Source organism: Pseudobutyrivibrio sp. (assembly GCF_015057185.1).
In the GTDB taxonomy this organism is placed as follows: domain Bacteria; phylum Bacillota; class Clostridia; order Lachnospirales; family Lachnospiraceae; genus Pseudobutyrivibrio.
In genome coordinates this window covers 1-53726 of record NZ_SVEV01000026.1, presented here as the reverse complement: position 1 = coordinate 53726, position 53726 = coordinate 1, and the positions used below count along the sequence as shown (strand labels likewise).

Here is a 53726-nt window from a genome sequence, read left to right as displayed (position 1 = left end):
CCTTATTGTGATGCAATTAATTATTTAAAAAGTATATTTGAAATTCATACTTGATTTTTGTTAGCAGGTTTTTGTTAACAAAAAAGTGACTAAAAATACTGTTTGCTACACATTTTCTTCAAAAAATCGTTTTATAATTATTTTCAATTAAAGGTTACTTTGTATTGTGAGGGGATTAAAATGAGCAAAAAAGAAGAAAGAATTAAACGATTTGAGGAAAATTTAACTGAAGAACAGAGAGAAAACATGAAAGGTGTTGCCAAAATTGCTGAGTCAAATAAGGGTAACTTCTTCCAATCAATTTCTTTCCAAAACCTATTAGTTTACGGCATTATTTTAGTTGCCTTCATTGTTTATGCTATTGTTTCAAATCAGGCAATGAATAGTGTAAAGTCACAAGCGCTTGTGGCTAGTGAAAATGAATTAATATGTTCACAGGAAGCAGCTACATTAAAACAGGATATTATTCATATTTCTGCTGAAATAAACAAGAATCTTGGTCAAATGGAAGCTGGAACTGTTATGACAGAGGCTGATTTTGCAGACATGGATTCATATGTTTCGGATATAGATGGACATCTTAAGTATATGGATGACTGCCTTTTGGTTTCAAATCTACCTGATGGACCAGATAGAGTTGCCTCATTGAGATCTAGTGTAGAAGCTTTTGTTGAAACAGCCGTTAATATGAGATCATCTATTCTTGCGGGGGATATTGCTTCGGCAATTCAGTATGTGTCAACGGATTACGGTACTCAGCTTGGAGCTTGTTATGCTTCTCTAGACTCAATAGATGAAGGTATCAACTCATTGAGTGATGGCTTTGGTACATATTTAACAGGATATATTAAACAACAGTCATTCAAGGGCTACGTTGTTATGGCTATCGTTGTTATTATTATCATCTGTGGTTTCGCACTTACATTTTTTAGAATCAATAAAGCTATTCTTGGTATATCTTATGAATTACAGGAAATTATTAATAACATTAATAAGGGCAAGGGTAATCTTACTGCTCGTATTACTACAAAAACCAAGACTGAGCTGGCTATGATATCGGATGGTATCAACCAATTCCTTGAGACACTTCAGGGCGTTATCAAAGACGTTAAGGACGGCGCTTCTATATTAACTACATCTGCCGATAGCATGGTTACTAAAATTCAGAGCGCATCAGATAATGTTACAAATACATCGGCAGCTATGGAAGAGCTTGCTGCTTCAATGGAAAATGTTTCGACTACAGCAGTTGATTTAAATGACAAGGTATTTGAAGTTAGAGAGGCTACAAATGCTATAGATGCCGAAGCAAAAGAAGGCGCTTCTAAAGCAAATGAAATCAAAATGGCAGCTGATGAAATTAAGAAAGAAGCAACTGAGAAGAAGGATAACACTGGAGCTAAGATGGAAGAGTTATCTAAAGTTCTCGAGGTTTCTGTAAAAGAATCCGAGCAGGTTAACCAAATTGGTGATTTGACAAACGAGATTCTAGACATTGCCAGCCAGACAAACTTGCTTGCTCTTAATGCGTCTATCGAAGCTGCCAGAGCTGGTGAGGCTGGAAAGGGATTTGCTGTTGTAGCTGATGAGATTAGTAAGCTTGCAGCAAACTCAAGAGATACAGCTGGAAATATTCAGGAAATTTCCGCTAAGGTTACAGCGGCTGTTAAAACACTTTCAGATAATGCGGTTCAAGTTATTGAATTCATCAATGAAAATGTTTTGGCTGATTATGATGCCTTCGTAGAAACTGGATCTAAATTTGAAGATACAGCTACAATGATTGATGAAATGTTGGCTACATTCTCAGACAAGGCTGACAATCTAAACAATGTAATGAATGAGATGGCTGACAGAATTGAGACTATTTCTAATTCTGTAAATGAAAGCTCTAATGCAATAGGAATGTCTGCACAGGCTGCTACAGAAATTGTAGGTGAAATTCAAGGCATCAATGAAGCTATGGATCAAAATAATGATGTTACAAAACAACTTAATGCTAGCACCCAGAAATTTGAAATAGTATAATCCCTATTTGACAGTACCTCCTAGTATGTATATACTAGGAGGTACTTTAATGCTTTTAAGCGATAAAGCGAATGGAGGAAAAAAATAATGAAAAAAGAAATATCCAAGCTTTTAGAGGTAAGAGAAAGTGTGAGAGTTGTTGATGCAACTCTTCGCGACGGAGGTCTAGTAAATGACTTTTATTTTACAGATGAATTTGCTAAAGCTCTTTATCTTACAAATGTAAAGGCTGGAGTTGACTATATGGAGATGGGATACAGAGCTGATAAGGAGCAGTTTGACGTGGACAAATTTGGTCCATGGAAATTCTCGTCTGATGATGATATTCGCAAAATTGTTGGTGAAAATGATACAGATTTAAAAATAGCTATTATGGCCGATGTAGGACGATGCAATTACATGGAGGATATCCGTCCAAAGGATGAGAGCCCTGTTGATTTAATACGTGTGGCTACATATTTACATCAGTTGCCTGGCGCAGTTCAGATGATTGAAGATGCATATAAAAAAGGCTACGAGACTACATGTAATATCATGGCTATTTCTACTGCATCAATGGAAGACATCAAATCGGCTCTTGATATTGTTTGCCAGACACCAATTTCATGTATTTATATAGTTGATAGCTATGGTTCGCTTTATCCAGAACAGACAGAGCGTATTGCTGATATGTACTATGAGATTGCTAATAAATATGGCAAAAAAGTTGGTATGCATGCACACGATAATCAAAAGCTTGCATTCGCAAATACGATAGAAGCCTGCGGTGATATGGTTGATTATCTTGATGCAACATACTGCAGCATGGGACGTGGAGCAGGCAATTGCGCAATGGAATTACTCCTTGGTTTCCTTAAAAATCCTAAATATAAGGAACGCTATGCAATTAAATTCATTGAAGACTACATGCTTCCATTAAAGGAACAGGGCATTGTTTGGGGATACGATATGCAGTACCTTACAACAGGCCTTTTGAATCAACATCCACGTACAGCTATTGAATTTACAAAGCAGGGACGCAAGGATTATTTCGCATTCTATCAGGAAATGCAAAACATCGATTAATTTTCTATACATTTGTGGCAGAATCGTGTTATTATATCAAAGGGAAAATAATTGATAACAGGAGTTGTAACAAATAGTTATGATTAATATAATCTTGACAGACAGACAGACAGACAGACAGACAGACAGACAGACAGACAGACAGACTAGCTTAATCTTTGGCTATAACTATACATATTTTAAGCAACACTTTAGGAATACCCTAAGGTGTTGCTTTTTTTGTTGTAAAAAATGAATCGGGAAATGGTTTGATAAATGAAAAGGTTTTTGGAAATTATACTTGGTGTATCGCTTATTGTTGCCTTGGCGATGCTTTTTGTGTGGATTTTTAATGATGGAAAAAATGAGCAGAAAAAGGAAGTAGATACGGCTGTATCAGAAGATATAGAAAAAGAAGAGACGATAGAGTCTACATCAGAAGACAGTAATAGTGAATACAAAATCGTAATTGATGCAGGTCATCAAGGTTCTCCTAGTTTAGAAAAAGAGCCAATAGGTCCAGGTGCATCTGAGACAAAGCCAAAGGTAGCTGCAGGAACAAAAGGAGTATCCACGGGTGTATATGAGTATGAGCTAACGCTTGAGATTTCTCTACAGCTACGAGATGAATTGGAATCAAGAGGCTATCAGGTAATCATGATTAGAGAGTCTAATGATGTTGATATATCTAATTCTGAGAGGGCTCAGATTGCAAATGAAGCAAATGCAGACGCCTTTATTAGGATTCATGCAAACGGTTCAGAAAATAGCGCTGACACAGGGGCTATGACTATTTGCCAGACGATGGATAATCCTTATAATGGCGCTATTTATCAACAATGTTACGACTTATCAGAATGTGTTTTGGATTCGTATGTTGATTCTACAGGTTGCAATCGAGAATACGTCTGGGAGACAGACACCATGAGCGGTATCAACTGGTGCCAGGTGCCAGTTACTATAGTAGAAATGGGATATATGACAAATCCCGACGAAGATGAAATTATGCAAACTCCAGAATATCAGGAAAAAATTGTTCAGGGGATTGCTAATGGAATAGATGATTATTTTGAAAAGGAGAATGAAAATGGCGACTAATCAAACCCAAGTAGCAAGCAAAATTATGGAAGGGGAACAAACTTTAGCAAGGATTGATGCATCAGTAAAAGCGTTAGAAGCAATAATTGGAAAAAAGTATGTAGAAAAACATTTGGATGATGAGGCAATTGAGGCTGACTATAAGGAAGAGTTTGCTAGAATCACTGAATTGCTGGCTCAAAAAGAAGAAACAGAAGTGAAGATTCTTGCTTTCAAGGGAAAGAGAAAATGTGATTCCTGCAAGTCTGTAATTGAGTTAAATAGCATGTTCTGCAATAGATGCGGTACAAAGTTGGAACAGCTTGATTTTGAAAGAATCATTGGTGGACAGATATGTTCAAGATGCGGAGCAATAGTCGGAACAGATGTTAAATTCTGCACAAATTGCGGAAATCAAATAATAAAGTAAAGGTAGGAGGATGATATATGTATTGCGTAGCATGTGGAAAAGAAATTGAGAATGGATTAAAGTTTTGTCCTTATTGTGGACAGACTCAAGAGGAGAAGAAGGAAGCTAATGCATCTTATGAAAATGTGACAACTGAAAGAGCAGAAAACGCATCTGCTCCGGTTAATGCACCTGAGACTGTGGTTATGGCAAGCGACTCTGATGTGTTTGTAGATGCTGACGAACAAAAGATAGATGCCCTTGGAAATGGTTGGGTAAAAAATCTTGTATTATCCCACGGAATAAAGAATAATTCTTTGATGCTTTCAAATAAGAGATTGTATTTTCAGGGAAAGTCTTTGAAGAAAGGGAAAATTGTCAAATGTGAGCAGGTAGTTAATGTAGAGGATGTTTCTGGGGGTACTATAGAAAGTATTAGTCCTTTTAAATCGTTGATTATTTGGGGGGCAATATTAGTTTATGTGTTTGCAGATTATCTTAGAGCTTTTGGACATCAGGAATGGATTGATTATCATTATACATTTTTTAATGAAATAATATTAGGAGAATTATTTGGCTTTAATGGGAATGGTGATGTGGGAAGCATGAAGGTTACGTATACTTGGGTCATAATTATTTTGATTTCTATTATCGTATTAACATTCTTTTTAAAAAGAAAATCGTATTTGAAAATAGATTATTCTGGTGGAGAAATTCTATTTGAACTAAATGCATCAAACAAACATAAAGCATCAGGTTTTATGAAAAAACTTAATAAAATTAAGGATAAACGTCGAGCAGAGCTAGGCAGTAAATAAAATTTTGGAGGATGATATATGTACTGTAAAAAATGTGGAAAGCAGTATCCAAATGATGTCAAGTTCTGTGGAGACTGCGGTGTGCCATTAGAGGAAGATGTTGTTGCATCAAAGCATTTTCCGTTTAAAATAGTTATTCCCGTTGTGGCTGCTGTGTTGGCGGTCGCAGTTGGCGTAGGTGCATTTTTCTTTATCAAAAAGGGAGATGAAACTGATAAAAAAGATGAAACTACAGTAACTGATGAAGTTACCTATGAGCAAGAGATTTCTTCTACAAATGAGCTTGCAGATTTGATTGCAAGTCTAAATAGCAGTGACTATGAAATGGCTACAATTGATGTATTTGCCGAGAATTATTCTCCAGCGGACAAGGATGAGAATGCGGTTTGGGATCCAATTTTGTTCTACGCACTAGAGGGTTACGAAGATAATAGCGGATACATCAGCAAAAACAACTGCGATCTTATCAGAAAGCAGCTAAGAAATGCGTCTACTGGAAATATAATCCAGTATGAAATTTATATTAACCCTAATTCAGGCAAGCCTAATAAAATTGTAAGCATTGAAAATGTGGAATCTGGAATTGATGTCATGGAGTACTATTTCACTGATGACAGCAAAATTAATTTCATTTTTATGTATTCTACTGACAATTATGTGACCACCTATGCCACACCAGACAAGGATGGTCAGAGATTCTTGTTTAATAATGATTCATTGTGCACTTGGCGATTCATTCAGGATGGAGAAATTGCAAACTTTGTCTGCGGTCAAAATGAGGCTGACCGCCTAAAAGATAGCTATCATTCTAATCAGATTTACAAATATTCTGACTTAAATGATGAGCAGAAAAATCAGGTGGATACCTACGAAAAACAGATGATTAATGCTGCATACAATACTTTGAATACAGTAATGGCGGCAGATGGAATTGCTACTATTTCAGGTATGGCAGTTGATTCAAATGGTAATGCTCTTGCAAATGCTACAGTTGATTTGTTTGGTGATGATTTTAGCACAGAGCTTTTCAGTTGTACTACAGATGATACTGGTGCATACAATATTTTAGTCCCTGTATCTGACTACAATTATAATATTACTGTAAGTTTAGATGGATGTTTGGCTTGTAGTATTTTTGACATTCTCATTAATGCAACAAATATAGAGGCTTATCCAGATACTGCATATTTAGTGCCTCAGTCAGATTCTGACGCGGAGGTACAACTGACCCTTGGAGATGCTGCAAATTATGCTGATGATGGGGAGACCCTCAAGCGCTTATCAAATGCAGTTATAAATGTAAGAGCTGGTATCAACAACAAGCTTGGGGACATTCTATACACCTTTAATTCAGACGAAAATGGTTACAGCGCAATGTCTGTAAAGGCTGGTGTTTACACTATCGAAGTCCAGGCTACTGGTTACGAGAGCATGTATTACACTATTGTTTCCAATCCTACAGTTGGTACTTCAAGCTATTCCTTCTATGCAGCGCCTGAGCTTGCCGAAGGACAGCTGGCAGTGGTACTCACCTGGGGCGAGACTCCTAACGATTTGGATTCTCATCTATTCACCTCATCAGGAAGTGACACTCAGCAGGTTTGGTATTCCAACAGATCCGACGATTATGGCAACTGGCTTGACGTGGATGATACTTCTTCCTATGGCCCTGAAACAATTACTATCAGCCAGTTTGATACATCAAAATATTACAAATACTGTGTAGTAGACTTTTCAAACTCAAGCGCTGGCAATTCCTACTCTACCGAAATGTCATACTCTGGAGCCAATGTCAGCGTCTACAACAGCAATGGACTTATCGCATCCTACAACATGCCTAAGAACGTAAACGCCTTGGTTTGGGAGGTATTCGAAATTCGAAACGGCGTAGTTTCGCCTATACAGCGTTGCTACAATAATAACTCTGTGGAGAATAATTATTGGTGGGATGGTAATGACGATTCCGCTTGGGCACAGGCGTATTATGATTTTTTGAATAGTAAGACAGAGGAAGAGTGGGTTCTGGACAATATAGATGCTTTTAATTATGTTGATATCTCACTTTGTTTTTATTCAGAGAATGAGGCTCCCTTTTTAATTTTTAAATTTGTTGGTAGTGAAAGAGATTACAAAAATGATAATTATAATTATGCTAGTTATTATTGTTATGCTTATGATTCTCAGCAGGGGGTATCTCAAGTGTATCATACTAATTCAAGGTGGAGCGAGAGCGAGTACGAACACTCGTTGGGAACAGTAGATATTGACGGGAAGAAATATATAGGCTTTGCGGAAGATGATGATGTATTTCTGAATCTGATTGAGGGGAATAAAATTAATCAGAAAACTTACTTTTTTTCTAACATGACAGATACTTATCTAGCTTATACAGAGAATGAAATAGATAGCGACGAGAATTTTATTTCAAAATATGAAGATATAAGAAATAATTTTGTAAAATGTGATTTTGGTCCCTTTGAAGAGATGAATTTTATTCTTCAGAATTATTGATAGTCTTGTTATATGAAAACAATGCTTTGTTTAATCTCAAAGAGGTAATAATTATTATAACAGGGAAAGGGAAAAATTATATGGATATAATAACTAATTATAATAATTCAAGTTCAGTTGCAGAAGCAAATGCAACAACAACTTATAATGAGATTAAGGCGTATAGTGAGGAACAGAGGCGAATAGCAATTGCAATCCTTAAGGGGAAAATGGCTGATTATGAAATATATAATGATTTAATAACTCTTTTAGGATGGGTTGTTACGATTGTTGCTTCTTCAGCAATCAATAATCTGAAGTCTGCAATTGGTGTAGCGTGTACTATTGCTGCTTTATGGGGAATATGGTGCTTAGTATGTAAAGAAAAAATTAGAGTTATAAAATCGTTGCTTGCTATTATTGAACAAACAATGGAATAATGTTTCAATGGCTTATAGTTCTGCAATAACAGAGCTATAAGCTTTTTTCTATTGAAATAAAACATTGACAACATATCCAATGGTTACTATAATACATATTATCGGTGTGCAACAAAATTGTATGATAGATTACATTTTGTGATAATATATATCTAATAGGAGGTGTATTTTATGTTACCACAAGAAACACTAGATAAATTAGATTCATTATCTCAAGAAAAAATGAATGCTGTGATAAATTTTATAGATCAGTTGACTGCTTCTACTGATGCATTAGATGTTTTTGATGCTTTATGCGAAGATGGCTCAAAGAATCCTTTGTCAGAGCAAGAAATAAATGATTTTGTGTCTGAGGTTAGAAAAGAGAGACGATGCTAGTTGTTGTAGATACTAATATACTTGTGAGTGCAATAAAAAGTAAATTAGATAGAGATAATCCTACTAAATCGCAGAGATTAATTATGGATATTATTTCAGGCAATCATACAATTGTTATTTCTACACCGATATTACGCGAATATGAGGATGTTTTGTCCAGACCATATCTAAAGCTGAATCCTATTTTAGTTGAAAGATTTTTGGCGTTTATAAAAATTAATTCAATATGGATTGAGCCTCTACCAACGAAGAAGCACGAAGTTGATATGGTTGATGAGGATGATAGAGCCTTTTTTGATGCAGCTAAGTGTATGAATGCAAAACTTGTTACTGGAAATTTAAAACATTATCCAGTACATGAACTGCGCACATCTCTAGATGAATTATATGGAGAGGAATAAAATGAGTCGGGGTGAAATATATGCAAAAATGGGAAGAGGAAGCCATCATAAGAGCTGAAGGCAAGGCTGAAGGCTTTGAGGAAGGCATAGAAAAAGGCATACAAAAAGGTAAGGAAAATACAATCCTTAATAATATTACCCAATTAATGAACAACTTGAAACTTACGTCAGACCAAGCCATGGAAGCTCTAGGCATTCCAAAAGCAGACTACAAAAAATACGCAGATAAACTTTAAACTGCGTTATTACACTAAATAAATTATGCCGCAACATCAGTTGCGGCATTAATAAATTGGTTCAGTTTTTAATCAACTTTTACATCTAGCAATTTTGTAGCATAAACAGCAATCCTCTTTATCTGGGCATCATCTAAATTAGATAGCCTTTTCACTAAATCAAAAAATGTAGGATTGTTATTTTTATCTATTACGATTTTATCAGGCGCAATTTCATCAGTTTTTCCAGTAAGATAATCCACTGACGTCCCGAAGCATTGTGCAATAACCTCTAATGTTTGCACTGATGGAGTCCTTTCGCCGTATTCATACCTACTGTAGCCGATTTTTGATAAATTCAATCGGCGAGAGGCCTCAGCCTTTGTAATGCCAAGCTGTTCTCTAGCGGCAGTGATGCGTTCTGAAATAATGTTATCTGACATAAATAATCTCCTAAACGAAAGATATTTGTTAAGCAGCTTTTAAAAGCCAAATCTATCAATAGCTATTTTACAGCATTTATAACTATATCGGCAATATTAGCCCATGTATGTCGAGTTGTTGCAATCTCAAATCCATTTTGAGCTATTTTTTGGAGATTTCCAAGGTCATTAAGAGCATCGTCCACCTTTTGAGCTGCAGCATCAATATCAGATAATTCATAAAAAAGAATGTTTTCCATATCTGAATACTCACTACGTAAAAGCGTAGTAGGGTCAGTTAATGATACGGCACCATTTAGCTGGGCGGAGAATACTCTGTCGTGACTGCCGGCTTTAAAGTTGGGCTGTATGTTAACGGAAATTTTCGACTTCGCAAATACGGTAAAAGTAAGGTTAAATGGAATCTCTCGATGTATAGTGGCATGCTTTAATTTTAATTCTTCCCAAAGAGCTCCAAATAGCTGAGTTTCATGGCCACAGTTATCAATTGCTTCCACAAGCTTTTTCCTATTTATGCATCGTATATACGTATCTGCAAGATAAAATATTTGAGTATGTAGAGGCTTGTCTGAATTGATGTAGTCATAGAATTCATTTGCTGCAAGCCTATCAACAGCGTCTTCAATGGTAAGAGAGCTGTCGTGCTTCATCATATCTATAAGTTCATATACATTTTCCTTTACTAAATCAGGAAGCTTATCTATGGCAGTTTCGATTCTGGTAGGAGAAGTGTAGGTTCCAGAAAAAATAATGTCATAAGGACGTTTTTCCCAATTGTCCCACTCAACATTTTCCTTGCCAAAGGCTAATTCTCCTGTCATAGGAGTTACCGTAACTGATTTGATATGAGGGTAGTATTTTAGAATGTAATCACGATGTATTGAATCAAGGCAGACAACATGAAAATTCTGCAATTTGTGCTTGAGGGTATCGTGGTGATATAGAGGATGGTCCAAAATAATATCAAAAAATGGAGCATCTATATGATCTAGAAAGAATGAATCATCATCCATTAGAGCCCGAGGTAAATCGGAATTAAAATCGAAAACGGCGTCATATTTTGCACCAACGAATTTTTCTAAATCATCTAAGGAATCTTCGTCGACCTTAAAATAATCTACCTGGTGGCCAAGTGATGACAATGCACTTCCCAAGGAATCACCAAAATATAGATATGAATTATAGCAAACAGTTTTCATTTCAAAGATTAAAAACTTCATAAACTCCCCCAATAGAAAACACAATAGACATTGATATTTAATAGAATTTTAACATACTTTTTTATCACTATGTTATACTTTTACATATACAGATAAGAGGAGAATGGTATGATTAAAGCAGCAGCCTACAATTGTGAACCACTACAAAATCCATTCATATTTGACCAGGTTTATGACATGATAAGTCCTCAGCGCAGGGCTCATGTTGACGAGGCCAAAACTCTTAAGGGAAAGTGCGAGCGTTTAGGCGCTGCACATCTTTTAGAAAAGCTTTTATGGGAAAACCATATTCAAAGACCTTACGTTTATTCAACAACATCCCAAGGTAAACCAATCTTTTTACAACCGAAAAATGTAGATTTTAGTATTTCTCACTCTAATTTTTTCGCTGTTGCAGCGATTTCTGACAAGCCGGTGGGAATTGATGTTGAGCGCATTAGACCTTACGACAAGGATTTAGTTCAGCGTTTCTTTACAAAGTATGATTTGGAATTTTTAGAATCTGTAAAGCAAAATGAGGTAAATAAAAAATTTACCGAGGTTTGGACCTTCAAGGAAGCTACTTGTAAAATGATGGACAGACCGTTGATGCAGATTCTGCAGTGGATTGATTATAGCGAGTATTGCGACTGTGAAAAGGGCAAAACTGAATGGACTAAGCAAGGTTTTGAGTTTAGAGATTTTTATATCACTCTTTGTTACCAGGATAAACGACAGCCAATACAAATGGGGTTGTATAATCCTTACGATGGAAAATACTATTAAAAGCATATTTAACACGGAGCTCCTTTATTTAGGAGCTCTATTTTGTAGTGTTTTAGATGAGTTGGTAGGCATCGAGCTCTTAGAATTCTTAAGCGAGGCGTTTTGCCGAGCAGAGAATTACTAAGGCTTATATCCGTGACCAACGGAATTAAATTTACTCTAAATTTTCTGTTGACATTGGAGCATAGTGTGATAGAATTTCAATAACAGTTTTATACTGTAAATCATTAAAGTGGTAAAATTTTTGTGTTAGGAGCAAATGTTATGGAGTCTAAAAAGGTTCTATCTATCTTAGTTGAGAACACACCAGGTCTCACAAGCCGCATTTCAGGCTTATTTTCTCGTAGAGGATACAATATTGATAGTTTCTCGGCAGGAGTAACTGCTGATCCTAGATATACAAGAGTTACTATCGTTACTCATGGTGATGATATGATTCTTGAGCAAATTGAAAAGCAGGTTTCAAAGCTCACTGAGGTTGTTGATCTCAAGGTATTAGAGCATGGCCTATCTGTAAAGAGAGAGCTTATGCTTGTTAAAATCGCAGCTACAAGCATGGAAAGACAGGATGTACTTACTATTGTAGAGATTTTCCATGGAAAAGTTGTAGATGTTACTCATGATTCTATGATACTTGAGCTTACAGGAAATCAGGACAAACTCGAAGCGTTCTTAGATATGCTTGGAGCATACGACATCTTAGAGTTAGCACGTACAGGAGTTACAGGACTTACACGTGGAACAGATGATGTTGTTATTCTTTAAATCGCTTGTTCATTATTAATTATAAATATTAGGAGGATAAAGAAATGTCACAAGAAGCAAAGATCTACTATCAGGAAGACTGCAATCTTTCATTATTGAAAGGTAAGACAATAGCTATTATTGGTTACGGCAGCCAGGGACACGCACATGCACTTAACCTTAAGGAGAGCGGTTGCGACGTTATTATTGGTCTTTACGAAGGCTCAAAGTCATGGGCAAAGGCTGAAAAGCAGGGACTTACAGTTTACACAGCAGCAGAAGCAGCAAAGAAGGCTGATATCATTATGATTCTTATCAATGATGAGAAGCAGGCTGATATGTACAAGAAAGATATCGAGCCAAATCTTGAGGCTGGAAACATGCTTATGTTTGCTCACGGTTTCAACATTCACTTTGGATGCATCAAGCCACCAGCAGATGTTGACGTTACTATGATCGCTCCTAAGGCTCCAGGTCATACAGTTCGTTCTGAGTATCAGGCTGGCAAAGGAACTCCTTGCTTAGTTGCAGTATATCAGGATGCTACAGGAAAGGCTCTTGACCTTGCGCTTGCTTATGGCGCTGGTATCGGTGGTGCCAGAGCTGGTATTCTTGAGACAACATTTAGAACAGAGACAGAGACTGACCTCTTTGGTGAGCAGGCAGTTCTTTGCGGTGGTGTTTGTGCACTTATGCAGGCAGGCTTTGAGACACTTGTTGAGGCAGGATATGATCCAAGAAACGCATACTTCGAGTGCGTTCACGAGATGAAGCTTATCGTTGATCTTATTTATCAGTCAGGCTTCGCAGGCATGAGATATTCAATTTCTAATACAGCTGAGTATGGTGATTACATCACTGGACCTAAGATTATCACAGAAGATACAAAGAAGGCTATGAAGAAGATTCTTTCAGATATCCAGGATGGTACATTTGCTAAGGAATTCTTACTTGACATGTCACCAGCTGGACGTCAGGTTCACTTCAATGCTATGCGTAAGCTTGCTTCAGAGCATCCAGCAGAGAAGGTTGGCGAGCAGATTCGTAGCCTTTACTCATGGAATAATGAAGAAGATAAATTTATTAACAACTAGTCACAGCTTTTAAATGGGGCTGACTATCATTGCTAAAAATAGCCACCTAGAACAATTGGTTCAAGGTGGCTACATTTTTAAGCCTCACGGAAATTTTTATTACGGAAAAATTTGTACAGGTGAGATGAAATTTTTATTTCTGTGTATATGTCAGCGTATTCACGAGGCGTGTACTCGGAAATAAAGTTTGTTGGGAACTTTTTAGTCATGCCTCGTGCTTTACAAAGGTCTACGGCCTTGTTATATGCAATGGCTGCAACCGCTTCATCCTTATAACGCCCGACGATAAAATCTCCGTTTAAATGAATTCTGGCAACATATTTTACTTTGCCCTTTTTCTCTTCTCGAAAGACTCCGTGATATTTGTTAACAAGAATAATGTTCGAGTATCTGTAGTCAGTTTCGTCTCCGTTAGCAAATTTATAATCACGATTTTTGACACTATAGGGCTTGATTCCGTAGCGACCTAAAATGTTGTATTGCATTCCATAATCGCTTACGAATAAGTGACCGCCTCGATTTTGAATTTTGTGGCTTGAATAGTAGAATAAGTCATCATTGTCAAATTTTAGAACAGTTAACTGGTCAAGATAATATACGAAATATCCCTTAAACAAATAGATTGGGTTTTTGATGTAAATGTGGTTATCTCTAAAGTTAATTAATGAAATGCATTTATCAAAGGGAAGAGATTTTAAGATATTTTGATAGGAGAGTAAAGTTACTTTATTATCTTTTAAAATGGTCCAGGCTTCGTTGTAAGCCTCGCTGCATTCAGCCTCAGTATCAAAGCTGCCAAGACTTATGTGTTTTCCATTATAGGTTATATTTCCTCTATAGTAGATTTCACCATTTTTTCTTTTTGCTTCATATACTCCAGGTTTCATATTTTACCCCCTATCCCCATAACATGATTGTACACTTTTGAGAAAAAGAAAGTATTAAAAAACTATGAATTATGAAATGAAAACAAAAAAACAGGTCTTTAGAGAAGGCTTTAAAGATGGTATTCCTATAGCCTTAGGTTATTTTGCTGTAGCTTTTTCCTTGGGTATAATTGCTAGAAAGGCTAATTTTACGCCCGTTCAAGGCTTTGTAAATTCCTTTTTGAACCATGCAAGTGCTGGTGAATATGCTGTATATACTGTGGTTGGCGCTGGAGCAAGCTTTATTGAAATGGCTATTATGACTTTAGTTGTAAATGCAAGGTATTTGCTTATGTCAACAGCATTAAGCCAAAAGTTTGACTCTAAAACTTCCATGCTTCATAGAATACTTGTTGGCTTCCAAGTTACAGATGAGCTATTTGCTATCACAATAAAAAGACCAGGGTTTATAGAACCTCTTTATAATTATGGCGCATTTGCAATTGCTGCTTTTGGTTGGTCAATTGGAACAGCTTGTGGAATTGTAGCTGGAGAGTTGATGCCAATTAGACTTGTATCGGCACTTTCAGTTGCCCTTTATGGAATGTTCTTAGCATGTATTATGCCTGAGGGCAGAAAGCATAAGATTGTTGCAGTATTAATATTTATTAGCTTTGCACTAAGTTATGTAGCCACAAAAGCTCCATTGCTCTCTGAGGTGTCAAGTGGAACGAAAACTATAATTCTTACAGTAGTTATTGCTTCTGTTGCAGCTATTGTATTTCCACATCCGGAGGTAGAAGATGATGACTAAAATATACATTTATATTTTGGTTGCTGCGCTGGTTAGTACCTTTATTAGAGTCTTGCCAGTAACAGTGTTTAGAAAACCAATAAAAAATAGATTTATCAGGTCGTTTTTATATTATGTTCCATATGTGACTCTCGCAGTCATGACATTCCCTGCAATTGTTAATGCTACCCAAAGCAAGATATCAGGTATCTTAGCTTTGGTAACTGGCACAATTGCAGCTTGGTTTAATATGAGCCTATTCAAGGTGGCTTGTATTTGTTGCGCTGTGGTATTAATAAGTGAATTCGCACTTGTTTAGAAAAGACTCGGTTGAGTCTTTTTTAAATGCGTTATAAAATGTCTTATTGACGTTTTCTATAATGGCCTCTATAATGAACTTTTGGAATGAAGTAATACCATGAGAGAGGTAAATATGGAAAAGTTATCAAATAATAGGGAAATGGTAAGAAAGCTTTCGCGTGTTGAAGATATTTTTAAAACATACGAACGACTTAATGAAAGCTTGGATGATGCTTCGGCTGAATTAGAACAAGTTAATACTACATATGGATACTATAAGGATATAGATGATTCTGCAAAAATTACACGTAAAACATCTGTATATATTTTAGCGTTTGTTATTTGTTTAATTGTTGCATTCATTGGATTTAAAAAAGCTAATAATTCTATGGTAGGTACATATGTATCCACCGAAGATGAGTCTTATGTTTTGACAATTAATTCAAATAAGACATTTGAATTTGAATCTCCTAGATTTAGTTTTGATGGTACTTGGTACATAGAAGATAATATTCACTACACAATTAATTTAGTTCCAGAATCAGACGAATTTTTTTCCGGCGTAGTGACAGATTATCCTGATGATGTTCCAAGGTTTGGTTTTGCTACACCTAATTATGAAAATCATATAGAAGCAACTTGCAAATTCAGAGTTGGATTGGGTTTAATAATTAAACCGATTTTTATTATCTTAATCATTGGTTTATTGTCATATTTTTACGAGCGTAGAAGCGTAAAAAAACATAATATGGGTGTTGATTTATGTAAAGAACATGCGAAGGAACTAGAATTGCAGATTTCTTTATGTGAAGACAAGATATATTCTATTGAATCCGAGTTAAATGATTTAGCTATTGAATATCAGCAAGATTTTGCAGATTGGTATCCACCTAAATATTCATATCCAGAGGCAGCTGCATATTTCTGTGAGTTATTTGAAAATAACAGAGTTTCTAATATGCGAGAAGCTATGGACAAGTTTGAAGAGTATCTATACAGAAATGAAATGCTTAGAATGCAGTGTGAACATAAAGAGATGTTAACGCAGCAGATGGAATTACAAATGAATACTTTTAATGCTGTAAATGAAAACTTTACAAAGTTAAGCAACCAAATTGAGGCGGATGGAGCTATGACACGTGCGACTGTGGTTGCAGAGTCTGAAAGTATTAAACATAAAATTACTGAAGAAGCTAATTACATAAATAATAATATCGCAGCAGAGTCAGCAAGAATAAATAAGAATATTAAGAAATATTCTCCATTTAGTTAAGACAAAAATTTAATAAATTTATTGCTAATATAGGCTTTAAAGGTTTATAATCTTTAAAGTCTATTATTATGTCTAAATATAAAATTTGGAGGAGATAAGTGTTAGATAAACTAGAAAAGAAATTCGGAAAATACGCAATTAATAACTTAATCATTTATTTGTTAGGCGGATATATCATCGGCTATCTATTACAATTTGGACAGAGTTTTACAGGCGTTAGATACTTAGACTTATTAAAACTTGAGCCGTATTTAATTATAAACAATTTAGAAATATGGCGTATTTTTACATGGGTTCTTATTCCACCTTCAGGAAATCCTCTTATTTTATTGATTATGTTCCTGCTGTATTATCAGCTCGGTGGTACATTAGAGAGAACTTGGGGAACCTTTAAATTTAATGTATATATCTTCGGCGGAATAATTTTTACAATAATCGCTGCTTTTGTTTCATACTTTATGTTAATGCTTCAATATGGCGATAAATTCAATACTGTATATCAATTAAACGGTGGTATGATTGTTGGTAATATCATTACTACTGAGAATATACTAATGACAATATTTTTGGCTTTTGCTGTTTGTTTCCCAGATATGCAAATCCTTTTATATTTTATTATTCCAATAAAAATGAAATGGATGGCAATATTCTATTTAGTTATCATTGGATATAATATTATTTCTTATATTACTGCTGGTGCATGGTGCGTTGTAATACCAGTTATAGCATCATTATTAAATTTTGTTATTTTTTATTTCTCTACAAGGAATATGTCTCGCTATAATCCAAAGGAGATTCATAGACGAGCAGAGTTCAGAAGACAGGCAACACCACCTCGTACACATTATAGGGATGGATCGCCTATTTCAAAGCACAAATGTGCCGTTTGTGGCCGCACTGAGCTTACTAATCCTGAGCTTGAATTTAGATTTTGTAGCAAATGTAATGGCAATTACGAATATTGCAGTGACCATTTGTTTACACACAACCACGTAAAATAATTAGAAGGGATTATATATATAATGAGTGAAGAAGTAGTTAGCAAAAATTTTATCGAGCTTGAAATCGATAAGGATCTTAAGGAAGGCGTTTACGATCATGTTTGTACACGCTTTCCACCAGAGCCAAATGGCTATTTACATATAGGACATGCAAAATCAATTATCCTTAATTATGGCCTTGCTAAAAAGTACAATGGTGAGTTCCATATGAGATTTGATGACACAAACCCTACAAAAGAAAAGGTAGAGTTCGTTGATTCAATCAAGGCTGATATTCAGTGGCTTGGAGCAGATTGGGGCGAGCATCTCTATTTTGCTTCAAATTATTTCGATAAAATGTATGAGGTTGCTGTTGACCTTATTAAAAAGGGACTTGCTTATGTCTCAGACCTTACAGCTGATGAGATGAGAGAATACCGTGGCGATTTTGAAAAGCCAGGTAAAGAAGACCCAAACAGAAACCGTAGCGTAGAAGAGAATCTTCAGATGTTCGAAGATATGAAGAATGGCAAGTATGAGGATGGCAGCCACACACTTCGTGCAAAGATTGATATGGCATCACCTAACATTAACATGCGTGATCCAATTCTTTACAGAGTTGCACACATGACTCATCACAATACAGGCGATAAATGGTGCATTTACCCAATGTACGATTTTGCACATCCACTTGAGGATGCTTTCGAGGGTATCACACATTCAATCTGTACACTTGAATTTGAGGACCATAGACCTCTTTATGATTGGGTTGTTAAGTCAGCAGGCTTTGCAAATCCACCTCGCCAGATTGAGTTTGCAAAGATGTATCTTACAAATGTTGTTACTGGAAAGCGTTATATCAAAAAGCTTGTTGAGGATGGTATTGTAGATGGTTGGGATGATCCACGTCTTGTATCTATCGCAGCTCTTAGACGTAGAGGCTTTACACCTTCATCAATTAGAAAGTTTGTTGAGCTTTCAGGTGTTTCAAAGGCTAATTCTTCATCAGATTATGCAATGCTTGAGTATTGTATTCGTGAGGATTTAAAGACTAGCCGTCCACGTGTTATGGCAGTACTTGATCCAGTAAAGCTTGTAATCGATAACTATGAGAGTGATGATGTTGAATGGCTTGATGCTCCAAACAACCTTGAAAATCCAGAGCTTGGTAGCCGTCAGGTACCATTTGGTAAAGAGCTTTACATCGATAGAGAGGACTTCATGATTGAGCCACCTAAGAAGTACTTTAGACTTTTCCCAGGCAATGAAGTACGTCTTATGAATGCTTACTTTGTTACATGTACATCATATGAGACAGATGAAAATGGAAAGGTTACATGTATTCACTGTACATATGATCCAGCTACAAAGGGTGGAGATGCTCCAGACGGACGTAAGGTAAAGGGAACAATCCACTGGGTTGCTGCAAAGACAGCTCTTAAGGCCGAAGTACGTCTCTATGAAAACATTGTAGACGAAGAAAAAGGAGTGTATAATGAGGATGGAAGTTTGAATATTAATCCAAACTCTCTTACAGTTCTTAAGGATTGCCTTGTTGAACCATCTCTTAAGGATGCAAAGGCATATGACAGTTTCCAATTTGTTAGACAGGGATTCTTCTGTGTAGACTCAAAGGATTCAAAGCCAGAGTCTCTTGTATTCAACAGAATCGTATCCCTAAAGAGTTCGTTTAAGTTACCTACTACAAACTAGAAAAGGATATATTATGAATTTACTTTCAGGAATGGAAAAGTTTGGCTTCTCAATGGATGGGGAGCTAGATATTTTGGCAGAGGACAAACCTAAGAAAAATGCAGCTGGTCCAGCACAGGCGGCTGCCCCTGTAGTCAAAGAAGAAAAGGACTTCATACTTGATAAAAAGGTTAGATGTCCAGTATGTGATAATGAATTTCCTATAAAGGCTGTTCTTACTACAAAGCTCAAAAGACTTGAGCCAGACTATGATCTTAGACCTAACTATGAATATGTAGACAAATGCAAATATGATTTTATATCATGCCCTAAGTGTGGATATTCAGCTTTGGACACTACATTTTCAAAGATAGATACAGCGAGAGTGAAGCTTATTCGTTCAGAATTTTGCCCTAGCTTTAAACCACAGACAGGAGAGACACTTCCTGAGACTTATTCATACGAATATTCAATAGAAAAGTTCAAGCTTGCACTTATTTGTACCCTGAAGAAACGTGCCAAAATGTCAGAAAAGGCTTATGTTTGCCTTAAAATAGCTTGGTTACGTAGAGCTCAGCTCAAAGAATTGCAGGGGCAGAAGGATGCTGATCCAAAAATCGTAGAAATGATTAAAAAGGAATATGATGGTTTCTATCGACAGGCTTATGAGGGCTTCATGAAGGCTATTTCTTCAGAGACACCACCATATTGCGGAATGGCATCAGAGGCAGTTGAATTTATGCTTGCCAATATGTCTATGCATTTCAAAAAATATGATGCAGCTATGAAACTTGTTGCTAGACTTATTCAGTCGCCTAGTACTTCTCGCAAGTTAAAGGATAAATGCGTTGACTTAAAGGAAGAGATTACTGCAAAGGCGGCAGCAGCCAAGTCACAAGCTTAGTATTTTATTTATTACACATATCAGAGAAACTCTGATATGTGATTTTTTATGAGGTTAATATGAATTGGATTAAATATTCTATTAATACAACTACACAGGCAGAAGATTTTGTTAGTGCAGCTCTTATGGAGCTTGGCATTCTGTCAATCGAGATAGAAAATAATGTGCCTGTATCTGGTGAAAAGCAGGGGGGCGAGTACGAAGAGCTTCAGCCTGATTTGCCAGAGGATTTAGGTTTATCAAAAGTGTGCTTCTACCTTGGAGAGGACGATGATCACGAATCATTATTACTTCAGGTTAAGGCTGCTCTTGAAGAATTAAAGCAGAATATGGATATTGGAGAGGCTACAATCGATACTTCTGTTACAAAGCAAGAGGATTGGATTAACAACTGGAAACAGTTCTTCAAGTCTTTCTATATCGATGATATTTTAATTAAACCTACATGGGAAGAAATTGCACCTGCAGACCAGGGCAAAATTTTCGTTGAAATTGACCCAGGAGTTTCTTTTGGTACAGGTAAGCATGAGACTACTCAGCTTTGCATTAGACAATTAAAGAAATATCTTAAGGCTGGGGACGAAATTCTTGATATCGGCTGCGGCAGCGGTATTCTTTCTATCATCGCCAACAAGCTTTTAGATGGAAAATGCCATTTAGTAGGTACAGATATCGATGAGGATTGTATTGCTTCCACCTATGAGAATTTTGAGGTTAATCATATTGATAAATCTGCTGGCGATTTTTATGTTGGAAACCTTATTGATGACAAAAACCTACAGAATCAGGTAGGATACGGCAAATATGATGTGGTTGTAGCTAATATTTTAGCAGACATCATTATTGCAATGGCTCCAGCCATTCCACCTACTATGAAGGATGGAGCGTACTTTATTTCCTCAGGTATAATTGACTTCAAGGAACAAGAGGTTAAAGCCGCTTTAGAGAATGTTGGACTTACTGTAGTAGAGATTAATCATCAAGGTGAGTGGGTTAATATCACCGCTCGTAAATAATAATTATGCAACAGGTTTTTATTGAAAATTCTCCAGTTAATGGACAAATTAGGATTTCTGGCCAAGACGCACATCATCTTATTAGAGTTGTGCGCCTTAAAAATGGCGAGAAAATTAGAGTTTCATGCTCAGATGGTGAGAACTACATCTGTCAGGTTGAACAAGCCTGCGATGATGAACTGGTTGTTTCTGTGGTAGAGCAGGTTCCTTCTACTGAGCTTCCTAATAAAATATATCTATTTCAGGCTCTTCCAAAGGGAGATAGAATCGAAACTATCATCGAAAAATGTGTGGAGCTTGGAGCATACGAGATCATACCAGTTGAAATGAAAAACTGTATAGTAAAGCTGGATGATAAAAAGAAAAAGAATAAATTACAAAGATATCAGGCTATTGCTGAGTCTGCGGCAAAACAATCTAAGCGATCAATTATCCCAAATATTCACGAGATAATGACCTTCAAACAGGCTTATGAATATGCCAAGGATTTAGACATAATTCTTTTACCATATGAGTGTAAAAATGGAATGCAGGATACTTTTGATGTTCTAGCAACAATTAAAAAGGGTCAAAGCATTGGCGTATTTATTGGCCCTGAAGGCGGATTTGATTCCACTGAAATCGAAATGGTTAAGGATTCTGCCAGACTCATTTCGCTTGGAAGTAGAATCCTAAGAACAGACACCGCAGCTATTTGTACACTCAGTATGTTGATGCTTAAATGCGAGGAAATGTAATGATTTATTTTGATAATTCCGCAACCACCAGATGCTCTGATGGTGCGATGAAAATAATGCAGGAATGTCTCCAAGAGAACTTTGGTAATCCATCTTCTTTACATAGTATGGGAGCAAAGGGTAAGGATTATCTTAAGGAAGCTAGAGAGATTATTTCGGGAGTTCTAAAGGTTCAGCCAAAGGAAATATACTTTACTTCTGGTGGAACTGAGAGTAACAATCTTGCTATTAAAGGCGGGGTAGAGGCTAAAAAGCGCCGTGGCAATCATATTATCACCACCAAAATCGAGCATGCCAGCGTTTTAAACCCTATCAAGTATCTTGAAAAACAAGGCTTTGAAATTACATATCTTGGTACAGATGAGTATGGCGTTATTGACCTTGAGGAGCTAAAATCAGCACTTAGAGAAGATACAATTTTTGTATCTATTATGATGGTTAACAATGAGATAGGTGCTCTTCAGCCAGTTGCCGAGGCCGGCAAGCTCATTAAAGCTTTTAATAAAGAGATTATTTTCCATGTGGATGCTATTCAGGCCTTTGGTAAGTTCAAAATTTTACCAAAGAAAATGGATATTGATATTCTTACTGTTAGTGGTCACAAAATTCACGGTCCAAAGGGTTCTGGATTTATTTATATTAATGAGGCACTTTACAACATCATGGTTCCACAGATTCTTGGTGGTGGCCATGAGAGAGGTATGCGCTCTGGTACAGAAAATGTTCCAGCTATTGCAGCTCTTGGCGTTGCTGTCAAAGAAGCCTACGATAATCTTGACAGTAATCGTCAGCACATGTATGCTATGAGACATCGACTGATTGAAGGCCTTTCGGCTATTGACGGAGTCACAATCAATGGTCATGTTGATGAGAATAGTGCACCACAAATAGTTAGTGCATCTATCAAAGGAAATAGAACAAGGGCACAGGTTATTTTGAATGCTCTTCAGGACAATTACGGAGTATTTGTTTCTGCTGGCTCCGCTTGCTCATCTAACAAGCCAGCAATTAGTGAGACTCTCAAATCTATTGGTCTTGAAAAGGATTTACTTGAACGTACTATTCGTTTTAGTTTCTGTCCTGAGAATACAATGGAAGAAGTAGAGGCTACAATTAAAGCAATGGAAGAACTAGTACCATTAATGGTTTTATAGAAAGGTTATTATGACATATCAAGCATTTTTAATTAAATATTCTGAGATAGGTGTTAAGGGCAAGAACCGCTATGTTTTTGAGGATGCACTTGTTCGTCAGATTAAGAGAGCACTCTACGAAGTAGATGGCAACTTTATCGTTAAAAAACAAAGTGGTCGTATCTTTATCTCTGTTGAGGGAGAGTACGATTATGATGAGGCAGTAGCTGCATTGCAGCATGTTTTTGGTATCAGCGCAATCTGCCCTACAGTAGTAGTCCCAGACGAGGGCTTCGATAAAATGGCAGAGGCAGTTATTAAGTATGTTGATGAAGAGTTTGAGGACAAGAACTTTTCATTTAAGGTAATGGGACGCCGTGCAAACAAGCAATACCCTATGACATCAATGGAGGTTGCTGCAGAAATTGGTGCACGCTTACTTGATGCATTCCCAGAGATGCATGTAGATGTACACAAGCCAGACAAAATTATCTATGTAGAAGTTAGAGAGAACATTGCGATTTATTCTACAGAGATTCCTGGACCATGTGGTATGCCAGTTGGCACAGCAGGCAAGGCTATGCTTTTGCTTTCAGGTGGAATTGATTCTCCTGTAGCTGGTTATATGATTGCAAAGCGTGGCGTTACACTTTCTGCTACATATTTCCATGCGCCACCATATACTTCAGAGCAGGCAAAGCAAAAGGTTGTTGATTTAGCAAAGCTTGTTGCTAAGTATTCTGGACCAATCGATTTACATATAGTTAATTTTACAGATATTCAGTTATACATTTATCAGCAGTGTGCTCATGAGGAGCTTACTATTATCATGAGAAGATACATGATGAGAATTGCTGAGCATTTCGCTAAGGAAAATGATTGTCTTGGACTTGTTACAGGTGAGTCAATTGGCCAGGTTGCTAGCCAGACTATGCAGTCATTAAATTGTACTAATGCGGTATGTTCACTTCCTGTATACAGACCATTAATTGCTTTTGATAAGCAGGATATTGTAGATATTTCTGAAAAGATTGATACTTACGAGACATCGATTTTGCCATACGAGGATTGTTGTACAATTTTCGTTGCAAAGCATCCAGTGACAAAACCAAAGCTTGAGGCTATTGAGAAGCATGAGCATAATTTGGATGAGAAGATTGATGAGCTTATGAAGCAAGCTATAGAGACAGTTGAGATTGTAAAAGTAAGATAAATAAAAAGGAGCTTTGCAATTGCAAGGCTCCTAATATTATTACTAATAGCGAAGATTAAACGATGTAATCCTTTAATGTAGACATTACGTCCTCAGCATCGCCTTCAGCATGAACTGTAAGATCGATAGGCTTAGATAAGTCAAGTGAGAAGATGCCCATAATAGACTTTGCGTCAATTACATAACGTCCGCTTACTAGATCAAAATCATAGTCAAATTGGCTAATTGTGTTAACAAAAGACTTTACCTTGTCGATTGAGTTAAGAGAAATTTGAACTGTTTTCATTCTGCTGCCTCCTCCAAAGATTTATATTAAATATATAAATTTATACTAAAACAATGGCAGTTAAAAGTCAAATAGAAAGGCTAAAATATCAATGAAAAAAGCAGCTTTACACAACCTTGGATGCAAGGTTAATGCATATGAAACAGAAGCCATGGAAGAGCTCTTAAAAAAAGACGGATTTACCATAGTTAGTTTTGATGAACAGGCAGATGTATATGTCATCAATACTTGTTCTGTTACAAATATTGCTGATAGAAAATCAAGACAAATGATACATAAATGCAAAAAGCTTAATCCTGATGCCTGTGTTGTGGCAGCTGGTTGCTATATTCAAAATTTTGGTAAGGATATAGCAGAGGAGCTTGGAGCAGATATTATCCTTGGAAATAATAAAAAGAACGATTTAGTTCCTAAAATTCACGAATATTATGAGAATCTTGGTGGAGAACCAATTCTTGATTATATAGATATTAACGAAGGCAATGTGGACTACGAGAATATGATTATCGAGAAGGATTCTGAACATACTAGAGCCTTCGTTAAGGTTCAGGATGGATGTAACCAGTTCTGCAGCTACTGCATTATTCCATTTGCTCGAGGTCGCATCAGAAGCCGAGACATTGAGGATGTTGTGACAGAGGTTACAGGGCTTGCAAACAATGGATATAAAGAGGTTGTTATTACAGGCATTCATCTAAGCTCATATGGAAACGGCAAGGATTATGGTTTGGCAGATCTACTAGAGGCTGTAGAACAAATTCCAGGTATAGAGAGAATTAGAATGGGCTCGTTAGAACCACAGATTGTCACAGAGAATTTTGCAAAGAGAGTATCTGCATTGAAAAAGATATGTCCACATTTCCATTTATCTTTGCAATCAGGATGTGATACTGTTCTTAAAAGAATGAACAGAAAATACACAATTGAAGAGTATACTAATGGAGTCGCTATTCTTAGAAAATATTTTGATGATCCTGCTATCACAACTGATATTATTGTTGGATTCCCAGGTGAGACAGAGGAAGAATACCAGATTACAGAAGATTATGTTGAGCAGATAGCTTTTTATGAGCTTCATGTTTTTGCCTACTCTAAGCGCGCTGGTACAAAGGCTGCATCAATGCCTGGCCAGTTAACTAACGCGATTAAAAAGGATAGAAGTGCTAGACTTATTGCAAAGGGTAATGAAAGCACACTAGCATATAGAAAGAATCATATTGGTAAAACGCTTGATGTTCTACTAGAAGAAAAAGCTACTATCGATGGAAAAGAATATTTTGTAGGTTATTCAAAAGAGTATATTAAATGTGCTCTATTGAATGAAAATAATAAGGATTATAGCAATTGTATTTTGAAAGCGAAAGCTACAGATGTTGCCGGTGACGGGCAGTACTTGGTTATTGAAATTTAGGCATTTCTATATTACAATAATCTCAGTAATGGTTGCTATATTGTGGGATTTTTGAGAGACGAGGTAATTATGGCAGATTTAAGTAACACACAATATTTTAAGGTTCAAAAGGAGAATCCTGTTGGAGTTAAGGATGTACTTGAGCAGGTGTATAGTGCATTATCAGAGAAAGGCTATAATCCGGTGAATCAGATTGTGGGATACATTATGTCTGGTGATCCTACATATATCACAAGTCATAATAATGCAAGAAGCCTTATTATGAAGGTTGAACGTGATGAGCTCGTTGAGGAGCTTCTTAAGGAATACATTTCTAGTGAGAGCTGGAGCAAGTAATGGCAGGAAGAATTCTTGGTCTTGATTATGGGACAAAAACTGTGGGGGTCGCGCTTAGTGACCCTTTGCTTTTGACTGCACAAGAATTTGAGACAATCACTCGTGAGAGAGCCAGTGCTTTGCGTCATACTCTTGTTAGAATAAAAGAAATTTGTGATGAATATTCAGTAGAGAAAATTATTCTTGGATATCCACGAAATATGGATGATAGTGAGGGATTCCGTTGTGAGGATACCCTCAAATTCAAAGCACTCTTAGAAAAGAGAGTTGATATTCCTATTGAGCTAGTTGACGAAAGACTTACTACTGTATATGCGGATGAGATTCTTGAAGAGTCTGGAGTTGCTAAAAAAGACCGCAAAAAGGTTATTGACCAGATTGCAGCGGCAATCATTTTACAGGATTACTTAGATAATAGGAGATAATATGGATAAGATTATTTTAGCTGGAGCAGATGGAGAAGATTTAACATTTTATGTACTAGAAGAGACCCAGCTTTCTGGAAATAAATATTTACTTGTTTGCGATAGCGAAGATGAGAATGAGGATAGTGAAGGCACTATCCTTAAAGCAGTTGCTGATGAAGGCGACAATATTGTCTATGAATTTGTAGAGGATGATGTTGAATTCGAAGCAGTAGCAAAACTATTTGAAGAGTTAGTTGGCGAGGATGCTGACATTGATTATTAATTACGATGTTTTTAAATTGAATTAGGAGGTTATTTTTTGAAAAAGAAAACTGAACAGACAGCTGAAAGGCTAAAGATTATTCCACTTGGAGGTCTTGAGCAAATCGGCATGAATATTACTGCTTTCCAATATGGAGACAGTATTATTGTGGTGGATTGCGGACTTTCATTTCCTGAGGACGATATGCTGGGCGTAGATCTGGTTATTCCAGATATTTCATATCTGAAGGAGAATCAAGACAAGCTTAAAGGCTTTTTTATCACCCATGGTCACGAGGACCATATTGGTGCTATTCCTTATGTTTTTAAGGAGCTTAATGTTTGTCCTATTTACTCAACTAAGCTTACAAACGGCCTTATTGAGCACAAGCTCGAGGAGCACAAGATGCTTACAAAGGTTAAGCGTAAGGTAGTTAAATACGGTACACATATTAATGCTGGTGATTTTAGAGTAGAGTTTATTCGTACAAATCACAGTATTCAGGATGCTGCGGCTCTTGCTATTTATTCACCTGCAGGTATCGTAGTTCATACTGGAGATTTCAAGGTAGATTACACACCTGTTTATGGTGACCCAATTGACTTACAGCGTTTAGGAGAAATCGGTAAAAAGGGTGTACTTGCTCTTATGTGCGATAGTACAAATGCAGAGCGCCCTGGCTTTACTGCCTCTGAGAAAACTGTAGGTAAAACAATTGATTCTATTTTTGCTGACAATGATAAAACACGTATTATCATTGCAACATTTGCATCAAACGTAGACCGTGTTCAGCAGATTATTAACTCAGCTGATAAATACGGACGAAAGGTATGTGTAGAGGGCCGTTCAATGGTTAATACTATTGATACAGCTCAAAAGCTTGGATACCTTCACATTCCAGATAATACACTTATTGATATTGAATCACTAAAGGCATATCCTGATGAGAAGATTGTACTTGTTACAACTGGTTCTCAGGGTGAGTCTATGGCTGCGCTTTCGCGTATGGCTAACGGCACTCACAAAAAGGTTCAAATCAAGCCTGGAGATATGATTGTATTTTCATCACATCCAATTCCAGGTAATGAAAAGGCAGTATCCAATGTTATAAATGACCTTACTATGCGTGGAGCACAAATCGTAATGCAGGATGTTCATGTTTCGGGACATGCTTGTGCTGAGGAAATCAAGCTTATTTATTCTTTGGTACGTCCTCAGTTTGCCATTCCAGTGCATGGCGAGTTCAAACACCTTACAGCTCAGGCTAAAATCGCTGAGTCCCTTGGTTGGGATCATGACCATATCAAAATTATTCGTTCAGGAGATGTTCTTGAATTAGGAGATAATTATTCTAAGATTACAGGTCATGTACATACTGGCGCTATTATGGTAGATGGTATTGGTGTCGGTGATGTAGGTAATATAGTTCTTAGAGATAGACAGAAGCTTGCTGAGGATGGAATTATTATTGTAGTTCTTACTTTAGACAGCGCTTCAGGTACAGTTCTTGCTGGTCCTGATATCGTATCGAGAGGATTTGTCTACGTTAGAGATTCTGAGGACTTGATGGACAGCGCAAGAGCAGTTCTTACCGAGACAATGGAAGCTCTTGAAGAAAAGAATATTACTGATTGGAACAAAATTAAATCAGAAATCAGAGATAATCTTTCTGATTTTGTATGGCACGAAACACAGCGTAGACCAATGATTATTCCAATCATTATGGAAGTTTAAAATGATTGTTGATGAAAGATATACCACTTACCTAAATAGTCTCTATCCAGAGCTTAGTCCTGTTTTACAGGAAATCCAAAAAGAAGCTTTAGAGACCTACGTTCCGATTATTAGAACTGAAACAGTTAATCTGCTTCAGCTGCTAATCAGAATGAATCAACCAAAGCGTATTTTAGAGGTGGGGGCCGCAGTTGGCTTTTCTGCAAATGTTATGGCTGAGGCAGCTGGCGAGGATGCAGTGATTACCACTATTGAGAATTACCAGCCTCGCATTCCTATCGCAAATGCGAATTTCAAAAGAACTGGCAGAGATAATCAAATTACACTTTTAGAGGGGGATGCAATGGAAATTCTCCCTACTCTAGAGGGACCATTTGATTTCATATTTATGGATGCAGCTAAGGGTCAATACATTAATTTCTGGCCAGAAATAAAAAGATTGATTCGAAGTGGCGGTGTGGTAGTTACTGACAACGTTTTACAGGATGGAGATATTATTGAGTCACGTTATGCTATTACCAGACGTAATCGTACCATTCACAAAAGAATGCGAGATTATCTTTACGAATTGACACATGATGGCGATTTTACTACGACGATTCTTCCTCTTGGAGACGGTGTTAGTATTAGTGTGAAAGGATAGTAATGAGAAATACAGAATTATTAGTTCCAGCTAGCAGCCTTGAAGTATTAAAGGTTGCTGTAATTTATGGAGCAGATGCAGTTTATATCGGTGGAGAGGTTTATGGTCTTAGAGCAAAGGCAAAGAACTTCTCAAAGGAAGATATGATCGAGGGTATTAAATTTGCTCACGATCATGGAGTAAAGGTTTATGTTACAGCCAATATTTTAGCTCACAATGAGGATCTTGAAGGCGTTAAGGAATATTTCAAGGAATTAAAAGAAATTGGTCCTGATGCTTTAATTATTGCTGATCCAGCTGTATTTATGTTGGCAAAGGAGATTTGTCCTAATATTGAGCGTCATGTTAGTACACAGGCAAACAATACTAATTATGGTACATACAAATTCTGGTATGATCTTGGGGCCACTAGAGTAGTTTCAGCCAGAGAATTATCTTTAAAAGAAATCAAAGAGATTAGAGCAAATATCCCTGATGACTTAGAAATCGAAACCTTCATCCATGGTGCAATGTGTATTTCTTATTCAGGTCGTTGCCTTCTTTCAAATTACTTTGTTGGAAGAGATGCTAACCACGGCGAGTGCACTCATCCATGCAGATGGAAATATGCTGTTGTTGAGGAACAGCGTCCAGGTGAGTACCTTCCAATCGAAGAAAATGAGAGAGGTACATACATTTTCAATTCAAAAGATTTGTGTATGATAGAGCATGTTCCTGATTTGTTAGAGTCAGGTATTGACAGCTTCAAAATTGAGGGTCGTATGAAGACTGCTCTTTATGTTGCAACAGTAGCTAGAACTTATCGCAAGGCTATTGATGATTGCAAGGAATCTGTTGAAAAATATGAAGCAAATTTAGATTGGTACAAGGAACAAATTTCTGCATGTACTTATCGTCAGTTTACTACTGGATTCTTCTATGGTAAGCCATCAGAGGAGTCACAGATTTACGACAACAATACATATAATATCGGATATACGTATTTAGGTATCGCTGGCGCTACTAATTCCGAAGGTTTCTTTGAGATAGAACAGCGTAATAAATTTTCAGTTGGCGAAACTATTGAAATTATGAAGCCAAACGGAGATAATATAGAAGTAAAAGTTTTAGGTATAAAGGATGAAAATGGAGCAGATATGGAGAGTTGTCCTCATCCAAAGCAAAAGCTTTTCATTAAGCTTTCAGTTACTCCAGATGAGTTTGATATACTTAGACGCAAAGAAGCATAGCTAAATACGAGGAGAATACAATGGCAGACAAATATGTAGCTTACGTTGGAACTTACACTCATGAGACAAGCGTTGGTATTTATGTTTATGATGTTGATCCTGATACTGGCGTACTTAAAGAACAGAGTGTTGCACCTATTAATAATCCTTCAGATATTATTAATTCAAAGGATAATAAATTTTTATATTCTATTGCAGATGAGGGTGTTGCATCATTCAGAATTCTTGAGAATGGCGACCTTGAAAAAATGAATCAGGAATGGGTTGGAGGTATGCGTGGTTGCAACCTTTGCGTTGATTCTCAAAATAGATATTTATTCGTTGCAGGATATCATGATGGTCGTGTTACCATGATGAAGCTTAATGAGGATGGCAGTATTGCTGGTATTGCAGATGGTATTTTCCATCAGGGAATTGGTAAATCAGTTGCTGATAGACCTCTTTACCCACACTGCACATGTGTTGAGCTTACTCCAGATGAGAGATTCCTTTGTGTTGTAGAAAATGGTCTTCATCAGATCAAAATATACGAGGTAGACTACGAGATGGGCAAGCTTCGTCTTGTTGATATCGTTAGATGCACAATGGGTTCAGCACCTCTTAAAATGAAATTCTCACCAGATGGCAAATATGCATATGTCATTACTGAAATGTCTAATGAGATTTTAGTTTATGACTATCATATTATTGAGGATCATCCTGATTTCGAGAATATCCAGACTGTTTCACTTCTTGTTGGGGAGGATGAGGAAATTAGTACTGGTACAAATATTAGATTCGGTGAGGATGGCAATTTTATATATGCCAGTGTTGATGGTCTCAATGCTATTTGCATGTACAAGAGAGATCCAAAGTCAGGAAAGATTTCTTATTTCTCACACAGCTTTATTAGTGGAGATTATCCAAAGAGCTTTGCTGTATTACCAGGTGATAAATATTACGTTTCACTTAATCACGATACAAACGAAATCAGAAGCTTTACTATTGATAAAGAACATGGACATTCACTTATGCAGAATGCACCAATCAAAATTGCTAAACCAAATAGCATTATCATTGTAAAGATTAAATAGGGCTTTTACTTGGGGCTGTGATTACAGCCCCTTTTTTGGAGGTATTGAAATGGCAGGTTCATCATTCGGCAACAAAATTACTATTACAACATGGGGTGAGTCTCATGGAGCTGCTTTAGGCGTGGTTATTGATGGTTTTCCAGCAGGCTTAAGTCTTTGTGAAGAAGATATTCAAATATATTTAGACCGTAGGAAACCAGGACAGTCTAAATACACAACCCAAAGAGCTGAGGGCGATAAAGTAGAGATTCTTTCAGGTGTTTTTGAGGGACATACTACCGGAACACCTATTTCTTTGATGGTTAGAAATAATGATCAGCATTCAAAGGACTACGGCAACATTGCAAATACTTTTAGACCAGGTCATGCTGATTTTGGATTCTATGAGAAATTTGGAAGACGTGATTATAGAGGTGGCGGACGTTCCTCTGGTAGAGAAACTATTGGAAGAGTTGCTGCAGGAGCTATTTGTGCCAAGCTCCTTAGAGAATTAGGAATAGAAGTATTCGCATATACGAAATCTATTGGTGATGTATCTATTTCGGAGTTTGAATTGGGTGAGCGTGATCTGAATTCTGTTGCCATGCCAGATGCATTCGCTGCTAAAGCTGCAGAGGAATATCTTGATGCATGTATCATGAATCAAGATAGTGCAGGTGGTGTAGTTGAATGTGTTGTAACTGGAGTTCCTGCTGGCATAGGAGATCCAGTATTTGATAAATTAGATGCTAAGCTTGCTCAAGCATTAGTATCAATCGGTGCAGTTAAGGGTGTGGAGATTGGCGATGGCTTTGCTGCTGCTAAATCTACAGGAAAACTTAATAATGATGAATTTGAAATTTTTGATGATAAAATAATTAAATCTACTAACCATAGTGGTGGAATACTTGGAGGCATTTCTGATGGTGATGACATTATCGTTAGAGCTGCCATCAAACCAACTCCTTCAATTTCTCAAATGCAGCATACTGTAAATGAGAAGGGGGAAGAAGTAGATATCGAGATACATGGTAGACATGATCCTGTTATTGTTCCAAGAGCTGTGGTTGTTATAGAGGCCATGTGTGCTATTACTATCTGTGATGCAATGCTTAGTCATATGACAGATAGAGTTGAATATATTAAGGAGTTTTATAAAAATTGAAATACGAATTATTAAAAACTGAGGGAAGGGCCAAAAGGGGAAGATTTCACACTGCTCACGGTGTTATTGAGACACCTGTATTTATGAATGTTGGTACAGTTGCTGCAATCAAAGGAGCTGTATCTACTGATGATTTGCGTGAAATAAAATGTCAGGTTGAATTATCGAATACATATCATCTTCATGTTAGAACTGGAGATAAACTCATAAAAGAACTTGGCGGTCTTCATAAGTTCATGGCTTGGGATAGACCAATCCTCACTGATTCAGGCGGATTCCAGGTATTTTCTCTTGCTGGTATCAGAAAAATCAAGGAAGAGGGTGTTACCTTTAATTCCCACATCGATGGGCGCAAGATTTTTATGGGTCCAGAAGAGTCTATGCAGATTCAATCAAATCTTGGTTCTACAATTGCTATGGCATTTGATGAGTGCCCACCTGCACTTGCAGAACGTAAATATGTAGAGGATTCTGTCGCTAGAACAACTAGATGGCTATATCGATGCAAAGAAGAAATGAATCGCCTTAATTCCTTAGAGGATACCATAAACAAAGAACAGCTTCTTTTTGGTATTAACCAAGGTGCCATTTACAATGACATTCGTATTGAACATGCAAAACAGATTTCAGAGCTTGATTTACCAGGCTATGCTGTTGGTGGACTTGCTGTAGGTGAGAGTCATGAGCAGATGTATGATGTTTTGGATAATGTAGTTCCTCATTTACCACAGAATAAGCCTACATATTTGATGGGCGTAGGAACACCTGCTAACATTTTAGAGGCAGTTGACAGAGGAATTGATTTCTTTGACTGTGTTTACCCAAGTAGAAATGGACGCCATGGTCATGTTTATACAAATCATGGCAAACTCAATCTTTTCAATCAGAAGTTTGAAAAGGATATGAGACCTATCGAAGAGGGATGTGGATGCCCTACATGTAGAACATATTCTAGAGCCTACGTTAGACATTTGTTAAAGGCCAAAGAAATGCTTGGTATGAGACTTTGCGTTCTGCATAATCTTTATTTCTACAATACTATGATGGAAGAGATTAGAGATGCCTTAGATACAGGTAATTTTGCGGCTTACAAGAAGTTCAAATTAGAATCTATGGCTGCAGGAGAAGACTAATTCTTAAAATAATATTAATTAGGCTAAATTTTCTTGCTTAAGAAATAGTATTTATGTAAAATAGATTTCAGTGTTATAAAGACTTCTAGTGAGTCAAGATTTAGGAGGATAATTTGATGGACGGAATGAATAGTTCAATCAGCTTGATTATTTGGATTGTAGTACTTTTTGTATTCATGTATTTCTTCATGATTCGCCCACAGAAAAAGGAGCAGAACGCTAAGACAGCTATGATGAATGCTCTTGCTGTTGGAGATACAGTACTTACAACTAGCGGTTTTTACGGTGTTGTTATTTCAATTCCAGATGAGACTACAGTTATTGTAGAGTTTGGTAGCAACAAGAACTGCCGTATTCCAATGCAGAAGGCTGCTATTGCACAGGTTGAGAAGCCAGAGGATGCAGTTAAAGCTAACGAGAATGCTAAATAATAATTAGGTAAAATAAAACATCTGCTTATCAATTCGATTGGCAGATGTTTTTTATTACTTCTTTTTTCTTCTTAAATATTCAGAGCCTTTATCCAACAAAGCTTTTGTAGACGCTACAGGGTGAGTAAACTTTGCAATGTGACGGAACTGGCCACGCTGAGTAGCAGTGGCGTTTTTGATCCATTGTTTTACGTATTCAGTAGAAAGCTGTTCCTTCATGTCTATGTCAGACTGGGTAACAGGTTCGTGCTTTGCAAAGGCAGCCTGAATTCTTTCAGCCATTTGAGCATTAATTTGTTCATTGATACGTTCAAATTCTTTGGCAAAACTAGTAAGAGCAGAAATAGTTAATGCCATGTCAAATCCAAACAAAAACATGAATATGAGAGCTAGTAGCTCGATTATAGTCTCAGGTATAAAAGCTAGTACCCATACCACAGGTGGGACAATATACTGGGTGACTATAATGCCTGCTACGCCAAAGCATGCAGTAAATATTAGACATACTCGACCATTGATATTTAATGGAAATTCTGAATAATCCCACCATCTGGCATGGAAGCGTTTTTCCAAAACGTATGAGGTGGAATATTCTAGAATGAAAGAACCTAGAGCGCAACCAAGGAAGATTGTTAAATATGATGGGTGGTTGACTCCATAAAAAGGTAAATCAACAAATAAAAACTGGGCTAGCGTGGCACCAACACCGTAAAGGGGAATACAAGGTCCATATAAGAAGCCTCTGTTTTCCCATGCTTTCTCGTGTAGAGTGCAATAGATTGTCTCGTAAATCCAACCTAAAAAGCTATATATAATAAAGTATACAAAATATCTACTTAACATAATTCTTCCCCCGCATTTAACATAATATTGATAGTATAAAACTCATTTTAACAAAATAAAAGGTGTTCATAGATTTTTCTTATTAAGATGATATAGTAAAAATAACTATAGGCAGTGGTAAAGGTGGTGTTTTTATGCTAGGTATTAGTTCAGCATATAATATGCCAGGTGCTGGTATAGGACCATACAATTCATATGGATCTACTCGTGTGGCTGAGGAGCTTAAAGCAGAGGGTAAAAATGATGCGTTAGCCAAAAATTTTACCTCTGAACGTGCGGCCAAACGAGCAGGTATTATTGAATGTGAAACCTGTGCTTCAAGAAAATATCAGGATGGAAGTGATGAACAGGTTTCTTTTAAGTCTGCCCAGCATGTTTCTCCTGAGGCTGCGGCGTCTCGAGTTCGTGGTCATGAACAGGAGCATGTTTCTAACGCTTATGACAAAGCTAAAAAAGAGGGCGGGAAGGTTCTAAATGCATCGGTTGCTATACATACTGCAATCTGCCCTGAATGCGGTAAATCTTATGTTTCTGGCGGAACAACCACCACACAAATAAAATATCCTAATGAAGATAATCCTTATCAAAAACAGAGAAAAGCTGCTGATGAAGGACTATTGGCAGGAATGAATTTTGATGCTCGATTATAAAGGGTTGAAATCGAAAGAATGCTATGATATACTTCAAATGTTGCGAAAACTAGTAACAAGTATTATAAATTTTAGCCCTAATTAGGAGGCATTATGCAAACATTAAAATTAGTACTTATTATTCTATTAATAGCTATTTGTGTGGCACTCACAGTTATAATATTATTCCAGGAAGGAAAGCAGAACGGACTCGGTTCTTTATCAGGACAGCAGTTTGACTCATATTGGAGCCGCAACAAAGGACGTTCTAGAGAAGGATTACTTGTTAAGCTTACAAGCGTTTGTGTTATTCTTTTCTTTGTACTTTCTGCAGTTCTTAATATTAAGAGTTTTTAAGTTTTATGATATTTATGCCACCCGTTTGGGTGGCTTTTCGTGTTTTATGTAGACGTTACTTAGGAGGAATATGAAGGAATTCGACAAACAAAAACATTTTTTAATGGACGTTTTCAAAAGCTCGGCTTATATCCCTATGAAGAAAAAGGATTTAGAAATTCTTTTAGATGTAGAAAAGGATAAACGCGCAGAATTTGCCCAGGTTTTACAGGAGCTTGTTGAGGAAGGACAGGTAGAGATTACAAAACGAGGCAAATATCAAATCGCTGAAAATAGACCTAAATTTATTAAAACAAAAGACCATCGTTCTAAAAAGCCTACAAAGGCAGAGGCGGCTGCTAAAAAGCAGTCTCTTAATGAGGTGGCAAAAAGGGCAAACAAGCCTAATTACGATAATGTAGAGCCTGATATCATAGGTAGATTTATTTCTCACAAGGATGGATTTGGATTCATAGAGGTAGAGGGACAGGATGAAGATTATTTTGTAGGCAGAGACAATACAGGCTTTGCTATGCAAGATGATACTGTTGCTGCTGTTCTCACTTTTGGAGCGCCAGGCAAACGCCAGGAGGCCAAAGTAATTAGAATCATTACACATGGTTTTTCGGACGTAGTTGGTACTTTTGAAAAGAGCCAGAATTTTGGATTTGTTGTAGCTGACAGCCAAAAGCTTGGAAGAGATATTTTTATCCCAGCAGGTAAGGATATGGGAGCTGTTAGCGGTCACAAGGTTGTCTGCCATATTGATGATTATGGTGATGATAGCCACAAGCCAGAGGGACATATTACTGAGATACTAGGCCATAAGAATGATCCTGGTGTAGATATTTTATCCATTGTTCGTGGCTTTGGAATCGAATCAGAATTTCCTGCTAAGGTAATCAAACAGGCATCAACAGTAGCCAAGCCAGTTTCAGAGGCAGACATGGCTGGGCGTAATGATCTTAGAGATTTATGCGTTGTCACTATTGATGGTGAGGATACAAAGGATATTGATGATGGTGTTTCACTTGTAATGGAAAATGGTAATTATGTGCTGGGTGTACATATTGCTGATGTTACAAATTATGTACAGGAGTCATCGGCACTTGATGTAGAGGCATTAAAGCGTGGAACTTCTGTTTATTTGGCAGATAGAGTTATTCCTATGTTGCCACACACTCTTTCTAATGGCATGTGTTCTTTAAATGAAGGAGAGGATAGACTAGCCCTTTCTTGCATTATGACCTTTAATAAAAAGGGCGAGCTTATTGACCATGAGATATGTGAGTCAGTTATCCATAGCAATCATCGCATGACATATACTAGTGTTTATGCCATTATGACAGGTGATGAAACAGAGCGTCAGAAGTATGCTGATGTGTCAGAAATGATTGATAAAATGTATGAGCTTTCACAGATTCTTAGAGCTAAGCGCAAAAAGAGAGGCGCAATAGATTTTGATTTTCCTGAAACTCATATTTTAATAGACGAAAATGGAAAAGTAATTGGGCTGGCTCCATACGAGAGAAACGATGCTCATAAGCTTATTGAGGATTTCATGCTTGCAGCAAATGAAACTGTTGCAGAGCATTTTAATCTTATGGAATCACCTTTTGTATACAGAGTTCACGGTGCACCTGATCCAGAGAAAATGCAGACTCTTGGCAAATTCTTAGGGGCATGCGGTTATGTGCTTAAAGGAAAAACAGACAATATTCATCCAAAGGAGATTCAGAAAATGTTAGAATCTCTAAAAGGACATGAGGATGAGGCTGTTATCACTAAAATGACTCTCAGAAGTATGCAACAGGCTAGATATGATGTAGAGTGTAAAGGCCACTTTGGTTTGGCAGCCCAGTATTATTGTCACTTTACATCTCCAATCAGAAGATATCCTGATTTACAAATTCACAGAATCATAAAGGATCATCTCAGAGGTAGAATGAATGAGAGAAAGCTTTCTCACTATGAGAGCATCCTTCCAGAGGTTGCAATTCAAACTAGCAAGCTTGAGCGTCGTGCTGAGGATTGCGAGCGTGAAGTAGATAAACTAAAGATGGTTCAATACATGAAAGAATTCATTGGACAGAAATTCCAAGGCAATATTTCTTCTGTTACAGGTTGGGGAATTTATGTGGAACTTGAAAACACCGTGGAAGGGCTTGTTCATGTGTCTACTTTATATGATGACCACTATGATTTCATAGAAGAAAATCTTACATTAGTAGGAGAGCACACTGGTCGTACCTTCAAATTAGGACAGTCGGTAACTGTCATTTTGGATTCTGTTGATGAACAGGCTCGTACAATTGATTTTATTCTTGAGGAGTTTAAACGTTTTTAATATTTAAATGAGCTAGTAATAGACAAGCTCTTAGATTTCTTAAGCGAATCGTGTTAGATGAGCGAAGAAATACTAAGGCTTGTCTATGTAACTAGCGGATTTGGAGATTATGTAATGAACAAAGAAGGCAGAAAGCTAATTGCAAATAATAAAAAGGCTTATCATGAATATTTTATGGAGGAGGAATATGAGGCTGGTATCGAGCTTCATGGCACCGAGGTAAAATCCATGAGAATGGGCCAGTGTTCTATCAAAGAGGCTTTTGTACGTATTGATAATGGGGAAATGTACATATATCAGATGCACGTTAATCCTTACGAGAAGGGCAATATTTTCAACAGAGACCCACTTCGTCCTAGAAAGTTACTTTTACATAGGACTGAGATTAATCGACTTTTCAGTAAAATCAAGGAGAGTGGGTACACAATCGTTCCTTTGGAGGTTTATCTTAATAATGGACTTGTAAAGGTTAAAATTGCTCTTGCAAAAGGTAAAAAGCTCTACGATAAGCGTGCGGATATTCAAAAGAAGGATATGAAGCGCGAGGCAGAGAGAGATTACAAAATGTCACTTAGATAAGGGGAAATATGAAAGTTATTTTAGCATCAGGTTCTCCAAGACGACGAGAACTATTAGAACAGGCCGGAATTGAATATGAGGTATGTCCTGCCGATATAGAAGAAGCTACAAATGAGGTGGAGCCTTATAGAGTCGTAGAAGACCTTAGCAGACAAAAGGCTATGGCGGTTGCAAAGTCTCATAAGGGCGAAACAATTCTTGCGGCTGACACCGTTGTGGCTTTAGATGATAAGGTTTTAGGAAAACCTAGAGATGAAGAGCATGCTTTTGAGATGCTTTCAGAATTATCAGGTCGCTTACATCAAGTATTTACTGGGGTTACTATTGTATATCCAGATAATACAATAAATACATTTTCTGTTTGTACAGATGTTAGAATGTATGACCTTACAGAAAAGCAGATTAGAGATTACATTGCCACCAAAGAGCCGATGGATAAAGCAGGAGCTTATGGTATTCAAGGACGAGGAGCTCTTCTGATAGAGAGTATACAGGGAGATTACAACAATGTTGTTGGATTACCTCTTGCCATTGTCTATCGAGAGCTTTATAATAGATAACACTTGAGTCTGTGATGGTTGTATAGCCATTTGCAACAAACTTTGGGTCTGTCATGGTTTCGACAGGGGTCATGCAGCGGAAGAAGCGAGTCCCACGCTAATGGGTTAAATGGGCAAAATTAAAATTAAACGCTAACGATAGAGTAGCATTAGCTGCCTAATGGCAGCAGTCTGACCTAGGGCACCTACACCTTAGGACCCAGGCTTCGAACTTGTAGGAAACGACATTATCTAAGCTTTGCGATAGTGGGCGTATTATGAAGCTACTTAAGCATGCAGCCTGTTTGTGGGCGTCATGTGGAGGGAATGTAAAAATACAAACTACACTCGTAGAAGGGCCGGGAATTGGCTTTTGGACACGGGTTCGACTCCCGTCAGATCCACTATTAATTTAAAGCTCAGGAAGAAATATTCTTCCTGAGCTTTTTCTTTTGGACAAATGTCACGAAATGTGTGTTCTGAATTGAACAGAATACATGGCAATGTTAAAATTTTTTATGTAATGTAACGGGGTATGGAGAATTAATTGTTATGAGTAAAAGAAGAGAAATGTCTTACGAGGAACGTCGTGCCTATCGTAGGCGTAAAAGATTGATTCGTCGTATTCAAGTATATTCTGAATTGGCACTGATTGTTATTGTTATAGGATTGGTTGCCGTTCTAGTTGTTTCCAAATTAGGTAAAAAAGATACAGGTATGACTGTTGCTGCTGAAGAATCAGAAGCTAATGCCGCTGTGGAAGAGGATACAGGATTAAAGGTGTCTGCTATGGCTGGAGAGGATCCTGATGCTGCCTCAGAAGAATCTGAAACCACAGTAACTGAAGAATCAGAAGTCGCAGCAAGCACTGGCACTTATTCTGCTGTAGACACTGGCGACACAGTTTCTATTGGTGGTGATGTAGTCAGTGAATATGGCATTTTGATTAACAATGACACTAAACAAATTGTTGCCAGCAAAAATGCTACAGAGAGAATTGTACCAGCATCAATGACAAAGGTTATGACAGTTTTAGTAGCTGCAAAAAATATTTCAGCCGATCAGCTGGATGAGGTGGTTACAATGTCTCATGAAGCAGTTGATTACTCTTATGCAGGTGGCGGCTCCACATCTGGATTTGTTGAAGATGAAGAGGTTACTGTTAGGGATTTGTTTTATGGAACAATTCTTCCTTCAGGTGGTGACGCTGCAGCCCAATTAGCTATGTATGTGGCTGGTGATATAGATTCTTTTGTAGATATGATGAACAAGGAAGCTGATTCGCTTGGTTTGACAGGTACACATTTTACAAACCCTGTAGGCTTCTATAATGAGGACCATTACAGTACGCCTTATGATATTGCTATTATCATGATGGCTGCTTTGGATGATGATATTTGTAATGAAGTTTTAAATACCAAGGTTTATCAGTCCACAGCTACAAATGTTAATCCAGAGGGAATCACTATTTCTAACTGGTTCCTACGTAGAATAGAGGACAAGGATATAGGTGGTACAATTGGTGGAGCCAAGACTGGCTATGTTGATGAGTCTGGCAGCTGCGCTGTTAGCTCAATGACATCAGATTCTGGCACGAATTATATTTGCTGTACTGCAAAATCATCTAGCTCTTGGCAATGTATATATGATCATGTAGCAATTTATAAAAATTATACGAAATAAAAAATGGCAATCTAGATTTCTAGATTGCCGTTTTTTATGCTATAACAGATAATAATTCTTCTATATTGTTGATAAAGGCTACAGGCTTAAAGTCTTTCAAATCATCCATATCTCTAAAGCCGTAGGTGCAAAGCACATAATCAAGTCCTGAGTTTTCTGCGGTGGTGGCATCTACATCTGAGTCTCCCACATATAAAACCCTTGATTTGTCAGTGATGCCTAAGGCGTCCATGGCCATGTTTATTGGCTCTGGATCAGGCTTTCTTGCGTGCTTTCCATCATCTCCGATAGCTATAGTGATATGTGGCTTGAAATAGTCGTCCATGAGAGAGTTGGTGGCTGTTTGCCCCTTGTTTGTGACAATGGCCATCTTTATTCCCATTGAAGCAAGCTTTTCTGTTGTTTCGGTTATTCCAGGATATGGTTTTGTCTTTATTCTATTGTGACCGTTGTAGTAATTTACAAAGTCTTTAAAGAATTGGTCGAATTTCTCGTAGTTTTCACCTTCTGGAAGAGCGCGGATAGCAAGCATTTTTAAACCGTTTCCTACAAAGCGTCTAACGCTTTCGATAGGATGAGTTGGAAGCCCGTACTCCTTCAAAGTATGATTGATTCCGTCTGTTAAATCCTCAAGTGTGTATAGAAGTGTCCCATCTAAATCAAAAAGTATTGTGTCGTATTTCATAAAATCATCCTTTTAGTATTTTTTACAATTAATTGTTATAAGCCTAAAGAGGATTTTTGTAAAGGTATATTGTTCATTCCATTGAATAATTAGGCCTAGTTTGTTATCCTTTTAATGTTAGTTTTTACACACGGAGAATAAAATATGAATTATACAATTAGAAATGCCAAAGCTTCAGATGCCCAGGCAATTCATGATATTTATGGCTATTATGCCGAAAATACATTTGTCACCTTTACAGAGGTTAACCCTTCTGTATCAGAATATAGAGATTCTATTATTGAGACTCAGAAGCATTATCCTTATATAGTTGCATGTGATGAATCAGGGAAGGTTGTTGGCATGGCTTATGCTGGTCAAATCAGACACCATGATGCATACAGATTCTCAGTAGAAGCAACTATCTATTTGTCTCATGAGGCGCCAAAGCATACTGGAGTAGGTTCTAAACTATATCAAGAACTCCAAAATCGACTTAGTGAAATGGGATATAAGTTTATGTATGGAGTTATAACCGATGACAATCAGGACAGCATTGAATTCCACAAGGCTAATGGGTTTGAGCTAGTTGGCCATTTCACAGATATTGGATACAAATTTGGAGAATGGAAGGGGATTGTGTGGTATCGCAAGCAGATTGGTTCGCTTGATGATATGACACTTAACATATAGCATGAAAAAAGCATTTCGTTATTTTTTAGTTTCAATACTATCGATTTTTTTCACACTTATAGCGGTTAGTGTGATTTATATAATCGCGGATACACATAACCGAATTAACATTATTGATGATGGAGACTATTCCACTGCCGAGGTAGAAGAACTAGTTGATGAGGCAAAGGCAGAAGGTGTTGCAGAAGGTAAAGTTACTGTATTAGATTCACTAAAGGACTCTCTAGAGGATGGCTCTACCATTATTTCTGTTTTAAAATCCTTATATCCAGAATATATTGTTGTCGCAGCTAATTCCAAATATAACTTTGTTCCAATTGATAATTCCTTGGCAAAGAACAACTATAACATTGATAATCTTGTGGTTAATGAAAATAACAACAGATATTCATATATAGTGGATGATACAGATGTTTCAAAATTTGGCATAGATGTTAGTGCCCATCAGGGCGATATCGATTGGGAAGCAGTAGCTGCTGATGGAGTTGAGTTTGCTTTTATCAGAGCAGTTTATCGTGGCTATGGTACAGGAAAGCTTGTTGTAGATGATAAATGTATAGAAAATATAGAAGGCGCTCAGGCTGCAGGAATTGATGTTGGTGTATATGTGTTTTCACAGGCTATTAATGAAGCAGAAGTGTTAGAAGAGGCATCAACAGTACTTAATTTATTAGATGGCTACACATTGCAGCTTCCAATTGTTTTTGATGTTGAAAAGGTTAATGACAGCGAAGCACGTACTAATAGCTTAACAGTTGAGCAACGTACTGACCTTACCAAATCCTTTTTAGAAGCAATGGAAAATGCCGGATACGACACAATGATTTATCATAATACTGAAATGGGGGCAATGCTTTTAGATTTAACTCAATTAACTGAGTATAAAAAGTGGTTTGCAGGATACAATAGAGAATTTTATTGGCCCTACGAGTACGACCTATGGCAGTACTCGGAGACGGGCCATGTAAATGGTATCAACGGAAATGTTGATTTAGATTTGTGGTTAGCTGAGTAGCAATTCTGCTAATCGATCGTTATCAGAAGGATTCATGAAGCAAAAGCGAATGTAGTTTTCTCCAAGATATGGGAAAGTTGAACAGTCGCGAATCATGAGTCCTTTTTTGATGCATTTGTCAAATAGCTCACCACTAGTGATGCCTTCTTCAAGGATTCTCAAAAGCATAAAATTGCCTTGTGGGTAGTATGCTTTAAAACGAGTGCTATTATCAAAGATATCGTATAGACGTTTTCTTTCAGATGATATAAGCTGGCGGGTTTCTTCAATGTATTCCTTGTCTGAAAACATGAGTGTTCCTGCAACTACAGCAATGGAATTGATAGTCCAAGGGTCTTTTCTTTGATTCATGATAGACATAAGGTCTGAGTTTGAACAAATAGCATAGCCTAAACGTAAACCTGGTGCTGCAAAAAACTTTGAAGTGCCACGAAGAATAGCAATGTTTCCATAGGTACGTGTCAAAGTTACTGATGAAATATCTTTTATGTTTTCAGCAAATTCTACATAGGTTTCATCAACCATCACGAAGATATCGCATTCCTTGCAGGCGTCGAGAACCTTTCTCATGTCATGATTGTTTATGGCTGTGCCTGTAGGATTGTTTGGATTGCAAATTACAAGCATATCGATGTCTTCTGAAAGCTTGCTAATAAAGTGATTTACATCAAGCACAAAATCGTTTTCTTCACGAAGAGGATAGTAGATAGTTTTGCCACCTTGGAGTGCAATCTCTCTTTCATATTCAGAATAAGTTGGACCTAATATCATAGCCTTTTGAGGCTTTTGTATCTGAATGAATAGAGAAATTAATTCAGTAGAACCATTTCCAACGATGATATTTTCTACTTCGGTCTCGCAATAATTGGCAATTGCTTTTCTCAATTCTACGTAATCCCTATCAGGGTAAGTAGTAATGCAATCTATGTTAGAGGCAATGCCGTTTTTTAACTTAGGTGATATTCCAAGGGGATTAACATTAGCAGAAAAGCTAATGATATCTTCCTTTTTGATTCCATATATTTGCTCTATTTTTTCCAAATCACTTCCATGAAAATGATCTTTATGTTTAATCATGAAATGCCTCCTTAATTATGCCTAATAATGTTTTTTATCATTCTAGCACCTAAGGGTCTAAATATCCATAAGTTTGTTGGCTATTAAGTTTGAAAACACAACATGTTGTGCTATAATCAATTATGAATATGCTAGGTTTAGACTGCAAAGGATAGCGATTTTCATCAGAAAATCGTCATATTTTTATATTTTTGAAGAGGGAATAAGTTTTGAGAAAGAGAATCTATCGGATTTCTGAGGATAAATTCGGAGACTTAAAACCAAATATAGATTTCGAAGTTGAACAAATTAATGAGACATGCTTCATTGGAGAGAAATTTAATGGCACATTAAGCTTCAAAAGCAATAACAATGTAAAGATTCGAGGCGTTGTATATTGCACCAATCCTTACATCAAGTTAGAGGAGCCATTATTTGACAGTGTAAATGTCAAAATTAACTATAGTGTAGATGATTACAACTTCAAAGTAGGGGAGGAGCTATCTGGAGATTTTGTAGTAGTTGCTGTTGGATACGAAAAATACATCCCATTTACCATTACTTATTGCAAACAGCCACTTATGACCTCCACAGGCGAAATCAAAGAACTTAAGGATTACGCGGATTTTGCCCAGAATCGATTTTCTGAAGCAGTAAGTCTATTTTATTCAGATAGATTTGGTGCTTTTATCGAAGGTCTAGACAAACGTACCCGATTGCTTTACCGAGGCTTTAAATCAGCTCCTATATCTGCAATTAACGTAGATGAGTTTTTGGTTTCTTGCGGCTTCAAGGAGAAAATGACTTTTGATCTTGAGGAGCGTTGCGATAAATATTATGAGATAAATGAGAATGTCAAAGGGGAGATAGAATTATCCCGTTCTACATGGGGATATATTGATATTGAGGTCAGCTGTGATGCTGATTTTGTTTCTATCGATAGGACTCATATCACTAATGATTTCTTCTTGGGTTCTATTTTTACCTTAAACTATTATGTTCATAAAGAAAAAATGCATGCAGGCACAAACTATGCCAAGATTTCTTTTGATTATAGAGATATTCACAAAGAAATTACTATTATGGCCACATGCCTCAAAGAAGGGGAGACTTTAGAGTCCCAGTCCCATAAAACAAATATTGCAAAGCTGAAAGCATGTCGTTTATATGAGGACTTCCGTTTACGTAATATCACTGCAAATCAGTGGTCTACTAGGACTCTAGAATTATTAGATTCATTAGAAAATGATTTTTCTGATGACAATTTTGTTCTTCTCATGAAGGCACTACTTTATGTAACAAATAATCAAAAGCAAGAGGCTCTTTGGATTATCCAGGACTTGAAGCGTACCATTGAGGACAAGGGTAGCTGTGAGTGGGCATTTTTACTCTACATTTGCACTTTAATAGAGCGCGAAGAAGACTACGTGGACAGACTTACAGAAAATATTGAAGGTATATTTAGAGAGCACCCTGATGATGTTAGGATTTTTTGGTTCCTTTTGTTCCTTAGAACTGAGTACATAAAAAATCCTGCTTCAAAGCTTAGAGATATTGCCGAGTGGATTAATACCGGATATGATTCACCACTACTATACATAGAAGTCTATTCTATTTTCCTGCAGGATCCTTACATGATTGCAAACTTTGACGACTTGAATGTAAAGGTTCTTAACTGGGCTAGGAAAAAGAAAGCGCTTTCTAAAAATATTGCAATCCAAATGGTTCACGTGCTTGAGACAGAGCATAATTTTAACCCAATGGTATTGCCAATACTAAGCGACTGCTATGATATTTACCCTGATCCTAGATTCCTTTTAGCTATTGTTACCTATCTTTTAAAAGCACCAACTATGGAGTATAGCTTTATAAAATGGTTTGCATTAGCAATCGAAGAGAATCTTCATATTTCAGGTTTGTTTGAAGCATATATGGATGCTTTGCCACTTTATTCAGTGGATAGGTTACCAAAGCTTCTTACAATGTTTTTCAAATATAATAACGAGCTTACTTCTGAGAAAAAAGCTTTGCTTTATGCAAATATTGTTTTACACAAGGACGAGGATCCTGACACCTATGAGCAATATGAGTCTGCCATTGAGATATTTTCCTTGGAACAGCTTCGTATGGGCAAATTAGATGATAATCTTGCAGTTTGCTATCAGCGTCTCATGGAAATGGGAATCTTTGATAATGAAGTTGCTAGACTTATTTCGGAGCTTAGCTTTAAAAAGAAAATTGCTGTTATTAGCTCTGATGTGCGCAGGATTTTCTTATATCAGGATGAGTTCAAATTACCAACTATTGCCAATATTAATGATCATAGAGCTTATTTTAATTATATTGGTAAGGATGGTGTTATTTTCCTAGAGGATAGCAAGGGCTACTTATTTGTGGATGATGAAGCATATCTTCTTGAGGATATCATTCATCCAGAAGCTTACATGGGCAATCTAAAAAATCTTACGTCAATCAACTTGCCATATACACTTATGGACTTTGATGGAGATAAAGAGATTCAGCCTGACAATGAAAAGGCATTAGAAGAGGCAGAGCTTCTGCTTAATTCTAACCAGTTGTCCCCTGATTATCTTAGAAAGCTTTATCCAAAGATAATTAATATTCTTAAGCTTCATGATAGAGAAGCGCTAATAGAAAAGCATTTCATGAATGATGCAGATTTAAAGGCACTTAATGCTGAAATTATTGCATCGGTTCTTGAAACCTTTATATATAGAAGCAAATATGAAGAAGCTTTCTACATGATTAAACATACTAATGCAACTATGCTTAAGCCTGAAATTGCAACAAAGCTGTGTCAGTTTATTATTAATCAGGATACTAGCAAAGCTGACGATTTCTTGATTCTGATGGTTGCATCATTGGTAGAAAAGGGCTATTGCCACGGCGATATGATTCGCTATTTGATTCGCTTTTATGTTGGCCCAACAAAGACCTTGATGAAAATTTTTAATCATGCCTATGAAAAGGGTGAAGATGTTGTCGAGTTTGCTGAGCGCATAATCACTCAGGTACTTTACAGAGATTTTCTGCCAGATGGCATTATGGATATTTTTGAAGCTTATGCATCCCGCCGCAATAACAAAATGATTGTTGAGGCATTCCTTACTTATGAGGCTCATGCATATCTTTCAAAGGGTGAGGATATTCCAGAATTAATATTCTCATACATTTACAACAGATATAAAAAGGCACAGCCTGTTAATGAGAGTATGAGAGTTGCCCTTTTAAAATATCTGTGCACAAACAAAGATTTAGATGATGACGATTTAGAAATGCTTGATATATTACTGGCTGACGCAATTCTTAGAAATCAGTATTTTGGTTTCTTTGTTAATTGCAATGACAAGCTTAAAATCAAATATCATCTTTATGATAAACACTTTATAGAATTTAATAGTGATTCTAGACTTCCAGTTACCATCGTATATTCGATTAATAATGGTCCTGAAATAGAAGAGGACATGATTGAAATGTATGATGGATTATATGTTAAACAGTTTATTCTTTTCTACGGAGATCAGCTTGAGTACCAAATATACTGCGATGAGATTTCCGAGGATCCAATCAAGAGCGACACTTTCGTGGCTAGTGATGAATTAGAAAAGACAAAAGGCCGTTATGCTTTGATGAATGATATTTCTCGCCATAATCTATATGGAGAGCTTAATGAACTTGCTACCAGCATGAAAAAATATCAAGGCTTACAAACTGTTACAAACAATATTTTTTCGATACTTTAATTTGATGTTTAAGGAGTTATATGAGTAGTTCAGAGGCTGCATATTTAGGAATAGATATAAGTTCAAAATACACTGTAGTCAGTGTCTATAGGGCAGATATGCCAGAGCCAGCCACAGTTAGTACTGTATTGGGGGAAGAGAGCTATTCCATTCCGACTGTACTAGCAAAAAAGGTTGGTATGGGACAGTGGTTTTTCGGTGATGAAGCCATAAAACGCAGCCGCACAAAAGAGGCAGTACTAGTTGATAATCTGTTTTTGGCTGCCTTGAAAAATGAGACAGTCTTCGTTGACAATACCAGCTATGAAGCTAGACAGTTACTTGTTATTTTCTTAAAAAAGATTTTTTCAATTCCTGGCCCTATGGCTGCCATGGATACAGTTGCAAAGCTGGTTATATGCGTGGAATCAGTGAGCTTAGAGGTTATGGAGCTGATGAATTATGTGGCATCTATGCTTGAAATAGACACTAAGCGTTTGATGCTAATTGATAGAAACGAATGCTTTTATCATTATGCTCTTTCCCAGAAACCAGAACTATTCTTATACAATGTAGCATTGTTTGATTATAGCGGCACCAATGTGGTCTCCTGCTTATTAAATCGCAATCAAAGCACTAGACCACAGCTGGTTACACTTGATGTATGTAATCATGGAGATATTACAGACAATCGAGATGAGCTTTTTGATGATATTATTACTAGAACAATTGGTAATAATCTATTCTCGGCAGTATACCTTGTGGGTGATGGCTTTGATGGAGATTGGATGAAGTCGTCTCTTACAAGGCTATGCAAAGGCCGTAAAGTATTTCTCGGTAAAAACCTTTATTCAAAGGGAGCTTGCTATGCTGGCTATACCAAGGATGGAAAAAGAGATTGGCCATTTGTATTTATAGGTGATAACGATTTAAAACTAAATCTATCAATTAAAATTTTAGATAATAATGTAATGAAATTCTTCACATTAATCGATGCCGGTGAAAGCTGGTACGATGTAAAGGGAGAATGTGAGGTCATCCTTGATGGTGAGCCTGAGATAGAGTTTTTTATCCAGAGACCAGAATCAAGAGAGGCTCACACCGAAGTCTTAGAGCTAACGGATTTGCCAAAGAGGGAAAACCGTACTACTAGACTTAGAATCGAAGCAAGTCCTGTATCTGATGTGGCTGTTGCCATTTCTATTACAGATTTAGGCTTTGGAGAAATCTCACCAGCTTCAGGTAAAAAATGGGAGCACGTAATATCCATTAAGTAGGTGTTTTATGAGTACATTAATTTATTGCAAAAATTCAATAGCGGCTTCGCCATACTACATAGAAGAGGCATCTCTTAATGTTTATTCTTTAGAAGAGCTTAGTTATTACATTCTAAACAATGTATACCTGCTTTCTTCTAAAATGATGAATCCAGAGCTATGTAATTGGATTGGTAGAGAACTTAAAAATCCTAATCTTGCAAAGGAGCTTTTAGGCTTAGTTCAAAGTAATGCACCGCTTCACATTTTCATAGGACATATTTTAGGCTCAAATGGCTATTCCTCAAACAAAGAGATAAAGGATGCACTTGCTATAATCTCAACCTTTGAAAATAAATCTGAATCTGAGAGACGTAAAATCAGGGCCGATAGACTTATGGCATCAAACAAGCTTGTGGATGCCATTTACGAATATGAGACATTGCTTGCAGACGATTTAGTTAAGCAATTACCATCTGCTATAGAAGGTGATGTATACCACAATTTGGGCTGCGCTTTTGCTAAGCTATTCCTTTTTGACGAAGCTATTAAATGCTTTGATGAGGGATACAAACGCAATAGAAAAAAGCAGACGTTGTATTGTCTTTTGTATGCCAATAAATGTTTAGGCAGCCCAGAAGGATTTGAAGAATACGTTAAAAAATATCAGGTTTCATCAGAAGATGTTTTAGAGGTAGAAAACATTGTTTTGACTGCCTCAAATAATGAGCAAATTCTTGATTTTGACAAGGCTGTAAACGATTTGGTGTATGATGATACCGCTACAGACAATTCAAAAGAAATAATAGAAAATATTATTAATAGCTGGAAAAAGGAATATATCAAGCTTTGTAAAATTTAAACTGGGGAGATACGGGGATGGGTTTATTTACAAATCGTAAGAAGAAAAAAGAAATGAAGGCGGCTAAAATTGATGACGCCTTTAATAGAGTCTATTCTCAAATCGAAGGAATTGACACATGGAATCCAAAGAAACTAGAACGATATATTCTTGATTCCTGTGAGCAAATCATTGCTTCAACCAAGGAAATGGAACGACAAAAAACAGAGTACAGAGTTGTTACTCAGTATCTTAATGATATTAAGGCTCTTGAAAATCTTCCAAAGGATAAGGCAAAGAATCTTCGAGGAACTGCAGCAAAAATATGTGAGCTTGAGGAAAATCTCACTAACGCCAAGGATATAAAAAGAAATATAACTGAAGAACAGTTCGAGGTTATTTCTTCAGATGAGGCAGACATGCCTGAGATAATCAATAGGTATATTGATAATGAAATCTACCAAAGTAAGCTCAAAAGAAATTTGTCATATTTAGAGGGCGAGAAAAGTCGTTGGGAGATAGAACGAGAAGAACTCCAAGAGCAGGCTAAGCTTTTCAAAAAAATGGCAATGGTAATCATGACTTCGTTTACAACTTTGTTGATATTGCTTTTTGTAATGTACAACACCGCAAATACGGATATTTCTATTTGGGCGTATATAGTTTTGTTTATCTGTGCTGCTTGCGGATTTATCATTTTCCTTAGACAAAATTACATAGTAAAGGGCAATAGAGTTGCCATTGTTCATTTGAACCAAGCAATTAGTGTTCTTAATGTTGAACGAATGAAATATGTAAATGTTACAAACGCTATCGAATACACCAAGGATAAATATCATGTGAAAACTGCCACGGAGCTACAATATGTATGGGAGCAGTATCAGGACAAGGTTAGAGACCAGCAGAGGTATATTCAAAACAATTACGATTTGGAATTCTATAATGACAAATTAGAGAGAATCCTTGGGGAAATAGGACTTGCCGATGACAAAATTTGGCTTAATCAGGTTAACGCTTTAATTGATAGGCATGATATGGCTGAATGTAGGCATAGACTGGTTACTCGTCGTAAAAAAATCAGAGATAGAATAGAAGATCATAGAAGAATTGTTCAAGAAGAAAGAGATGAGATAGATAGACTCATGGTTGAACATGAGCACTATCTACCTGAAATACAAGAAATCATCAAATCAGTGGACAAGCTTTGTGGTACTAGCTCTAGAAATGGCCAAATAAATGCTTGATTATTTGAGAATGAAATCCATATAAACTGGGTTGTGATCTGAGTATTTAAACTGTAAATCTAATACATTAGACTCTACAACCTCTACATTAGAAGAAACTATAAAGCCATCTAATGTTAATACGAAGTCTTCTTCACAATAAGGCATGTCTGCATTTCGACATGTTGGAACAGGATTTGATTCATCAAATGGGGCAACAAGAGTGAATTCATCATCTAGTAGTTCTGTTGGAAAGGCTACGGCCCAGTTAACAGATACGCCATTTACACCGAAGTACTTTGATGAGTCGCCTAATAAATCCTTGTTCATATCGCCACCGGCGATTACATAGTTTCCCGACTCTGCTTCGGCTAACATGTCTTCATTAAGCATTTTTAGCTGGTATTCAGATGTCTCTGGATTTTTGTTGTAAGCAGAAAGATGTACGTTGTAGATTACAAGTTCCTTTCCATTGTCTACAGGTATACGATTTTTGGAATAGCATCTATCCAAATCCAAAACCTTTGTGATTCCTTCATCAATAGGAAGGGAACGTCTGATGGAATCAGTGATTGTTGCAGTGCTTATGGTAAGCAATCCAGCCTTGGATTTTCCATGAGGCTGAGTAAGTGGATACATTAAAAATGGGCTGTCATAATTACAAGCAAAGGTATATGAAAAATCATCATATTGCTTAGAAAGTGAATCAATCATCAGTGCTGCTTCATCTACATGGTAGCTGCGAGTAGAGTCTACATCAACTTCCTGCAGGATGATAAAATCAGGATTTAATGATTTGATATTTTCAATTAAGCCTGTTGTGTTGTTGATTACATCTTCTTTAGAGAAGGCCCAAGATTCTGTTCCACCATCCATAAAGAAGGAGAATGTATCCTGGTATGCGCCAAAACCAATATTATTTGATGCTATTCGATAATTGGTTTCAGTGGATATTGATGAAGATGGAGCACCCTTAGATTCTACATCCAATGGTAAATTATCTTCAATTCTTTGATAAGAGATAAATACATAGGCTAAATAGCCGATAACTACTAGTAGAATAATAATGAAAATAGAAAGAATAAGCTTAAGTATTTTTTTCAAGATGAATTCCTTTCTTTATTCGAATTTTGCCTAATTATTTTACCATAAGGCACCCTTATTTCAAGGATTTGTAACAGGTTAACAGGATACTATATTCCATATATTTATCAATTATTTGGAATTAAACTAAAAATTTAAAGATATTAATAGATTTTTCTATACAAAATTGCTAAAATAAACATATATAATAATCAGGAAAAAGATATGGCGAAATATAACATTGGTGGGTATATCTTTAGCGACGAAGAAAGCGCCAAAAAGGCGGCCAAAGAACTTAAAGCAGTAGAGTATATTCTTGCTCAAATAAAGACTGCTGACGAAACTGAAGTTCTTCAGATTTATAAAAAGCTTATAAATCAAAGGCTGTTTTCAACTGAGATTGGAATGGGGTTTCTTTCTCAGTTATATCAGAATCTGATTACCGTAGAATCATTCAATTCAAATGATATTCCAAAGGTTTATTCGTTGGATGGCGATGAGCCTTCATCAGATAATCAGGTCATAGATAATTCTACCCAAGAGAAGGAACCTATAAAAAAAGAAACTTCAAATGGGCAAGAAGCTTCTTCAAAAAAATCTAAAAATAAAGAAGTAAAAAAAGAAAAAACAAAAA

Annotated in this window: 55 protein-coding genes and 1 other RNA gene; 48 read left to right on the top strand and 8 right to left on the bottom strand. The window is 36.8% G+C overall.

Translation table 11 applies throughout. The features are described from left to right. The first annotated feature begins 180 nt into the window (after window positions 1-180). The 10 genes from E7276_RS11145 (at window position 181) to E7276_RS11100 (ending at window position 9321) form a co-directional block, all read left to right on the top strand. Window positions 181-2028 (top strand): methyl-accepting chemotaxis protein, encoded by a 1848-nt coding sequence (locus tag E7276_RS11145; protein WP_294217559.1) that lies wholly within the window; start codon window positions 181-183, stop codon window positions 2026-2028. Window positions 2029-2115: 87 nt separating this feature from the next. Continuing rightward, window positions 2116-3093, top strand: coding sequence for an aldolase catalytic domain-containing protein (locus E7276_RS11140; RefSeq protein ID WP_294217557.1), 978 nt, complete (start codon window positions 2116-2118; stop codon window positions 3091-3093). Window positions 3094-3348: 255 nt separating this feature from the next. After that, the gene (locus E7276_RS11135; protein WP_294217555.1) at window positions 3349-4170 is read left to right on the top strand and encodes an N-acetylmuramoyl-L-alanine amidase; all 822 of its coding nucleotides are present in this window, start codon (window positions 3349-3351) and stop codon (window positions 4168-4170) included. Continuing rightward, entirely contained in the window at window positions 4160-4579 is a 420-nt protein-coding gene (locus tag E7276_RS11130) for a zinc ribbon domain-containing protein (protein ID WP_294217553.1), read from the top strand. The genes E7276_RS11135 and E7276_RS11130 overlap by 11 nt, the downstream gene beginning before the upstream one ends. Before the next feature lie 17 nt (window positions 4580-4596). Then, window positions 4597-5376, top strand: coding sequence for a zinc ribbon domain-containing protein (locus E7276_RS11125; RefSeq protein ID WP_294217551.1), 780 nt, complete (start codon window positions 4597-4599; stop codon window positions 5374-5376). Window positions 5377-5394: 18 nt separating this feature from the next. Then, on the top strand, window positions 5395-7887 hold the full coding sequence (locus E7276_RS11120) for a hypothetical protein (protein WP_294217547.1): 2493 nt from the start codon (window positions 5395-5397) through the stop codon (window positions 7885-7887). An 80-nt stretch (window positions 7888-7967) separates the two neighbouring features. Next, the gene (locus E7276_RS11115; protein ID WP_294217545.1) at window positions 7968-8306 is read left to right on the top strand and encodes a hypothetical protein; all 339 of its coding nucleotides are present in this window, start codon (window positions 7968-7970) and stop codon (window positions 8304-8306) included. A gap of 171 nt (window positions 8307-8477) precedes the next feature. After that, entirely contained in the window at window positions 8478-8684 is a 207-nt protein-coding gene (locus E7276_RS11110) for a hypothetical protein (RefSeq protein ID WP_294217544.1), read from the top strand. Further along, the gene (locus tag E7276_RS11105; RefSeq protein WP_294217540.1) at window positions 8678-9085 is read left to right on the top strand and encodes a PIN domain-containing protein; all 408 of its coding nucleotides are present in this window, start codon (window positions 8678-8680) and stop codon (window positions 9083-9085) included. The genes E7276_RS11110 and E7276_RS11105 overlap by 7 nt, the downstream gene beginning before the upstream one ends. A gap of 20 nt (window positions 9086-9105) precedes the next feature. After that, window positions 9106-9321 (top strand): hypothetical protein, encoded by a 216-nt coding sequence (locus tag E7276_RS11100; protein ID WP_294217538.1) that lies wholly within the window; start codon window positions 9106-9108, stop codon window positions 9319-9321. 68 nt (window positions 9322-9389) lie between these two features. Here E7276_RS11100 and E7276_RS11095 read toward each other — a convergent pair whose 3' ends face one another. Continuing rightward, window positions 9390-9743 carry a helix-turn-helix domain-containing protein gene (locus tag E7276_RS11095; protein WP_294217536.1) on the bottom strand — a complete coding sequence of 118 codons (354 nt, stop codon included), beginning with the start codon at window positions 9741-9743 and terminating at the stop codon, window positions 9390-9392. Between the two features lie 62 nt (window positions 9744-9805). Next, window positions 9806-10963, bottom strand: a complete 1158-nt coding sequence (locus E7276_RS11090) for a glycosyltransferase family protein (RefSeq protein ID WP_294217532.1) — start codon at window positions 10961-10963, stop codon at window positions 9806-9808. Window positions 10964-11071: 108 nt separating this feature from the next. On the opposite strand from E7276_RS11090, the gene E7276_RS11085 reads away from it, so the two are divergent. From E7276_RS11085 to ilvC, 3 genes are all read left to right on the top strand, one after another. Further along, window positions 11072-11728 (top strand): 4'-phosphopantetheinyl transferase family protein, encoded by a 657-nt coding sequence (locus tag E7276_RS11085; RefSeq protein ID WP_294217529.1) that lies wholly within the window; start codon window positions 11072-11074, stop codon window positions 11726-11728. Window positions 11729-11992: 264 nt separating this feature from the next. After that, window positions 11993-12493 carry an acetolactate synthase small subunit gene (gene ilvN / locus E7276_RS11080; RefSeq protein ID WP_294217527.1) on the top strand — a complete coding sequence of 167 codons (501 nt, stop codon included), beginning with the start codon at window positions 11993-11995 and terminating at the stop codon, window positions 12491-12493. A gap of 44 nt (window positions 12494-12537) precedes the next feature. Beyond that, a complete protein-coding gene (gene ilvC, locus E7276_RS11075) occupies window positions 12538-13566 on the top strand; it encodes a ketol-acid reductoisomerase (protein ID WP_294217525.1) in 1029 nt (342 codons plus the stop codon). A 77-nt stretch (window positions 13567-13643) separates the two neighbouring features. Here ilvC and E7276_RS11070 read toward each other — a convergent pair whose 3' ends face one another. After that, entirely contained in the window at window positions 13644-14453 is an 810-nt protein-coding gene (locus E7276_RS11070; RefSeq protein WP_294217523.1) for a hypothetical protein, read from the bottom strand. Window positions 14454-14529: 76 nt separating this feature from the next. On the opposite strand from E7276_RS11070, the gene E7276_RS11065 reads away from it, so the two are divergent. From E7276_RS11065 to thiI, 10 genes are all read left to right on the top strand, one after another. Beyond that, the gene (locus tag E7276_RS11065) at window positions 14530-15246 is read left to right on the top strand and encodes an AzlC family ABC transporter permease (protein ID WP_294217520.1); all 717 of its coding nucleotides are present in this window, start codon (window positions 14530-14532) and stop codon (window positions 15244-15246) included. Continuing rightward, window positions 15239-15544 (top strand): AzlD domain-containing protein, encoded by a 306-nt coding sequence (locus E7276_RS11060; protein WP_334298478.1) that lies wholly within the window; start codon window positions 15239-15241, stop codon window positions 15542-15544. The genes E7276_RS11065 and E7276_RS11060 overlap by 8 nt, the downstream gene beginning before the upstream one ends. Window positions 15545-15658: 114 nt before the next feature. Next, the gene (locus E7276_RS11055) at window positions 15659-16798 is read left to right on the top strand and encodes a hypothetical protein (RefSeq protein WP_294217516.1); all 1140 of its coding nucleotides are present in this window, start codon (window positions 15659-15661) and stop codon (window positions 16796-16798) included. Between the two features lie 98 nt (window positions 16799-16896). Beyond that, entirely contained in the window at window positions 16897-17799 is a 903-nt protein-coding gene (locus tag E7276_RS11050; protein WP_294217513.1) for a hypothetical protein, read from the top strand. 21 nt (window positions 17800-17820) lie between these two features. After that, window positions 17821-19491 carry a glutamine--tRNA ligase/YqeY domain fusion protein gene (locus E7276_RS11045; RefSeq protein ID WP_294217510.1) on the top strand — a complete coding sequence of 557 codons (1671 nt, stop codon included), beginning with the start codon at window positions 17821-17823 and terminating at the stop codon, window positions 19489-19491. A 13-nt stretch (window positions 19492-19504) separates the two neighbouring features. Then, window positions 19505-20374: a DUF2225 domain-containing protein gene (locus tag E7276_RS11040; protein WP_294217509.1), complete on the top strand. Its 870-nt coding sequence runs from the start codon at window positions 19505-19507 to the stop codon at window positions 20372-20374. A gap of 59 nt (window positions 20375-20433) precedes the next feature. Continuing rightward, the gene (gene prmA / locus E7276_RS11035) at window positions 20434-21390 is read left to right on the top strand and encodes a 50S ribosomal protein L11 methyltransferase (RefSeq protein ID WP_294217507.1); all 957 of its coding nucleotides are present in this window, start codon (window positions 20434-20436) and stop codon (window positions 21388-21390) included. Window positions 21391-21395: 5 nt separating this feature from the next. Beyond that, complete coding sequence (locus tag E7276_RS11030) at window positions 21396-22127, top strand: RsmE family RNA methyltransferase (RefSeq protein ID WP_294217506.1); 732 nt, start codon at window positions 21396-21398, stop codon at window positions 22125-22127. Then, window positions 22127-23281 (top strand): cysteine desulfurase family protein, encoded by a 1155-nt coding sequence (locus E7276_RS11025; protein WP_294217503.1) that lies wholly within the window; start codon window positions 22127-22129, stop codon window positions 23279-23281. The genes E7276_RS11030 and E7276_RS11025 overlap by 1 nt, the downstream gene beginning before the upstream one ends. A gap of 10 nt (window positions 23282-23291) precedes the next feature. Further along, complete coding sequence (thiI, locus tag E7276_RS11020) at window positions 23292-24473, top strand: tRNA uracil 4-sulfurtransferase ThiI (protein ID WP_294217501.1); 1182 nt, start codon at window positions 23292-23294, stop codon at window positions 24471-24473. Between the two features lie 55 nt (window positions 24474-24528). Here thiI and E7276_RS11015 read toward each other — a convergent pair whose 3' ends face one another. After that, window positions 24529-24759, bottom strand: coding sequence for an HPr family phosphocarrier protein (locus tag E7276_RS11015; protein ID WP_028243612.1), 231 nt, complete (start codon window positions 24757-24759; stop codon window positions 24529-24531). 91 nt (window positions 24760-24850) lie between these two features. Between E7276_RS11015 and mtaB the strand changes: the two genes are divergently transcribed. From mtaB to yajC, 11 genes are all read left to right on the top strand, one after another. Continuing rightward, a complete protein-coding gene (gene mtaB / locus E7276_RS11010; RefSeq protein WP_294217497.1) occupies window positions 24851-26170 on the top strand; it encodes a tRNA (N(6)-L-threonylcarbamoyladenosine(37)-C(2))-methylthiotransferase MtaB in 1320 nt (439 codons plus the stop codon). A 69-nt stretch (window positions 26171-26239) separates the two neighbouring features. Then, entirely contained in the window at window positions 26240-26506 is a 267-nt protein-coding gene (locus E7276_RS11005) for an IreB family regulatory phosphoprotein (protein ID WP_294217495.1), read from the top strand. Continuing rightward, a complete protein-coding gene (gene ruvX / locus E7276_RS11000) occupies window positions 26506-26931 on the top strand; it encodes a Holliday junction resolvase RuvX (RefSeq protein ID WP_294217492.1) in 426 nt (141 codons plus the stop codon). Before E7276_RS11005 ends, ruvX begins: the two co-directional genes overlap by 1 nt. A gap of 1 nt (window position 26932) precedes the next feature. Next, window positions 26933-27196: a DUF1292 domain-containing protein gene (locus E7276_RS10995; protein WP_294217489.1), complete on the top strand. Its 264-nt coding sequence runs from the start codon at window positions 26933-26935 to the stop codon at window positions 27194-27196. Between the two features lie 36 nt (window positions 27197-27232). Then, window positions 27233-28909 carry a ribonuclease J gene (locus E7276_RS10990; RefSeq protein ID WP_294217486.1) on the top strand — a complete coding sequence of 559 codons (1677 nt, stop codon included), beginning with the start codon at window positions 27233-27235 and terminating at the stop codon, window positions 28907-28909. 1 nt (window position 28910) lies between these two features. Further along, entirely contained in the window at window positions 28911-29552 is a 642-nt protein-coding gene (locus tag E7276_RS10985) for an O-methyltransferase (protein ID WP_294217483.1), read from the top strand. A gap of 2 nt (window positions 29553-29554) precedes the next feature. Continuing rightward, entirely contained in the window at window positions 29555-30781 is a 1227-nt protein-coding gene (locus tag E7276_RS10980) for a peptidase U32 family protein (RefSeq protein WP_294217480.1), read from the top strand. 20 nt (window positions 30782-30801) lie between these two features. Continuing rightward, window positions 30802-31854, top strand: a complete 1053-nt coding sequence (locus tag E7276_RS10975; protein WP_294217478.1) for a lactonase family protein — start codon at window positions 30802-30804, stop codon at window positions 31852-31854. A gap of 49 nt (window positions 31855-31903) precedes the next feature. Continuing rightward, window positions 31904-32998 (top strand): chorismate synthase, encoded by a 1095-nt coding sequence (gene aroC / locus E7276_RS10970; protein WP_294217475.1) that lies wholly within the window; start codon window positions 31904-31906, stop codon window positions 32996-32998. Then, window positions 32995-34131: a tRNA guanosine(34) transglycosylase Tgt gene (gene tgt / locus E7276_RS10965; protein ID WP_294217472.1), complete on the top strand. Its 1137-nt coding sequence runs from the start codon at window positions 32995-32997 to the stop codon at window positions 34129-34131. The genes aroC and tgt overlap by 4 nt, the downstream gene beginning before the upstream one ends. A gap of 125 nt (window positions 34132-34256) precedes the next feature. Beyond that, complete coding sequence (gene yajC / locus E7276_RS10960; RefSeq protein WP_294217564.1) at window positions 34257-34562, top strand: preprotein translocase subunit YajC; 306 nt, start codon at window positions 34257-34259, stop codon at window positions 34560-34562. Window positions 34563-34616: 54 nt separating this feature from the next. On the opposite strand, the gene E7276_RS10955 is transcribed toward yajC, so the two are convergent. After that, on the bottom strand, window positions 34617-35405 hold the full coding sequence (locus tag E7276_RS10955) for a putative ABC transporter permease (RefSeq protein WP_294217470.1): 789 nt from the start codon (window positions 35403-35405) through the stop codon (window positions 34617-34619). 134 nt (window positions 35406-35539) lie between these two features. On the opposite strand from E7276_RS10955, the gene E7276_RS10950 reads away from it, so the two are divergent. The 7 genes from E7276_RS10950 to E7276_RS10920 all read left to right on the top strand — a co-directional run bounded on the left by E7276_RS10950 (window position 35540) and on the right by E7276_RS10920 (window position 41518). After that, window positions 35540-36055 carry a hypothetical protein gene (locus E7276_RS10950; RefSeq protein WP_294217468.1) on the top strand — a complete coding sequence of 172 codons (516 nt, stop codon included), beginning with the start codon at window positions 35540-35542 and terminating at the stop codon, window positions 36053-36055. Window positions 36056-36148: 93 nt separating this feature from the next. Beyond that, entirely contained in the window at window positions 36149-36391 is a 243-nt protein-coding gene (gene secG / locus E7276_RS10945) for a preprotein translocase subunit SecG (protein WP_294217465.1), read from the top strand. A 70-nt stretch (window positions 36392-36461) separates the two neighbouring features. Continuing rightward, entirely contained in the window at window positions 36462-38717 is a 2256-nt protein-coding gene (rnr, locus tag E7276_RS10940) for a ribonuclease R (protein WP_294217463.1), read from the top strand. 114 nt (window positions 38718-38831) lie between these two features. Next, window positions 38832-39296, top strand: a complete 465-nt coding sequence (gene smpB, locus E7276_RS10935) for an SsrA-binding protein SmpB (RefSeq protein WP_294217562.1) — start codon at window positions 38832-38834, stop codon at window positions 39294-39296. Window positions 39297-39304: 8 nt separating this feature from the next. Continuing rightward, window positions 39305-39856 carry a Maf family protein gene (locus E7276_RS10930; protein ID WP_294217460.1) on the top strand — a complete coding sequence of 184 codons (552 nt, stop codon included), beginning with the start codon at window positions 39305-39307 and terminating at the stop codon, window positions 39854-39856. 44 nt (window positions 39857-39900) lie between these two features. Next, window positions 39901-40242, top strand: a transfer-messenger RNA (tmRNA) gene (ssrA, locus tag E7276_RS10925). A gap of 145 nt (window positions 40243-40387) precedes the next feature. After that, a complete protein-coding gene (locus tag E7276_RS10920; RefSeq protein WP_294217457.1) occupies window positions 40388-41518 on the top strand; it encodes a D-alanyl-D-alanine carboxypeptidase family protein in 1131 nt (376 codons plus the stop codon). Between the two features lie 34 nt (window positions 41519-41552). Here the strand turns inward: E7276_RS10920 and E7276_RS10915 are convergent, their stop codons facing one another. Then, window positions 41553-42203 (bottom strand): HAD family hydrolase, encoded by a 651-nt coding sequence (locus tag E7276_RS10915; protein ID WP_294217454.1) that lies wholly within the window; start codon window positions 42201-42203, stop codon window positions 41553-41555. 144 nt (window positions 42204-42347) lie between these two features. On the opposite strand from E7276_RS10915, the gene E7276_RS10910 reads away from it, so the two are divergent. Next, window positions 42348-42875, top strand: a complete 528-nt coding sequence (locus tag E7276_RS10910) for a GNAT family N-acetyltransferase (RefSeq protein WP_294217451.1) — start codon at window positions 42348-42350, stop codon at window positions 42873-42875. A 70-nt stretch (window positions 42876-42945) separates the two neighbouring features. After that, window positions 42946-43890 (top strand): glycoside hydrolase family 25 protein, encoded by a 945-nt coding sequence (locus E7276_RS10905; protein ID WP_294217449.1) that lies wholly within the window; start codon window positions 42946-42948, stop codon window positions 43888-43890. On the opposite strand, the gene E7276_RS10900 is transcribed toward E7276_RS10905, so the two are convergent. After that, a complete protein-coding gene (locus tag E7276_RS10900) occupies window positions 43879-44967 on the bottom strand; it encodes a pyridoxal phosphate-dependent aminotransferase (protein ID WP_294217447.1) in 1089 nt (362 codons plus the stop codon). The genes E7276_RS10905 and E7276_RS10900 overlap by 12 nt on opposite strands. A 209-nt stretch (window positions 44968-45176) precedes the next feature. Between E7276_RS10900 and E7276_RS10895 the strand changes: the two genes are divergently transcribed. From E7276_RS10895 to E7276_RS10880, 4 genes are read left to right on the top strand one after another with little or no spacing between them, the layout of a single operon-like run. Next, window positions 45177-48710 (top strand): DUF5717 family protein, encoded by a 3534-nt coding sequence (locus E7276_RS10895; RefSeq protein WP_294217444.1) that lies wholly within the window; start codon window positions 45177-45179, stop codon window positions 48708-48710. 20 nt (window positions 48711-48730) lie between these two features. Next, on the top strand, window positions 48731-49966 hold the full coding sequence (locus E7276_RS10890; RefSeq protein WP_294217442.1) for a DUF5716 family protein: 1236 nt from the start codon (window positions 48731-48733) through the stop codon (window positions 49964-49966). Between the two features lie 7 nt (window positions 49967-49973). Then, a complete protein-coding gene (locus E7276_RS10885) occupies window positions 49974-50807 on the top strand; it encodes a hypothetical protein (protein ID WP_294217439.1) in 834 nt (277 codons plus the stop codon). Between the two features lie 17 nt (window positions 50808-50824). After that, entirely contained in the window at window positions 50825-52030 is a 1206-nt protein-coding gene (locus E7276_RS10880) for a hypothetical protein (RefSeq protein WP_294217436.1), read from the top strand. On the opposite strand, the gene E7276_RS10875 is transcribed toward E7276_RS10880, so the two are convergent. Continuing rightward, window positions 52031-53113, bottom strand: coding sequence for an endonuclease/exonuclease/phosphatase family protein (locus tag E7276_RS10875; protein ID WP_294217434.1), 1083 nt, complete (start codon window positions 53111-53113; stop codon window positions 52031-52033). Between the two features lie 204 nt (window positions 53114-53317). Here E7276_RS10875 and E7276_RS10870 point away from each other — a divergent pair. Next, window positions 53318-53726 (top strand): hypothetical protein (locus E7276_RS10870; protein WP_330598988.1); only part of this gene is annotated, 409 nt, incomplete at its 3' end.

Excerpts from the sequence above, each read along its gene's own strand:
- E7276_RS11145 (WP_294217559.1), top strand. The coding sequence starts at position 181 with ATGAGCAAAAAAGAAGAAAGAATTAAACGATTTGAGGAAAATTTAACT.
- E7276_RS11140 (WP_294217557.1), top strand. The coding sequence starts at position 2,116 with ATGAAAAAAGAAATATCCAAGCTTTTAGAGGTAAGAGAAAGTGTGAGA.
- E7276_RS11135 (WP_294217555.1), top strand. The coding sequence starts at position 3,349 with ATGAAAAGGTTTTTGGAAATTATACTTGGTGTATCGCTTATTGTTGCC.
- E7276_RS11130 (WP_294217553.1), top strand. The coding sequence starts at position 4,160 with ATGGCGACTAATCAAACCCAAGTAGCAAGCAAAATTATGGAAGGGGAA.
- E7276_RS11125 (WP_294217551.1), top strand. The coding sequence starts at position 4,597 with ATGTATTGCGTAGCATGTGGAAAAGAAATTGAGAATGGATTAAAGTTT.
- E7276_RS11120 (WP_294217547.1), top strand. The coding sequence starts at position 5,395 with ATGTACTGTAAAAAATGTGGAAAGCAGTATCCAAATGATGTCAAGTTC.
- E7276_RS11115 (WP_294217545.1), top strand. The coding sequence starts at position 7,968 with ATGGATATAATAACTAATTATAATAATTCAAGTTCAGTTGCAGAAGCA.
- E7276_RS11110 (WP_294217544.1), top strand. The coding sequence starts at position 8,478 with ATGTTACCACAAGAAACACTAGATAAATTAGATTCATTATCTCAAGAA.
- E7276_RS11105 (WP_294217540.1), top strand. The coding sequence starts at position 8,678 with ATGCTAGTTGTTGTAGATACTAATATACTTGTGAGTGCAATAAAAAGT.
- E7276_RS11100 (WP_294217538.1), top strand. The coding sequence starts at position 9,106 with ATGCAAAAATGGGAAGAGGAAGCCATCATAAGAGCTGAAGGCAAGGCT.
- E7276_RS11095 (WP_294217536.1), bottom strand. The coding sequence starts at position 9,743 with ATGTCAGATAACATTATTTCAGAACGCATCACTGCCGCTAGAGAACAG.
- E7276_RS11090 (WP_294217532.1), bottom strand. The coding sequence starts at position 10,963 with ATGAAGTTTTTAATCTTTGAAATGAAAACTGTTTGCTATAATTCATAT.
- E7276_RS11085 (WP_294217529.1), top strand. The coding sequence starts at position 11,072 with ATGATTAAAGCAGCAGCCTACAATTGTGAACCACTACAAAATCCATTC.
- ilvN (WP_294217527.1), top strand. The coding sequence starts at position 11,993 with ATGGAGTCTAAAAAGGTTCTATCTATCTTAGTTGAGAACACACCAGGT.
- ilvC (WP_294217525.1), top strand. The coding sequence starts at position 12,538 with ATGTCACAAGAAGCAAAGATCTACTATCAGGAAGACTGCAATCTTTCA.
- E7276_RS11070 (WP_294217523.1), bottom strand. The coding sequence starts at position 14,453 with ATGAAACCTGGAGTATATGAAGCAAAAAGAAAAAATGGTGAAATCTAC.
- E7276_RS11065 (WP_294217520.1), top strand. The coding sequence starts at position 14,530 with ATGAAAACAAAAAAACAGGTCTTTAGAGAAGGCTTTAAAGATGGTATT.
- E7276_RS11060 (WP_334298478.1), top strand. The coding sequence starts at position 15,239 with ATGACTAAAATATACATTTATATTTTGGTTGCTGCGCTGGTTAGTACC.
- E7276_RS11055 (WP_294217516.1), top strand. The coding sequence starts at position 15,659 with ATGGAAAAGTTATCAAATAATAGGGAAATGGTAAGAAAGCTTTCGCGT.
- E7276_RS11045 (WP_294217510.1), top strand. The coding sequence starts at position 17,821 with ATGAGTGAAGAAGTAGTTAGCAAAAATTTTATCGAGCTTGAAATCGAT.
- E7276_RS11040 (WP_294217509.1), top strand. The coding sequence starts at position 19,505 with ATGAATTTACTTTCAGGAATGGAAAAGTTTGGCTTCTCAATGGATGGG.
- prmA (WP_294217507.1), top strand. The coding sequence starts at position 20,434 with ATGAATTGGATTAAATATTCTATTAATACAACTACACAGGCAGAAGAT.
- E7276_RS11030 (WP_294217506.1), top strand. The coding sequence starts at position 21,396 with ATGCAACAGGTTTTTATTGAAAATTCTCCAGTTAATGGACAAATTAGG.
- E7276_RS11025 (WP_294217503.1), top strand. The coding sequence starts at position 22,127 with ATGATTTATTTTGATAATTCCGCAACCACCAGATGCTCTGATGGTGCG.
- thiI (WP_294217501.1), top strand. The coding sequence starts at position 23,292 with ATGACATATCAAGCATTTTTAATTAAATATTCTGAGATAGGTGTTAAG.
- E7276_RS11015 (WP_028243612.1), bottom strand. The coding sequence starts at position 24,759 with ATGAAAACAGTTCAAATTTCTCTTAACTCAATCGACAAGGTAAAGTCT.
- mtaB (WP_294217497.1), top strand. The coding sequence starts at position 24,851 with ATGAAAAAAGCAGCTTTACACAACCTTGGATGCAAGGTTAATGCATAT.
- E7276_RS11005 (WP_294217495.1), top strand. The coding sequence starts at position 26,240 with ATGGCAGATTTAAGTAACACACAATATTTTAAGGTTCAAAAGGAGAAT.
- ruvX (WP_294217492.1), top strand. The coding sequence starts at position 26,506 with ATGGCAGGAAGAATTCTTGGTCTTGATTATGGGACAAAAACTGTGGGG.
- E7276_RS10995 (WP_294217489.1), top strand. The coding sequence starts at position 26,933 with ATGGATAAGATTATTTTAGCTGGAGCAGATGGAGAAGATTTAACATTT.
- E7276_RS10985 (WP_294217483.1), top strand. The coding sequence starts at position 28,911 with ATGATTGTTGATGAAAGATATACCACTTACCTAAATAGTCTCTATCCA.
- E7276_RS10980 (WP_294217480.1), top strand. The coding sequence starts at position 29,555 with ATGAGAAATACAGAATTATTAGTTCCAGCTAGCAGCCTTGAAGTATTA.
- E7276_RS10975 (WP_294217478.1), top strand. The coding sequence starts at position 30,802 with ATGGCAGACAAATATGTAGCTTACGTTGGAACTTACACTCATGAGACA.
- aroC (WP_294217475.1), top strand. The coding sequence starts at position 31,904 with ATGGCAGGTTCATCATTCGGCAACAAAATTACTATTACAACATGGGGT.
- yajC (WP_294217564.1), top strand. The coding sequence starts at position 34,257 with ATGAATAGTTCAATCAGCTTGATTATTTGGATTGTAGTACTTTTTGTA.
- E7276_RS10955 (WP_294217470.1), bottom strand. The coding sequence starts at position 35,405 with ATGTTAAGTAGATATTTTGTATACTTTATTATATATAGCTTTTTAGGT.
- E7276_RS10950 (WP_294217468.1), top strand. The coding sequence starts at position 35,540 with ATGCTAGGTATTAGTTCAGCATATAATATGCCAGGTGCTGGTATAGGA.
- secG (WP_294217465.1), top strand. The coding sequence starts at position 36,149 with ATGCAAACATTAAAATTAGTACTTATTATTCTATTAATAGCTATTTGT.
- rnr (WP_294217463.1), top strand. The coding sequence starts at position 36,462 with ATGAAGGAATTCGACAAACAAAAACATTTTTTAATGGACGTTTTCAAA.
- smpB (WP_294217562.1), top strand. The coding sequence starts at position 38,832 with ATGAACAAAGAAGGCAGAAAGCTAATTGCAAATAATAAAAAGGCTTAT.
- E7276_RS10930 (WP_294217460.1), top strand. The coding sequence starts at position 39,305 with ATGAAAGTTATTTTAGCATCAGGTTCTCCAAGACGACGAGAACTATTA.
- E7276_RS10920 (WP_294217457.1), top strand. The coding sequence starts at position 40,388 with ATGAGTAAAAGAAGAGAAATGTCTTACGAGGAACGTCGTGCCTATCGT.
- E7276_RS10915 (WP_294217454.1), bottom strand. The coding sequence starts at position 42,203 with ATGAAATACGACACAATACTTTTTGATTTAGATGGGACACTTCTATAC.
- E7276_RS10910 (WP_294217451.1), top strand. The coding sequence starts at position 42,348 with ATGAATTATACAATTAGAAATGCCAAAGCTTCAGATGCCCAGGCAATT.
- E7276_RS10900 (WP_294217447.1), bottom strand. The coding sequence starts at position 44,967 with ATGATTAAACATAAAGATCATTTTCATGGAAGTGATTTGGAAAAAATA.
- E7276_RS10890 (WP_294217442.1), top strand. The coding sequence starts at position 48,731 with ATGAGTAGTTCAGAGGCTGCATATTTAGGAATAGATATAAGTTCAAAA.
- E7276_RS10885 (WP_294217439.1), top strand. The coding sequence starts at position 49,974 with ATGAGTACATTAATTTATTGCAAAAATTCAATAGCGGCTTCGCCATAC.
- E7276_RS10880 (WP_294217436.1), top strand. The coding sequence starts at position 50,825 with ATGGGTTTATTTACAAATCGTAAGAAGAAAAAAGAAATGAAGGCGGCT.